Raw genomic sequence first — 55,005 nt, forward strand, 5'->3', positions numbered from 1 at the left:
CATCTCCAATGGCTAAAGCTAGAGATGAGCGCGATTCACGTCGTGGCCCAGCTGGCGAACGCTCATACGATGAAGCTCACGCTGAAGAAATCGCTGAGTAAGGTAATCTGTGACCACCAATAACTTGGTGTTGTCAGGAACGATAACTCGTTCAAGACGCTTTAAAAGCCCAGCAGGTGTTGCACACAGTGTGATAATGTTGGAACACAAATCGCAGCGTTATGAAGCAGATATGCTCCGCAACGTCTACGTACAAATTCAAGTGATTTTGAGTGGCCCACGCTTTGAAAGCGTAGCAGAAGATCTGAAAGCAGGTGTGGAAGTACAAGTGCAAGGCTTTATGACGCTTCAACAGGGGCGCAATGGTCAAAACCGCTTAGTTATCCATGCCGAAAATGTCGAATTGAAAACTTAGGAGACTGTCAACATGGCACGTTATTTCCGTCGTCGCAAGTTCTGCCGTTTCACCGCTGAAGGTGTTGCAGAAATTGATTACAAAGATATCGTTACTTTAAAGAACTACATCACTGAAAGCGGCAAGATTGTTCCAAGCCGTATCACTGGTACTAGTGCTAAATATCAGCGCCAACTAGCTCGCGCTATCAAGCGTGCTCGTTATCTTTCTCTACTGCCATATACTGATTTACATCAGTAATTGCAGTATTCCTAATCGAATATAGAGGATTTGATAATGAACGTTATTCTGCTTGATAAAATCGCTAACCTAGGCAACTTGGGTGACCAAGTATCAGTTAAGGCTGGTTACGCACGTAACTTCCTTTTGCCACAAGGTAAAGCTGTTGTTGCTAACGAAAGCAACGTTAAAGTATTTGAAGCTCGTCGCGCTGAATTAGAAGCTAAATTAGCTGCTGAATTAGCTGCTGCTAACCTACGTGCTGAGAAAATCACTGCACTGGAAGCGGTTGTAATCGCTTCTAAAGCTGGTGATGAAGGCAAACTGTTTGGTTCAGTTGGCAACCGTGACATCGCTGATGCAGTGACTGCTGCTGGTGTTGAGCTGGCTAAATCAGAAGTTCGTTTACCATTAGGCGCTCTGCGTACTACTGGCGACTTCGAAGTTGAAGTTCAGTTACACACTGAAGTTAAAGCTGTTGTTAAAGTATCTGTGGTTGCAGAAGCTTAATTACGACTCGCTTTAAATATAAAAAGACACCGCCTCGGCGGTGTTTTTTTATGGCTGAAATTTAGGATTTGAGTGTATTTAGGTTTGGATATCGGCTCTGCGATGGATTTAAGCGATAGGTAATATGCGCCTATTCATTCAATCTCATTATCTCAAAGTGCATTCACTGCTAAAATACGAGCCCAAATAAAAGCCGCTTACTGCAAAACAGTGAGCGGCTTTTTGTTTAGAGCAACTGATTCAGCTCTGGGTGTTAATTTCTTACTAAATCTAGTTCTTTAATCAGATTATCGGCATGGTCGACTTCGTCCATCATCCACAGGATATAGCGGATATCCACGTGTACTGCGCGGGTGATGGTTGGGTTGAAGAACCAATCTTTAGTGATGGCCTCGTAGGTGGAGTCGAAGTTAAGCCCCACTAACTCACCTTTACCGTTAAAGACGGGCGAACCCGAGTTACCGCCTGTGGTGTCAACGCTCGATAAGAAGTTAACCGGTACAGAGTTAAATTCTTCGGGTTTGTCTAAGCAAGAGAAGAGTCTGCAAATCCAGCCGCGGGGATCTTGATAAACTGACTTCACTAAATGATTGCCAAAACGCTGCTCGGCAATCGCATCGAGGAGCTTTTTCGGTGCATTGTAGGGCTCTACGCCTGTGTGTTTCGCGACTATGCCATCTAGACGAGTAAACGGCTGTTTGTAGAGTGCATCACGTGATTGATAACCATCGACCATACCGTAGCTGATACGCAGCGTACCGTTGGCGTCAGGATAGACCGGCCAGTTGTTGGCCTTATAGTATTCGATCACTGCGGCCATATAGTCTGGGCGAGCAGTTGATAACTTACCGTCTAAGATTTTTTCCGTTTTTTCCTGCGCCATATTAGTGTCGTAAAGTGCTACGGCTAAACGAATAAAGGGATCGGCACTGGTTTCGAAGGCGTTAACATCGGCATTCATCCACGCCAGACGTTGGGCTTGGTCTGTGAGCGTAGTGAGTGAATACAAACCATCGAGTTTAGCCGCGAGATCTACGTCTTTACTATTTACACTTAACATTTTATCGAGCGCTGCCACGCGATTCGATTGGCCTAGGTAAGCATTTAAATCCTGTAACCACAATGCCTTATCGACTTTGACATCGAAACTTGAATCGATACGTTTAAGGCGCGAGCTCAGCATCGCTAAATCACGATCTTGATAGCCTTGTTCACGTTCTGCATCGGGCTTTTGTTTTTCTTTCGCAAGACGATACAAGCTGTTTGCTGCGGTTAACAGGGTGCTCGATTGGGCATTAGTAAAGTAGTAATTACTTTGGAACGCCTGTTGTTGCTCGGCAAGTAGCACTTCTAACTCAGCGATGAGGTGTTGATTTAGCTTAGGATTTTGTTTAAGCCAAGCTAAAAAGTTATCCTCACGGCTTTGTTTAATACCTACGATATCCGTAGCTTTAAAACCCGCTAACAGGCCGTTGAGTTTTTTCATTCGGTTGGCCATTGAAGCCATATTACCAGCGTATTTAATGGCGATGTCTGCATCTTTTTGTCCCATAGCTTCGATAGTATCAATCTGTAATTGATAGCGTTTAGCTTGGGTGGGATACAGCCAGTCACTGGCAAACTTAAGCTCACTAGTGAGGTTATAGCGACTGGTTGAGCCTGGATAACCTGCGACAAACACGCCGTCACCGGCTTTCACGCCATCGGCGTTGATTTTAAGGTAACTCTTTGGCTTGTAAGGGATGTTATCGTCGCTATAGGCAGCGGGTTGGCCATCTTTACCTACATAAGCCCGTAAGAAGGCAAAATCACCCGAATGACGTGGATATTCATAGTTATCGATGTCGCCGCCAAAGGCACCGACACTTTCTGGTGGTGCATACACTAAGCGTACATCGCGGATCATTAATTGCTTGATTAAGTAATATTCTAGGCCGTTATGGAAACTGCGGACATTACAGCGATAGTTAGCATCAGCTTCACAGCTCTTGATCAGTTCTTTGCTGTGATTTTGAATGTCTTCGTAACGGCTCAGCGGATCTTGGCTTAGGCCTTGATTGATTTGGGCGGTGACATCGGTTACAGCCTCTGTGATGTATAAACGTTCGTTAGGACCGGCAGAGGGTTCCTTGTCCATTGATGTCGCTAAAAAGCCTTGTTCGAGATAGTTATGTTCTTTCTTAGTGTTATATTGTATCGCCTTGAAGGCACAATGGTGGTTTGTCACAACTAGCCCTTGGGGGGAGACAAAACTGGCGGTACAATAGCCCAGCCCTACAACGGCATTCATTGGATAACTTGTAAGATCGGCCAGTTTTTCTGCAGGAATATCGATTCTGCGTTCACTGAGTTTGTCTGCAATAGAAGGCATTTGATAAGGTTGCCATTGTCCTTCGTCGGCAGTTGCTATGCCGGATGTCATTACTAAGGCCGCAACCAATGCAATACGCATGTTCTTTCCTTATTGATTATTAGAGTGTCCGTTGGAATGAGATAACAGGCGAGTGTAAACATCCTGTTTGCTTGACGCGGGTTTTATATCATATTTTGTTAAGTTGTTGGAAATCGGGAGCGTTAATGTCACAACAAGGTGCTTTTAAGCCTAAAAGTAAGCCAAGAGATTTGCAGCTTGATGGACTCAAGCTGCCACCGCATTCCATTGAGGCTGAACAATCGGTATTAGGCGGCTTGATGTTAGATGCCGAAGCGTGGGACAGGGTAGCTGAGGCCGTCGTAAAAGATGACTTTTACTCCCGCTCACACAAGATGATCTTCTCTGCCATGCACAGATTGGTCGATTTGGGGCAACCGATCGATTTGATCACGGTTTCTGAACAGCTCGAAGTTGAAAATCAATTAGAAGATGCCGGTGGTTTTGCCTATTTAGGTGAAATTGCCAAAAATACCCCAAGTGCGGGTAACATTTTATCTTACGCCGAAATCGTCCGTGAACGCGCCGTAGTGCGTGACATGATCCGCGTAGCGCACGAAATTGCCGATGCAGGTTACAACCCAGAAGGCCGCGACTCGAGCGAATTACTCGACCTTGCAGAGAGTAAAGTCTTTAAGATCGCTGAGATGCGAACCAATTCCAACGAAGGTCCTGAAGGCATTAAAACCATTCTGGAAAAAACCGTCGATAAGATTGAGCAGCTTTATAATAACCCCCATAACGGTGTGACTGGGGTTTCGAGCGGCTTTAACGATCTGGATAAGATGACCGCTGGCTTCCAGTCCGGTGACTTGATTATCGTTGCTGCGCGTCCTTCTATGGGTAAAACCACCTTCGCGATGAACTTGTGCGAACAAGCCGCGATGAATGAAGACAAGCCGGTGCTTATCTTTAGTCTCGAGATGCCGTCAGAACAGATTATGATGCGTATGTTGGCCTCCTTGGGCCGCGTCGATCAAACCAAAATCCGTACCGGTCAGCTCGATGACGAGGATTGGGCGCGGGTTTCATCGACCATGGGTATCATGCTCGAGCAAGGCAAAATGTATATCGATGACGGTTCGGGGTTAACGCCGACCGAGGTTCGTAGCCGCGCGCGTCGTATCGCCCGTGAGTACGGTGGTTTATCGATGATCATGATAGATTACCTGCAGTTAATGCAGGTACCCGCCTTGAAAGATAACCGTACCTTAGAGATTTCTGAGATTTCACGCTCACTAAAGGCGTTAGCCAAAGAGTTGGAAATCCCGATTATTGCTCTGTCGCAGCTTAACCGCTCGCTTGAGCAAAGAGCTGATAAACGCCCTGTAAACTCGGATTTGCGTGAATCGGGCGCTATCGAGCAGGATGCGGATCTCATCATGTTTATTTATCGCGATGAAGTGTATAACAACGATTCTCAAGATAAAGGTACGGCCGAAATCATTATCGGTAAGCAACGTAACGGCCCGATTGGTCGGGTGCGACTCACCTTCCAAGGGCAGTTTTCGCGCTTCGATAATTATGCCGGACCTCAGTTTGAAGAAGACTAAATTCATGTTTGAAAATAGTAAATTTGCGTATGCAGAAGACGTGCTGTGCTGATGTATTTTTTATATCCGTGACTTTTTATTTCCTGAGTGAGCAAGGTAAATTTTGAACCCTTTTCCCCGTGCAGAAATTAGCAGTAGTGCACTGCAAACCAATCTCGCTGCGTTGCGTCAACAAGCACCAGCGAGTCGCGTTATGGCCGTCGTTAAAGCGAACGGCTATGGTCATGGATTATTGAATGTCGCTAATTGTTTAGTCAGTGCCGATGGCTTTGGCTTAGCACGATTGGATGAAGCCTTAGAATTACGAGCGGGCGGCGTGACAGCGCGGTTGTTATTGCTGGAAGGTTTTTTCCGTGCCACCGATCTCCCGTTACTCGTCGGGCATGATATCGACACTGTGGTGCACCATAGTTCTCAGCTGGAGATGTTGGAGCAAACTGTATTGTCTAAGCCTGTGACTGTTTGGCTGAAGGTCGATTCAGGCATGCACCGCTTAGGCTTTACACCCGAGCAATTTTCAACGGTTTACGCAAGGTTAATGGCCTGTCCCAATGTGGCAAAACCGATTCATTTAATGACGCATTTTGCCTGTGCAGATGAGCCTGATAATAGTTATACCTCAGTGCAGATGGCGGCTTTTAATAGCTTAACGGCTGGCTTGCCCGGATTTAGAACCTTAGCCAACTCCGCCGGTGCTTTGTATTGGCCGCAAAGCCAAGGCGATTGGATCCGTCCGGGAATCGCACTCTATGGTGTGTCACCTGTCACGGGAGATTGCGGTGCGAATCACGGACTAGTACCTGCGATGGAACTGGTATCACAGTTGATTGCGGTGCGGGATCATAAAGCCAATCAGCCAGTGGGTTATGGTTGTTTCTGGACCGCGAAGCAAGATACCCGTTTGGGTGTTGTCGCAATTGGTTATGGTGATGGTTATCCCCGTAATGCACCGGAAGGTACACCTGTGTGGGTCAATGGTCGTCGCGTACCCATAGTTGGTCGCGTCTCTATGGACATGTTGACTGTCGACTTAGGCCAAGATGCGCAGGATAAGGTTGGCGATAGCGCTTTGTTGTGGGGTAAAGCATTACCCGTAGAAGAAGTCGCTGAGCATATTGGTACTATCGCTTATGAATTAGTCACTAAGCTCACCCCAAGGGTTGCGGTTTGTTTAGCTTAGCTTTGTTAACTTCATCGCGTGAGTTTACTCTCATGAGCTTAATCTCGCGTGCTTGGTCTCATGAGACTAGCCTGGTGAAATGAACCTCGTTAGCTTGAGTGTCTTCAGCTTGAAATGCAGAATCATAAAAACGGTGTGTTAAACACCGTTTTTTATTTGTAGAAAGTATAAGATGAAGTCTCGTGGTTAATCATCAGCACTATGTTTGCATCTACTGATTTTGCAGTGAATAAAACCGTCATAGGTTAGTCATTTTTGCAGTGTATGTGTGCTGAGCGAGTAGGGCTTAGATAAGCGCATTTCAGTTAAGTACTGATTTGATGTGCAGGCTGGATGACTCGATATGTTTACGGATAGAGCCGCGCGAATTGAAGTGGTCATTAGACACTAATGAGACAGTGAAATGAATGGTAAAAGTATATTCAGGTGCTGGTAATCCAGCCGTTCTGATCTTTGTTATCTAGCTTTAAATAAGCAAATGAAACATAAGATCCAGAGCGACAGGAGCGTTAATGTAATTTGAGCCATGTTGGCTTGGTACATTTTAAGCTTTTAGTTTTCAAAGCATATTTCGATATAGGCTGTCCCATGTGGGCTGGTAAAAGGCATGATAATCTTAGTGCCATTGGCTTTATGAGAAATAGTGTGGCCTTTGCCTGACACGACCATAGGGGTGGCCATTTCAAACTCATAGCCTTTCTGACCCAATAGATTTTTTGCACCACCAGTCACCATGTTGGTGATTTCACCCACTAGGTCAGTCACTTCCTCGTTAATTTTACCCGGGTTTTCGCCCAGCATATTCTGCATTATCTGCAAAACCAGCTTTTGTTCGAAGGTAATCGATAGTGATCCTTTTGTTTGGGGGCCAACGAGCCCAATGAGGCCAGACACATCCCCCTTCGCTAAGTTATCTGATTTGATTTGAGGTTTGCCCGGCGTCAAATCCATGCTCGCCATAGTCGAAATGACATTGAGCAGAGATTGGAGGAAAGGATTAATAAAATTAACGTTCATGCCTAAGTTTGTCCTCTTTTGAGCCTAAACCATGAAGTAATGGCATTGCTTAAGGCTATTAGAAAAGTTGCTTATCGACAGCAATCTTGATCACACTCTATCAGCTTAGATGAGACAGCTATAAATGTGAGGCTAATTTAAAGATATTCTTATCATTTATCCGAGATATATACGGCTAAGGCCCAATATCACTGTGCCATTTATGGTTGCGATCGCTTTGCATCATAGTTTACAAGTGTTACTCAGGAAGACGTTGAACGTCAAATGGCGCTGTTTTACGCTACATAAATACAAAACATGATGCAATATCGACACTATTAGTCCCATTCATAGTGGCCCATGTGTGTCGATGCTGCAAAGTTTTTTAGCCTTTTTATGGAGTAACTCGACTTTTATCTATTCAACAACTGAGGGGAGAGCGGTTATTGCCCGACTCTGTGGCATCTCGGTTAGTGCGATTCTACGATACCACTCCATTCGCTATCGTCTGGCAGCTAACGAGATTTCTCAACAGCAACATTAAAATATCCCCCGTAGATAATTTCATTACAGTCGTCATTGCACAAACTGACTCGGCTCGCGTAATAACGTAATATTTTTATGTGGTTAGCTCGTCGCCAGTTTTTTTAAACATCAAGACACTCTCACTTTCTCCACTACTCTCAATTTCAGAGGCAATGAAAAAACCTGCATTGCTGGACGATAAATTATGCAACCAATGTTAACTAATAATGTAAATGATAATAGTTATTGATCAGTTTGTGTGATTTCCTTATATTAGCGGGCGATTAACAGGTGGGGGACATCTGTTACAGGGTTTAGTCCGCAACAGGAATGCTTTTAATGAAATTTGCAAAACGCCGCAATGGCCGAGTCGCACTCGGCGCCCATGTTTTAGGTTCATTAACTATAGGTATGGCTATATCAGCTACCCCTGCGATAGCAGCGGAGCAGGCACAAGTCGCTGGTAAGAAAGTCGAACATATTGAGGTTAACGGCGAATATTTGGGCTACAACACGCGCAAAGTACAATCCGGTAAATTTACTGATGATCTGCTCAATAGCGCTAAAACTGTCACTGTGATTAATCAAGATCTGATCAAAGACATGGGGGCACAAAGTTTTACTGATGCTCTGCGTGCAACACCTGGTATTACGCTTGGTACGGGTGAAGGTGGTAATCCCTATGGTGACAGGCCGTTTATTCGTGGTTATGACGCTCAATCTTCAACGTTTATTAACGGTATGCGGGATGTGGGCTCCCAGAGCCGTGAGACTTTTAACATCGAACAAATTGAGGTGCTAAAGGGGCCGAGTTCTGTTTATAACGGCCGTGGTGCAGTTGGCGGTAGTATCAATATCGTGACTAAAAAAGCCCAAGCTGAAGATTTTATTAATGCGGATGTGGCGATTGGTACTGATGCTTTAAAACGCGCCAGCCTTGACGTTAACCATGTAATTGCAGATGAAGCTGCCGTGCGGGTGAATCTAATGGCGCACGATGCCAATACACCGGGTCGTGATGAAGTCTCTGGTAATCGCTGGGGCATTGCACCCTCGGTGACATTTGGCTTGACGACACCCACTAAGGTGACGTTGGAATACTATCATTTTGAAAACCATGACATACCTGACTATGGGATCCCCTATGATCAAGTGACAGGTAGGCCTGCCGATGTAGATCCCAATAACTTCTATGGCTTATTGTCGCGGGATTTTCGCGATAATAATGACGACACAGCTTCAGTGCTGATAAGCCATGACTTTAGCAATGACATGCAATTTACGTCGACCTCAGTGTATAGCCGTAATACCAATTATTACATTGTGACTAACCCCGATGACACGACAGGCAACGTCGCCAATGGTTATGTATGGCGTAACACTAAATCACGCCATTCAGTCACTAAAACGCTCGCGACCCAATTACAACTGGCGGGTGAGGCTAAACTGGCTGGATTCACCAACCGTTTTGCGATTGGCACTGAATTTAGCAACGAGCGCACCAGTAACTTAAGTTATACGGTCGATACGGGTAATGGTCGTAATGCGGGTTGTAATGATGCACTACTGGCTAATTACAATTGTACTTTGCTATCGAAGCCTAATCCTCACGACCCTTGGGTCGGCAGCGTGACGCTAGGGACAGATGCCACTGTGACTGAAACGGACACTCGCTCAGTTTATGCCTTTAATACCATAGAGTTGAATGAGTCTTGGATGATTAACGGCGGCGTGCGCTGGGATGATTACAGCACTGCTGCACAGAACTCGACTTCGTCACTATCAAACGACGATGACTTTTTAAACTACCAATTATCAGTGCTGTATAAACCTGCGGTCAACGGCAGTATCTATGCGGCGTGGGGCACATCTTCGAATCCGCCAGGGACATCTAATGGCGATGGTTCAGATCGTCTTGGAAGTAACAATGAAGATTTAAAGCCTGAAGATACTGAAAGTTACGAGCTAGGTACTAAGTGGGATTTCTTCAGTGGCCGCTTATCGCTTAATGGTTCAGTATTCCAAATCGAGAAGAACAACGCTCGCGTTGCGACTTCTGCCGATCGCAATTCACCGCAAGAAAACGTCGGTGAGCAGAAAGTGAAGGGCTTCGAAATTGGTTTTTCAGGTGATATTACTGAGCATTGGCATGGATTTGGTGGATACACCTATCTTGATGCTAGCCTAGAAAGTAATGGATTTAATGCCGCTTTCGATGGCAATCGTTTCCCTAATACGGCCAAAAACAGCATAAGCCTGTTTACCACTTACGACATCACGGAACAGTTAAATGTCGGAACTGGTGCGTATTACATGGGGCAGGTTTACGGTAATACCGCCAATACCTTATCGATTCCTTCATACTGGCGTTTTGATGTGGTTTCATCTTACAAGATGAATGACTTTCTGACGCTGCGCTTGAATGTGCAAAACCTCACTGACGAGCGTTATTACGATAAAGCCTACACTGCGCATTTTGCTAACATGGCGCCCGGACGTTTGGTCATGCTCAGTGCTGATATGCATTTTTAATGTCAGTCATTAGTTAATGTGACGGCAGCCCTCGGGCTGCCTTTTATGTTTTATAAACGCTATAAGTCATACTGTATTTTTGCCCTATGGAACCCTGAGATGCTGATTGAAATTCCTAATGTTTTCTCAAAACAAGAAGTGAGTCACTTACGCGAACAGTTAGATGCCCGCCGCTGGATAGACGGTAATCAAACCTCTGGCGCAATGGCGACAACCCGTAAACGGAATCAACAGTTAGACAAAGACGATCCCGTGGCTATTCGCATCGGTGAGCTGATTATGGAACGCTTACTGGCCCATCCATTATTTGTATCGGCGGCCTTGCCATTACAGTTTTATCCTCCCTTATTTAACCGTTATCAAGGCGGAGAAACTTTTGGTTATCATATTGATAATGCAATTCGCTCGACAAACGAGGGTATGGTGCGTACCGATCTTTCTGCGACCTTGTTTCTCAGTGAACCAGAAAGCTATCAGGGCGGCGAATTAGTAATCCAAGATACCTATGGTCAGCAAAGTATTAAGCTTGCTGCCGGCTCATTAGTCTTGTATCCCTCGACGAGTTTGCATCAGGTAACTCCTGTGACCTCGGGAGAGCGTACCGCTGCCTTTATGTGGTTGCAAAGTATGGTGCGTGATGAAGGTCAGCGTCGTTTGCTATTTCAACTTGATCAATCGATTCAATCTTTGACAGCACAAACCACGGCAGAACAAGAGTTGTTTAATTTGACGGGGATTTACCATAACTTACTCAGGCGTTGGAGCGAGCTATAGTTTTGGCTCAGAGACAGGCCTCAATTCCAGCTTAAACTCCCCAAAGTGGTCAGTTTAGGATATAATCCGCTAGCTCTGAGGGGCAATAAAACAGTAAACGTTAACTCGTTTACTGTTTTTCCATTTTTAAGCTTAAGGTTTATTGGTAATCTGCGGCTTAAATTAAGGTTCTTTACCCTTCTAAGCGATAACTTACTGGCAAATTTTAATTACTTGAGTCGATAGTAACGTGTTGAAAAATAATCTTAATGATGGCCTACTGCTCGACCGCACCTTTTCCATTGCGCCCATGCTGGATAGGTAAGATTTTAATTTAACCATTTGATTTATATGAGGTGGTTAAAATTGTGGTTCACTATAGGATCACCGATTTTAAAAAGTTGTTTTGTGGTTCCCCGCTAGTGATATGATTGCTCAATAAACATTGAGGTGATCTATGGATAGAAAATCTTTAATAATACTCACGCTGGTGTTAACGAGCGGTCCTACTTTTTCGGCCTTTGCCGAAGTCTATAAATGTGCTGATGGAAAATATCAGGCCGATCCCTGTGATGAAAACAGTCAGCCAGTTGATTTAAGTGGCGTCGGTAGCTTTATCAAAAGCAGTGACAGCATTTCTCAATCAAGCGTGGGTTCAAACGCTACTTCTGATAAGAAAAAGGAAATCAGTACCTATATCGAAAAACAACGCATTGCCCGAGAGATTACTCGGCTTGAGGGTGATCGTAAGCGGGTGATTGCTGCGCGTGATCAGCGCTTACGTAATCTGCGCGAAAGTCGGCAGTATGCGAATAACAACTTAGCCGGTGCAACGTGGGAGCAAAGCTTGGCGCAGGAAATGACTGCCACCGCCCAAGAGGCCGATACGCAGGTGTCATCTATCGATCGGCAAATAGAGCAGCTAAAAGAAGAGTTAAAATAGCGCTGGCTCGTTTTGATGTTGTTTTTCGTGATGGTGTATTTGTTTATATACTGATAAATTTTCTTACAAGTGATTAATTATGTGCACTTTTACTGGTCTAATAGGTAAACGTTAGTGAGCACTAATAAAATGTTATGAGCCATATGAATAACTTACTAATTTGTAGCCTGATAATTCTCTTGGTTGGTTGCACAACCATAAAAAATGTTTCGGATAGTTCTCAATTTGAAAGTGACATAGGCATAAGGCATTTAGAAAAGAACGCTTTCATTTGCACTGTTGATAATAATGCAATGTTTACGAAAGGCTTACCCGTTAACGAGCTATATGAAAACCATGGTTTCAAATCCTGTCCTCGCGGAATGGATGTTGCGTCCCTTTTAAAGGGGGCTGAAATTAAAGTTTCAGAGGCTTCTCATCGTTCACACTTCGGTTTAGTGTCTTATACAGATCATTGGTATTTTGTTGGTTCCGCCGACATTGGCGGTAAAATGGTGAGTTTTTATTACTACTTAGGGTTAACTACTGATGGAAAACCTCCTGAGAACTATAAGGATAATTTGTTGTGGCACTAGCAAAAGCTCATGACAAGGCCAGCCAGCATTGCTCCCTGCGGTCGCTGGACCTCGTTTCACTCGGCCGCTGCTTGTGGCGTTAGAACTACTAATCAGGGATGGATGTATATGTTACTAAAAGTGTTGTTCTCTCTCAGTTTGCTATTGAATGTTTACCTCATTTTTTGGTTCATTAAGAATAGTTACACCATCGAAGCTCACCCTAAATTAATGCGTGATAATTTTGTTTTATCCCAATTTGTGAACAGCTCACTTACTAAAGACGAGCTTTTAATGATTGCAAAATCCAAATTAGGTATTGAGAAAGTAAAAGAACAATATAATCACCAATCATGGGACGATAAAAAATTTGCATCGTCTGTAATAATCGAGGGCATTAGCTTCTTTTTCAACGAAAAAGATGAATTAATGCAAGTAGACCACTCGTACAAAGCGTGTTCACCTTTATGGGTAAGGGAGTTTTAATAAACAAATTGTGGTCTAAACGTAAACAACACGCTGCATATTCGAAGCATTAGCCCCACAAATCTAAAAATCGCATCCGTACTGCGTCCGTACAAGTTGCGCTGTGGTTGTTTAAACTTTATACTCCAACCCATTACGGATTAACTCCGTACGATAGGAGGTTTTATGGCTACTGCAAGACTTGATATCCGTTTGGATGAAGAGATCAAAGCTAAGGCTGAGAAAGCATCGGCTTTGCTTGGTTTAAAAAGCTTAACTGAATATGTTGTTCGCTTAATGGACGAAGATTCAACTCAGGTGATTGCTGAGCATGAAAGCATTACTGTTAAAGCTGATGTATTCGACCAATTTATAATGGCTTGTGATGAGGCTAAGGCCCCGAACAAGGCATTGCGTGAAGCGGCTGCATTTACTAAACGTAGTGAGTTTAAGTGAGTTATTCCAAGACTTTTAAAGAATTGGATAAATCACAACACGATAGAGCATCATTTGACTGTGGCGAAGCAGAGTTAAACGATTTTATCCAAACTCAAGCAGCGAAACACATGCAAGCAGGTATTAGCCGTACAATGGTTTTACCTGCTTGTACGCCATTACCCAATCAAAAATACCCAATTTGTTCATTTTATACTATCGCACCAAGTTCAATTTGCCGTGATGCCTTGCCGCAAGCCATGGGTAAAAAGTTACCACGCTATCCCGTTCCGGTCTTTCTGCTTGCTCAACTTGCCGTCCATAAAGAGTTTCATGGTAGTGGGTTAGGTAAAGCTAGCTTAATCAAAGCGCTAGAATATCTTTGGGAAATTAACGCTCACATGCGAGCTTATGCCATTGTTGTCGATTGCTTAACTGGCCAAGCTGAATCATTTTACGCTAAGTATGGTTTCGAGGTTCTTTGTGAAATCAACGGTCGTGTAAGAATGTTTATTCCAATGAAAACAGTCGGTCAGTTGTTTACTTAGATACTTCAAGCAGTCTCCTTACCCTGTGGTACGAAGAACAGCGTTTACGTAATCGGCGTGAAAGTCGGCAGTATGCGAATAATAACCTAGCTGGTGCAACGTTGGAGCAAAGCTTGGCGCAGGAAATGACTGCCACTGCCCAAGAAGCCGATACGCATGTGTCATCTATCGATCGGCAGATTGAGCAGCTTAAAGATGACCTAAAATAAATAGTTTTAAGTCATTATTTCTATCCGCTACTTTCACATTTTTGGTAATCACAGTAATGAAACTTGTCGGTTTACACTTATTACTCTAACTAAATGACTTTAATCTCAGTTAAATATTAGGTTGATAAATTGTTTAATTTTTAAATCAAAGGCTTGAGTAATTATGTACAGTGAATCGGTAGTTCCTTTTTATTCATTTGATACCATCACAAAGAAGTATCAGTCTGTTGGCAGCGCCGTTCTAATTTTGCATCGTTCGAATATTTTTTTCATAACAGCGGCTCATGTTATCGAGAGTTTAAGAGAACATAAGACGTTTATATATTTTGAACATACTCTCTATGAGCTTGGGGGATTTCCTGCATATTTATCTGATTGCTCGCTCTTTTCAAGCAGGAACGATGACCCTTTCGATTTAGCTGCAATTCCTCTTCCTGTTGGACTTGCTGAAAAATGCGATATTACTAAATGCATAACGGTTGAACAGCACTTGGCGGGAATGCTTATTAGCTCCCAGTTTTATCAAGCAATTGGATATCCTCACTCTAAGAATACCAAGGCAGCGAATAGAACGGTAAGGAGCCATGGAATGTTCCGAACCGAAGCCATTAGGTATACGGTAACTGAATTTGGCAACCAAGCATTTCCATATAAGAGTTTTGATGAATCTTTTCATATAGCTACATGCTTAACTAAAACAGGAAAGTTTCAATGTACGGGAGAGAATACAAATATTCCAGACCTCAATGGCATCAGTGGAGGTTTGTTGCAAAAGGTTGCTGAATATAATCCCATCACCGATAATTTTGATTATGCATATCCTGCAGGAATCATTCTGGAGAAGAAACGGGATAACTCAGCTTTGTATTCGTTACGGTTGGTCGTTGTATTTGAGTGGCTAGATCTACATTGGAAAGATATTTTAAACGTTAGCTAAAATAGACTTGCAAAACAGTCGCATAGGACGATTTGCTTATGTTACTAGCTACAATATTATCGTCAATTATGCTTTTATCCTGAGTTTTGATTCTGCGTTGAGTGCGAATACTTCAATATCGTCATGGTCGAAGTTGTGGCACTTGATGGTGTTGAATGGTTAGCAGATCACAATTGACTGTACTCTGGCTTTAGATGTGAAATTTTGCATAAAACCATTAAATAATTAGTACATTTGCGTTTAAAGAATGGTATAAAAATAGAAATATTATCAATGTGCTAGGCGTGACTAATTTTAGATGAATTTTGATCAAGCAAAAATGGCTGTTATCACCTCTATTCAGTTTTTCTTGGATGATCAAGAGCTTGGTTTAATGGTCGGTGAGTTAACCGATGATGACTATAGAATCTTATGTGGTGGCTATGGTGAATTAGAATGGCCTTGGGCTATTGGTGATATGGGTAACGCTGAAAACTGTGTTACTTTTTGTTTTAAAATCACCGGAGGGCAGATACCAGAAGGTATTGCTATGGGGTTGTTTGATATGGGAAGTGGTACGCTTTCCATCCATATGATTGAGTCATTTGTAAGGGCAAACTGTACACATGCCTTAAGCGGGCGAATGATATACTTGACCCTAGTTTCTTCTCTGCTATTTTTAGAAGCATTTGACGGGAATAGTCTAAATTTTGTTGACCCTTTAAATGTTGACTTAGAGGGACTATATAGAAGTTATGGTTTTTCAGTTCCTTACAGTGTTGGCGCTGAGAAAATACAGACGATTTCAATAGAAGATTTACGTTTAAGTATTGCTGATTTTAGTTAAAGTGATTGATACTGTGTGCTATGTGCGTATAATGTGACCCCTCTAGGGAATGTGCCCTATGAATAAAACTACATAGAAAGATAGTTTTGTGTCATAAATCACAATAATTTTTACATTTTCAATAATACTTATTATTAATAATGTCGTTGTTAGGAGTATGGCTATGAAAACAATGGAAGCCTCTGCTTTGAAAGCAACATTATCTGTCGATAAAGTCTATGGCCGTTTAGGTTTAGCTTTAAAAGGCTTATCGAAAGCTGCGCCTAAGCATTTAGATGATGCGAACAGATTCAAAGGTCCTGAGATACATGGACGTCGTAAAGCAAAAGCTGCGTAATCGCAGTAGTTAAAATTAAGGCACCGTTTAGGTGCCTTTTGTATTTCTGGGGTTCAGAGATTCTCTCACATCACTAGATAATGGGGGTTATTGATATCCGACTCGGTGACCGCCCACTGAAGCCATTTCTCTTGGACCTCCTTGATTACTTTCCTACCTTTTAAATTGACCTCTACTACATTGCACTCAAACATATCAAAACCGTTAATCTGATATTTATTCATCAATTCAGCATTGATCGATGGTTTTGAGTAAGGCCCTTTGGTGCTTCGAACAATAAGGAAAAATCCCATTTTAATTGGTAGTAACACTGTCAGTTTATGAGTCTCGGCCATAGATAGCGCTTGTGGTAACTTCATGCCGCCTCCTTGTCCTTAGGTGCAAAGAACAGCGCGACGGGGCCATCTTCTGTGTCGTGAATACTCAGCAAGAATGAGCCGGCCTTGTCGCAAACGGGTTGCCAATCGCTGATATCGTTATCGCCCTCATCAAAGTAGCGCTCGATCTGATTTTCAGGGGCATCGAGTTCAAACCAAATCGCCACAAACTCGCCGCCTTGGCGTGCCGCCCATGCTTCACACTCCACACGGGTCACGCCTTCATCCCACTCGGGCAAATCTGGATGGGTCCAATAACCTTCTTCACGTTCAACTGTTGCTGCTTGTATTGGGTTCATGCTGCTTCTCCATTTATCCTGAGTTTTGATTCTGCGTTGAGTGCGAATACTTCGGCGTCGGCTTGGCCGAAGTCGCTGCACTCGATGGCGTTAAAAGACTTACAAATGCCCCAGCCGTGGTAGTTGTTGGGGGTGTACTTCACTTCGATTTGTTGCTGATCGCACATCAAGGTGAAGTAGGGCTTAGATAGCGTGACCACGCCCGCTTTAGTGCTGAACGTATTCATGCCGCCTCCTTATTTAAGGGCTTTTTAAAAAGCGCTAAATTCCAAAGAGACTTGCTGGAAATCGTTCTGCCGTTTATCTCTACCACCTTGATTTTGCGATTTGGTAGCGGAGTCACATCGCATTGATACTTTTTTGATGTGCGAATATTGAATAGCTTTCCAGATGCCTCTACAGCAGATATACCAAGTTCAGCGCCGAGCTCACTGGCGCTATAAAACGTACCAGTTGAAAGCATGTGTTCAGCAGCTGCTAACGTATTCATGCCGCCTCCTTGTTTGGGTTGTCGCTGGTTTGGCTGACAGGCGAATGGCAGGGCAGGCGCATTGGGTGATATCGGTACGAATACACTATGGTGCGGCTAATGCCCTTGGCTAAGTTGGTTAAGCCGTTGCCCAATGCTTGCCAGTACAGACAATCTAGTGCGCCGAGCGCCAGCGCGATTTTGATGCTGTCGCCCGTTTTGGCCTTGAGTAACAGACTTAACTTATGGCTGCGGTAATGATTTAGCAGATGGCGAAACGCCGCTGATTGAGTCATTTAGGCCACCTGCTTCGGTTGCAAAGGGTTTGATTGCAGCTTGGCCCAGTCGATGGCTTTAATGGCCTCGACCGTGGCGGCGATTTGCTCTAACTTCTTTTGCCCGCGCATAAAGTTAGACAGTTCAATACCGTGGCGAGCCGCCGCACGTTCGGCGGGCAGGGCGCTGGTGTAATGCAGCGTTAACGCGGCAATCACCTCGGGCGAACTAATGCGGGTGAGCGATAGCAATAACGCAACGCGCTCTTGTGATTCAAAGCCTGGGAGTAAGTGGTTCATACGCTATTCCTTCCTTTTGAATCAGCCGAGCTAAGCTGCGGCTTCGCCGTTAAACACCACCAGATTGATGATGGTTTTCTTGGTTTTGGGGTTCACCTTGTCCGACAGCTTGTGATAGCGAATATGCACATCACGGTGGGCTTCTTGGGTCATGGCTAACACGATATATTGCTGGCACAGCGCGGGCGTCGATAACGAATGCGACAGGCGTTGTGGCTTCATGGTTTCAAATAAGTGCTGCGCCATATCATTCAACTTAGCTTGGTACTCGTCGGGGGTCAGTTGACGGCGGTTAGGGTGCGCGCCTACTGAGGTGCTGCACTTTTTGGCCGCTTGATTTTTCGCTAAGGTCATGGACACGCCGTAAACAAAAAACATAGATACCTCCGCACTGAGCCGCTGATTACGCTAAGTTGATTTGATCTTGCTTGGCGGCGTCGCGTTGCTTGTCGAGGTATTCGGCAAGGTCTGTGACATTGACCATCCAAGGCGCTTTGTTGCTGTTACCGGTGCGAAAGGCGGCTAAGGGCAAGCGGCCGGCTTTGGCATAGTTGGCCGCGGTGCGCGGTTCGAGGCCAAAATACTCTTTGCTGATTTGATCCAGTGGCACTATCACTTTGTTGAACTGGGCCATAAGCAAAAACGCGGTGTTGATGCCTTTCATGTTGGTTGCTCCGCTTGGGTGAGTTGCAGCGGATGCACGTTAGTGGCCGCCTGTTCGTTACGCCACACCATCACCTTGCCGTACAAACCTTGTTGGGGCTCAGTGAAGCGCAGGCAGAAATTGAGCCCGAGTTCGCCCGTGTGGCGAATAAACTGGCGGTAAAATGCGGCGCTGGGGTGGTGATAAGCAAAATGCTTGACCAGCTCATTGCAGCGGGCTTGCACTCGTGGGCAATCCATCGGATCGGTGTGGCCCTTAGCCAGCGCCATCAAGCAGGCAAAACGTATTGCAACCAGTAGACGAAACTCATCGCGTTGCTTAGGTGTGGTGTGAACTTTCGCTAGAATCATTTCCCTGTCCTCGGTAGTTAGTTAGGTTTTCTTAAATTAAATTTAGGAAAACCTAAGTTCAGAGTCAAGTTAAAACTTAGGAAAACTTAAAATGTTTTTGGTTATTTTTGATTTGGCTGTTTTTTAACGAGTAATGATATTGGCTAAGTTACTGAACCAATGATGGTTTATAGTCATGTTAGATAATACTATTTTTTACTGGGTAAGACTGATTGCTTTTTACCTGCCTCAAAATCATTTTTACAGTTTGAAAGGTAATCAGACAGAATATTAGTTTTCACTTTAGGGTCGTTAATACTAAAGACTTACGCAAAGTGAAGGCTGCGTACGTTCTGCTCTGATATTATTTTAAGTATTTATTTTAAATACATTTACATGAAATAAATTTAAGTTTAGTATGCGTTTGTGGGTGCTATTCACCCATTTGCTTTTGTTTTTCATTGTGTAACAAACAGAAAAACGACGCTCTTTTGAGCGAACCTTTAATATCATTATTACTGGTTCAAGACCGGCATCCGTAGACATCCCTCGATATGAAGGAACGCATGAATATCGTCCAAAATTTTTGGCTTGTTTTATGCGACGGTTGTCTGGCACTGATTAAGAGAAGTCGGCTCAAGGGTCATTACTAAGATTTCTGTAAACGTTTTTATTGGTCTGGCAGGCGATTCAGCCAACTACCATAGGAACAAATTAATGTTAAATTTTAATTTAAACATGCGTTACACAAACAAAACTGAAAACACAGAGCTCGTCGTTGGAGTCAACTTCGAATTTTCTGAACAGCAAGATGACCAGAGCCCAAAGAGAATGTTAGGACTAATTTTAGACTACATCTCTTTGGCTGTTATGCTATTCGAAATAGTACCAATATTATTGGATACAGTTTCTAGTGTGTTCTAACAGCTGACTTCTCTCTTTCAAATATTTATTGGTATTTATGGACAAGCCACTATATCCATGCTCTTCAATCGGTACTCTTGACGTACTCGCAAAAACTTTGGGTGTTCACCCTAGAAAGCTTAAAAATATAGCTGATAAAGTAAATTCTTCTTATAGTGCAATTCAACTCCCCGCACACCCGACTACGGGTAAAGTAAGAGAGGTTTTTGAACCAAAACATGAGCTAAAAAAAATTCAAAAACGTATTAACTCTCGCATTTTTGAGCATGTTAAATTCCCTGTATATCTTCAAGGGGGAATCAAAGCCACATCAATAAACAAGCGTGATTACATAGCTAATGCAGCGATGCATGGCCGAAGTAAAACACTCATCAATCTGGACGTTAGAAATTTTTACCCCAACATTAAGACTAATGTTGTCACTGACATTTTTAAATATTTTTTTAAGTTTAGTGATGAAGTTGTTGAAATTTTGACCGCGCTTACAACTTACAATGGAAGTTTGCCGCAAGGGGGGTGTACTTCTAGTTATTTGGCAAATCTCGTATTCTATAATGATGAGTATCGTCTGGTTAGCTCATTTAGAGGTAGAGGCCTCAGATATACACGTTTGCTTGATGATATAACTATATCTTCAACGAATAGTATTGATAGTAAGTTATCAGTGCAATTAGTCAAAGATGTAGCCTCAATGTTGAGAAAAAGAAGTTTAAACTTAAAGTCGGCTAAAACAAAAATAACAGATCGCTCTGAAATGCATAAGGATTTTGAAGTTACAGGCTTATGTGTTCGAGATGTATTACCTAACGTTAGAAAAAAAGATCGACTATATGTACGGCAGTTAGTATTTAATTGTGAAAAAATGGCTATTGAAAATAGAACTAGTGATGAATTCCATACTCTATGGAATAGGACTTCAGGATTAGTTGCCAGATTGCATAGACTCAAGAATTCACAAGCCGTAGATTATCGTAAAAGGTTGTCAGTGATTCTTCCTTTGTATGATCAATATCAAGAAGCAAAATTAGTTAAAAGGGTAAGTTCAGCCCTTAAGGTGCCTATTAGCTCCCATACTCAATGGGGGATAATCAAAAAGTATAATAATTTAGTATATCACCTAGGTATTTTAGCTCGTACTGAAAGTGCGCTTGCTAGAAGATTAAAATTATCACTAAAAGTGCATTATTCCTCTGTTCCATTGATCGACACTTATTGGGAGCAATAAAACCATGAATGATATCGGTTTTGTAAATGCTTATAATGATTTTAAGGGGTTTGGGTTTATCCGTCGAGAGAAGGGGAAGGATGTTTATTTTTCAATTGATAACTTTAAAAATGAATTAGAAATTGATTCTATCGTTATTGGTTTGAAGCTTGCATTCGATGTTGAAAAAACAAAAAAAGGACCTAAGGCTTTAAATATATACAAATATAACCTTTAACTTGTTTTATAATCAAGATAAAGAGGGATTAGATAATTATTACTTTCGATTGTTCTAATATTTTTTTATTAGCTATTCGTATTAAAGCAAGTAACCAAACACGTTTTTCGTTCGAAAAACACTATTTCGGCTTCACTTTCGTGATGTAATCGCTTTTACAACAATACTGAATACCAAAACACTCTGCCGATCACTTTAATGTTTTTCAGTTGTTCGCTATTGATGTGTTCGTCTGGCCATTCTTCGGTGTTGTAGCTGCGTAGGCGCAGGCCACCACCGGGAAGTTTGTAGAGCATTTTGACGCGCATCATGCCATCGTGATTAATGGCGTACATTTTACCATCAACGATTTCGGTGGCTGAGGTATCAACGCCCACCGTTGAACCGTGGGGTAATACGGGCTCCATGCTGTTGCCATTCACTTTGACACAGGCCGCATGATCCGTATTTACGCCTTGGCGCTTAAGGCTGCTTTTAGCAAAACGGAGCTTAGGACCTTTATACTCAACACCTTCTGCAATGCCTTCGCCCGCTGAAAGTTCGACATCCATGTAAAAGGGGATTTCGACTTCATCCTCACCCAGTGGACTATCGTTGTCCCATAGATCAAAACCACCTGCCCATTCTGCATTCGATTCAGGTTTCTTCGTATTTTTACTATCACCAAACATCAACCAGTCGGGTGAGCACTGAAGTGCTTGAGCCAACTTATAGAGATTTTGACCTTTTGGAGATGTGTCACCTGATTCCCATTGCGAAATGGTAGCACTTGAAACTCCGACTTTTTTACTAAGTTGGAGTTGAGTCAGATTGATGATTTTTCTGCGCTCTCTAGAGCGTTCGCCGAGTGTTTTCATAGAAGTTATCTTAAATCAATTTGACTTAGGTTTTATTTGTATTGATACTTAGGAAAACTTAAATTCAGGGTTCCTAAAAAATGAAAACTTATGTAGCCGTCGAACACTTCAAAGGTAAATCAAAATTAGCTAAAGCATTAGGGATCAATCCAGCCTCTGTTTCTCAATGGGGTGAAGACGTTCCCGAACTCCGCGCTTATCAAATCGAGCGCCTAACTGATGGCGCACTCAAAGTTAACCCCGTCATTGTTTTAGATAATCCTGAGTCGGTGAGTGTGGCTTAGGTTCACTTTAGGTTGAAGGAGGACAGTACACATGAAAACCCATTCACGTAAAAATGACAGCCGTTTGAATTTGTTGATGAAAACGATTCATCGGGTGTTGGAGTTACCCAAGATGACGCGCTTTGCGCTGGCGATTGATTTTGTTGCGGCGGTTGAGCGCCTCGGGCTAAGCGAGGTGTTGGCGGCGGAGGGCATTAGCTTTGCCAGCACGCAAGACGTGCACAACGATGCGCGGATTAATGCCCAAAAGCTGTTCCGTTGGCTTGGCCAGTATGAGGGCCAACACCCGCAGGTTGATCGCTTGTTTCATGTTGAGCAAGCACTGGTGGCGGCACTGCCCGAGCATTTGCGGGTGCAGTATCTCAACGATGTGTTTGGTTGCACTGGGGTGACGGTCATTGCCGATCGCATGAGTGACGGCCATGTGTTGCATGTGGCCGATATGGCGGCATCGCTCACCAAAGAGAACGCCGAGGCGCAAGTGGCGGTGATCCATTTGGGCAGTGAACCCAAGCGCGAGCAGTTAGTGGCGGCGCACCGTGAGTTAAAAGAGTCGGCGGCGACCACCCAAGCCAGCATGGCGGCGTTAGAGCTGGCGTATCCGTATTTAGCGAGTCATGGCGGTAAGGCGGCGCAATACGCGGCCGAAAAGTGATTGGCATGTTGATTAGCGGTAAAGATAAGAAAGCCCGCTAGAGCTGTGGAGGCAGCGGGCTTAATACCTAAGAGGCAGTGAGGAGTATAACCGATGTTTGATCCTGAATGTTTAATCTGTTGTTTGGAGGGCGGCGCCGCGTGTTCGGTGCATGGCGATGTTGCGAATCGTGATGATGAACCTGTTACGCCAGCGTTTGCAGATTATATGCGGCGAGAGGATGAAGCGGTCGATTCAAAGGTCGCGTTATTGGTTGCTCAAGCTAACGTGCTGATGATGCAGGCGGCAGCCTTGAGTAAAAACACCTTACCCATGTGCAAAGTCGATTTGCGGCGCGAGTTAGCGACTTTTTACGGTTTTAGCACTTTGGATAATTTTAGCCGCTTGCAGGTTGGCCGCATTGTTGAGCTGTTGCGAACGCAACCCGAGTTAGAGGCGTTAGATAACGTCAGCTTAGTGGAGATCGCCAACAAAGTGGTGAGTCGGGTGATTTTAGGTGATGAAGGCACTTTGATGTTACCGCGGGTGTGCGTGGATTGGTTTTTGGGTTACTTGCAGATGGAGGAAATGCGCGCCGAGCGTTCGATTGAGGTGACGCGTATTGACCCCGTTAATCAGGCCAAGCATATCAAGCGGCGCGATATTTATAGCCAGTTACGCACTAACTTAGCGCGGGATATTTATCACTTGGATGGCTGAGTATTGATGATGTGACAAAACATAAAGGGTTGAAGTTGAAATAAGAAAGCCCGCTAAAGTTTGGCGACTGAGCGCGGGCTTAATACCTAAGAGAGGCGATTACATGTTACGTATACATGATGATTTCGTCAATTTTGTGCTGGCTGTCGCGCAGTTAGGCGGTGGCTTATGAGCATGGAATTGATGGTTAAAGCGATGAAGGCCAAGGTGGGTAATCCACTGCGTAAGCTGGTGTTGATTAAGCTGGCCGACAACGCGAACGATAATGGTGAGTGTTGGCCGAGCCATCAGCATATTGCTGACCAGTGCGAGATTGGTCATAGCACAGTGAGAAAGCATATTGCGGCCTTGGTTGATATGGGTTTTGTGACGATTAAAAATCGTAAGGGACCTAAGGGAAATTTAACCAATATTTACACGATTTCAATCTGCTACGAGGTAGCACCCCCTGTGCTAGCAGATAGCACCGAAGGGGTGCCACCAGATAGCATAGGTATGCCACCAGATAGCACCCCCCCTGTGCCACCAGATAGCACCGGAATCTATCACTCTTTTGAACCTATCAAGGAATCTTTAAAAGATAGTTGTCCAGCTACGAGTGCTAAGTCGGTTTTCAATGCGTTTTTTAAAGCCTACCCAGCCCATCGCAAAGGCGGGTCGGATTCGGCTGCGTGGAAAGCGTGGAAGGCCGAAAAGCTGACCGACGCCGATTGCGTGTTGGCGGTGACGTGGTTGAAGGAGGCTGCGGCGCTGGATGCAAGTTGGGGCTTTAGTGCGAACGGCCAGTTTGTGTTGGGTATTACCAAGTTTATCCGCGAACGCCATTGGCTAACGCCGTTGCCAAGACCGATAGCAACTGCCGTTGGGCAAGTGGATTGGCGCCATGCGGTGTACGACCCAGAGGACCCTTTGATATGACTGCCAAGCAAAATACGAGCATGAAATCACTGCAAACCTTGATGCGCCAGCCGCTGGTTGGGCAGAGCGAACGGGTGACGCAACCCGAGCCGACGGCAATGGACATGGCGATTGTGGACAGCGTGTTTAGCAAGTTGCGGGTGTTGTTTCCGGTGAGTGCGCCACGGCCGGAGGACGAAGCGACCCACAAAGGCGAGTGGCTTAAAACCTTGGCGGCGCAGGGGATTGCGAGCCGCGAGCAAGTGCAAGCGGGGCTGAATCGCGCCAGACGCGAGCAGGGCGATAGGCAGTTTTGGCCGACACCGCGCCAGTTTGCGCTGTGGTGCCAACCTACGGCCTGTGATTTGGGGCTGCCCAAGTCACAGGCGGCGTTTAAGGAGGCAACGCGCCATTACCATCACCCTGACAAGCATACGTGGAGCCATGATGTGGTGCGCTTAGCGGTGCGTGAAACAGGCAGTTGGATGTTTGCGACTGGGCTCGAAAAGGACGTGTTGATGACGTTTGAGCGCAATTACAAAGTGTTATGCAGGCGCTTTAGCCGTGGCGAGTTGACCGATGTTGAGTTGCCAAAGGCATTACCTGAAACGGTGACGCGGCCCACTGAGGCGGCAAAGGCAAAATCGATTATTGCCAATTTACGGGCAAACCTAGGGCTTAAGGGGGCAAACGATGGCTGCTAGCGGGGTTGAGGTGGGTAAGTTGAACGATGCTGCGCTGCGCCGTTGGTTACGTGGCGGTTTGACGCGGGATTTTAGGGACCCGCAGTTTCCTGAGCTGCGTTTACGGGCAACGGCTGATAGGTCTAAGGCGAGTGTGCATTTGGTGATCAATGAGGGCGATAAAACGGTTTGGAAGAAGCAAGGCGTGTGGCCGAGCATGTGCATTAAGACGTTTTTAGCGGATTTACCTGTGATGCTGGCTAAGCGCAGTGCGGGCGCGGATGTGTTGCGCGGTGAGTTTGCGACTGTGACTGATTTGCTGTTGTGGTATGGGGATTATTTGGATGGTAATACGACGTTAAGCCCGAGCTGGCGTGATAACTGTAGGTCGATTATGCGTAAGCAGTTGTTGCCTAAGTTGGGGGATGTGGCCTTGGCTGAGTTGTCGTTTTTGGTGGTCGATAGTGCGTTGGTGAAGCTGATGCTGAATGAGGGATATGCGCCGCATTATATTCGTTTGAGTGTGAATGTGCTTAAGCGGGCGTTGAGTTTGGCGGCGGATTTTAGGTTGTTATTGCTTAATCCTCTGATGGGGTATCGAGTGACGATGAGTTTAACCTTATCACCTAAGCCTGATACGCGCTTGATGGAGTCGGACTTAGGGCCGTTGTTTGTGGCTTTGCGTGATGCATTTATGCCGGTGGCGATGTTGTTTATGTTGATGCTGATGTTTGGCACGCGCATTGGTGAAACCCGCTTGGCACGATGGGAGCATTTTGCGGGTGAGTTTTGGTTTATTCCTGCGGCGAACGCGAAGAACCGCCAAGAACACCGGCTACCGTTAACGCCTACGGCTAAGGCGTTGATCCAGCATTATTTGCAGTGGCAGCTTAAAAATGTGGGTAAGCGGGCGTTTTTGTTTGCGGGTGATGTTGGCGCTATTAGTCAGCGTACTGCGCATTATTGGAGTGAGACGATTCGGTTTAAGGAGTTTACCTCGCATGATTTGCGCAAGCTTTGCCGGACGATTATTCAAGACATGGGCGTGGATACTATGGTGGGTGAGCGGTTGCTTAATCATGCCTTGCCTGTGCTTTTGCGTACCTATGTTCATTCGACTTTGAATAAGGGCATGTTGAGTGCGCTTGATGCGTATCACGCGCATTTAATTTCGCTCGGTTTTAGTGAGGTTGCGCCCGAGATAATCCCTAGATCGTCTGAGAATGTTGGGAGCACTCAAACCCTTGGTGCGAGTGGGTGGCTGTGATGATCGTTGCATCAGCCTTACAAGAGTATGCAATGGCACAAATTAAGGTGGTTTTATGAGCAATCGGTCAGCAATCATTCTAAAAACTGGGCGTGGTATTCGGGGCTTTAGTCAGCATGAAGTGGCTGAGATTTACGGAGTTGATCGACGTACTTATCAGCGATGGGAGAGCGGCAAAAGCAATGTTCCTTCTAACCATTTTCTTGCCATCTTGGATGATGTATTTCATTTATCGATTGAGCAGATCACGGAGGTAGCGAATGAGGCCATCTAATTTAAGAGTGACATTGGTTGCTGATGGGCGTGATGACTTGGTCAACATGAAAGCCCTTCGTGCTGGGCTCAATGCCTGGGGGCGTTATTGGGCGTTCCAAGAACTCGGTAAAGGTTTCACTAATCGCAGTGCTTGCGATAAGTTAGGCGAGGTGCAGGTTTATGGTGGTGCGTTGGTTAGGGAGTTGAGCGTTCCTAAGCATGTGGTCCAGTTCGATAGGATGATTGAGCGGTTATCGCCAAATTGTATTCGGGCGATTCGCACCTGCTACGTGTGCAAAGGCCAGTGGGCATTGATGGGGTTCGACAGTAAGAAGTCGTATGTGTATTGGTTGAGAAGAGCAGAGATTCAATTAGCAAAGTGAGGTGGGTGATGGAGCAATTCTTTTTGTTTGGTGATTTAGAAACGGGTGGACTGAACGGCCGCTTAGACAATGGGATGCTGGGTATGGAGTATTACCCTATCTTTGAGCTGGCCTTTATCGTGACTGATAGTGAGTTAAACCAAGTGGGTGAAGCGCTGCACGTTGTTGTGCATCAAGACGATGAACACATTGCAAGGTCACATGAGTGGGCGATAGATGTGCATACCAAGAGTGGGTTGTTAGCTGCTGTTCGTGCCTCATCAGTATCGTTAGCACATGCTGAGCAGATGGTACTCGAACACCTGAAAGCACTGGGAATACCTAAGCATGACCGTAAAGCTAAGACTGGCGTGGTGTTTGCGGGTAACTCAATCATGCTTGATCGTTCGTTTATCATGTGCCAAATGCCTGAGCTTCATGAGTACATGCATTACAGGCAGCTAGACATATCAGCACTAGGACTAGCAGCTAGAGCTTGGGCGCCAGAGGTTGAGCGTAATGCGATTAAGGCTAAGCAGTATCAGCATGAAGCCTTAGCTGATATTCGGGAGTCGATAGCGGAACTTAAGTACTATCGCGACGAGTTGTTTGGTTGTGAAATATCATCTTTGTCAATAGGTTAGGCGCGGCTTGTTCAAATGAGAATGGCTATCATCAGAGCTAGATGCGACCTATTATCATCACGGGTCCTTCCGGCTGCCTTCACTGCGGGGGCAGTGACGCGCAATGCTTCACTACATATGAGAATTTTGGGGAGGTTGGTTGTTGTTTTATGCTTTTAAAATTTTCTACTTTTTGAACCTCAAAATTCGACAACTAACTATCTGATAGCCCTTGAAAAATACTTGTGTGTTAACCAATTGTTGCTATCATCTGAACTTGATAATTACCACAACTTTAGATCTTTTTTGATCGTTAACTTCAAGGAATGAAAATGTCCCGATCTTACCCTCTACTTTTAGCCCTTCTTTTATCTAATGTAGTGCATGCAAAAACTGAAATTACCCAGGTTGAAACTAAAGCAGGGCTTTTTGTTATTGAAACTGTTCTAGAAGATGATAGCCCTATATATGGTCAGCAAACTTACATGGTTGATGGTGTGGTTTTGGGTAAAACAATGCTCATGGGAGTAACTGCGGAATTGATCGGTGGTGATGAAACATCGGCATATGTTTTGGTGACAGGTGGTACAGGTGGCAGTTCTTGCGCTGAAGTATTATCTGTGGTGAAGATTACTGGTGGTGATGGAAAGTTCTCAAAAGCTCTTAATGCATGTGGTGGTGTACTTAGTACCAGCTCTAAAGACGGTATAACTTCAATCGAGGTTCTCGAACGAGATGATAAAACAAAAACCACCTATCAAGTGATTGACTCAAAGGTGATTGAAAATGGCGAGGTACAATCTAACAGTTTCTCATTTTTGGATTAAGTCACTTAAGTGATAAGTAAAACGATAAATCCTCTGTGATTAAGTTTTCACGTATCACATATTTACAAATTCCGAAACGGCACTTTTGTCGCTTTATGCGGCACATTTGCCGCTTTCAAGGCCCTTAAAATCGAGTACATTTGTATACGCTTGCTAAGGTTACATTTATTCAGTCGCACGTTATTTGTCTGCCAAGGGCTCCTTTTAGGGGCCCTTTTTATTTGGTGTTTTTATGGCTCGTGTCTCTTTGCGTAAAAAGGTTTATATCGCTGGCCCTATGTCTGGGTTGATTGATTGCAATCGCCCTGAGTTTCATTTGGCTGCCGATATTCAACGGGCGCTTGGGCATATAGTGTTAAATCCGGCGACGCTGCCTGATGGTTTAACGCAGGCCGAATACATGTCGATTTGTTTGCCGATGTTGATGTGTTGCGAGCGAATCTATTTGCTAGACAACTGGGCTAGTTCTGACGGTGCCAAAGCTGAGTATGCGTTAGCTAAAAAACTGAGCTTAGAGATTGTCTTTCAAGAGGGGATTGATCATGAAGTAGCGCTGATTGGTTTGCGTGGTAATGGCGAGGACCATTACTAAGCCGCCTGATTTCTCACAGGTGTAACCGCAAAAGAGAGTTCGCATTGCAACGCAGTCAGCGAAAGGTGGCCGATCTTGAAAAGATAACGGCATGACGCAGTTCGGGTTCGCGCCCCGTTAGTGCATCAGTAGCGCCAAAGTATTTCTGTGTAGACCAACCCCAGCTGAACAAAAGCGGCCGCTGCAATGGTGGCCGTGGTGGGTATGTGTTGCCGTGGTGTTTGACATGATCGCTATGGACGTTGAAAGACACTAAAAACATCCTCTGTTAGAGGCGGCTTACCTCACCGTTGATCTAACCGTTGGCCGCGCTAAGGCTAACCTCATTTTAAAGGAGACTGACCTATGTCATTAAAGCAAAAGCTCGTGGCACTGGGGCTTTCTTCTGCTGTCGCGCTGGCTGGGGCTAATTTGATAGCTCCCACCGAAGCGCCGAATGGCGAGCCCGTTCTGCACACCTATCTTGATCCGGTGGAAGTTATCACTGCCTGCTTTGGCCACACTGACCCCGAGCTTGAGATCAACCAGTTTTTTAGCGAGCAGCAATGCATTGAAATGTTCGCCAAGGATTTAGGCAAAGCCGATCGGCAGCTGCGGCGGCTAACGTATCCGGTGCAACTTACCGAAGGTGAGCACGCTGCTTATCTCAGTCTGATTTATAACTTTGGCGCGGGTAACTTTCAAACCTCCACCTTGCGCAAGCTGTTACTGCGCGGCGAACGGGTGGCCGCTTGTCACCAGCTCACCGAGGCATGCGGTAAACACGGCTGTAATGGTTTTGTCTATGCCGCTGATATCAAGTTGCCTGGCTTAGTCGAACGCCGCAAAAAAGAACGTAAAATCTGCTTAAAGGATTTATATGTGGAACAAAATCATTAATGCCACTGGCTCGCTGCACCTGTATTTAATCGCAGCGCTCATCATAGTGATAACGCTACTTGGCCTTAGCCTTACCGCTGTTAAAGCTGATCTCGCGTTAAAAAACTCGCAGATTGAAACGGCCGCCGTTAACCAGCGAATGCTGCAAGATGATCTCACGGTTGTTACCGATGAACTGCAAGCGCAGGCCAAAGAACGTGACAGGCTCGCTAAGGATTACGCCTTTGCCTTAGCGCTCAATGAACAAACCGCTAAAGCCAAGGCCGAGATTGATCGCCAGCTTGCTGATCAGCGAGAAGCCATTAAAAAACTAAGGACCTCAGCCAATGAACAAACCCGAAGTTGGGCTAATACTGCTGTGCCTGATGATGTTAAGCGGCTGCTCAAACACGCCGCCTATTGCGCGCACCGTAGTCACCAAGCAGACCCAATATGTGTTACCGCCGCAATCATTAATGAGCCAGTGCCTGCCAGCCGAATGTAGTTCAGATGCTAATGCCGATCTGCCCGATTGCATCATTCAACTCTTAGCCGTGATCGCCAAGTGTGATACCGATTGGCAGAAACTCGAAACATGGCGAATGGAAAAACAGCATGAACAATCCATACATTAATGATGTGACCACTCAAAAATCGCTGACTTTTAGCGCTTATGTATCGTCGCTCATGAGCACAATTGGAGGTGCGTTTACGTTGAATGAAATCGCCATTTTGCTCGGGATATTCTTCGCGCTCGTCACCCTATTAGCCAACGTTTTTTATCAGGAGTTGCGCCGCCGCCGTGAGCAACGTCAAACAGATAAGGACGAACTACGCGCCCAAGAGTTACACCGAGCGGAGATGCAGCTGAAAGCAGCACTGTTAAAACAGGTAGATGAACACCATGGCACGCATTCAACCATCACCACCCGAGCCTGTTCTACTGAGTAAAACCGACCTATGCAAAAGCCTTGAGATCAGCACCCAAGCGTTTGATAAGTGGGACGTGCCAGTGCACAGCAAGCTCGGTCGCGTGTGTTTATACAAAATGGCCGATGTGGTGGGTAACAGACTTGCCAACGAGCGTAAAAAAACCATCACTAAACCCGATGAAGATGATCCCGATAAGCCAGATATGGACTACGAACGCTGGCGCTTAATCCGAGCCCAAGCAGTTGGGCAGGAGATTAAAAACGAAAAAGACCTCAAAGAAGTGGTCGAAGTTAATTTTGCTACCTTTGTGCTAAATCGCATTGCTGCGCAAATTGCCCCAGTGCTCGATCAAATACATATACGGGTAAAACGCAAATTCCCCGACATTCCAGAACGCACAATCGACGCTATCAAAGCGGAGGTGATTAAAAGCCAAAACACCGCCGCCGATCTTGCGGAGGGCATTGAGGGTTTATTAGATGAGTATATCGGCCGCGCAGATTAAAAATCTGAAAGCCGCCGTTGCTGCTGGGCTGCGTTCGTTCTATCGCCCACCCATGCTCACCTGTTCTGAATATGCCGACCAGCACTTTTACATGTCGTCGGAGTCCTCTTACACCGAGGGTAAGTGGGAAAGTTTACCGTTTCAAATTGGCATTCTTAATGCCATGGGTAACGACCAAATCAGCACGCTTAACTTAATGAAGTCAGCGCGTGTCGGTTACACCAAAATGCTGATGGCTAACGCTGCTTACAAGATTGAACACAAAAAGCGCAACGTGTTGATCTATCAACCTCGTGATGGTCAAGCCAAAACCTTCATGAAAAAGCACGTTGAAACGGCGATTCGTGACATCCCAGTTTGGCGCGCGCTTGCACCTTGGATGGGTCGCAAACATAAAGACAGCACGCTAGAAGATAAAATATTCACCAATGGCAAAACGCTGATGGTGCGCGGCGGTACTGCTGCAGCGAACTATCGAGAAATCTCCACCGATGATGTGATCTACGATGAGTTAGCGGGTTTTGATGAATCCATCGAGCACGAAGGTAACGCAACCTCGCTCGGTGATACTCGTATCGAACTGTCGATGTTTCCTAAGTCGATCCGCGGTTCAACGCCTAAAGTGCTCGGTACCTGCCAGATTGAAAAAGCCTGCAGCGAATCACCGCACTATTTTAGGTTCAACTTGCCTTGCCCACACTGCTTTGAGCTACAGGATTTAAAGTGGGGCGGCCCTGAAGAACCCTTTGGGATTAAGTGGCATAAAAACGCCAAGGGTGAGCACGACCCAAGCACAGCCTATTATCTGTGCGAGCACTGTGGTTGCTGCATCGAAAACAATCAGCTCGACGATATGGAGCTGCACCCAAGCGCGATTTGGATATGCGAAAACACCGGCATCCGCACTAAAGACTTTTTAGACTTTTATGATGCCGACGGAAACGACATCACCACGCCGCCCAATATCTCGATTCATATCTGGTCGGCCTATAACTCGCTTAACAGCTGGGCGAAATTGGTTACTGAGTTCTTTAAAGCCAAAGGCGATAAAGAAAAGCTGCAAACCTTCGTCAACACTAAGCTAGGCCAACCGTGGGATAACGACAACGGCGAACGCTTAGAGTGGGAAGAATTAGCGAAGCGCCGCGAAATGTACCCGAGTGGCAAAGTGCCTAATTGGGTAGTGTATTTAACGGCAGGTATCGACACCCAAGATAACCGTTACGAAGGCCGTGTTTGGGGTTGGGGCGCAGGTAAAGAGGCGGCGCTAATTGACCGCTTTATTCTCCATGGTGATCCCGCAGATCAAGTTCTTAAAGACAAAGTGGCTGAGCGTATTGCGCAAAGCTATGCCCGTGCCGATGGTGTTGTGCTCAATATTGGCGTAGTGGGTTGGGACTCAGGCGGCCACTATACCGATGACGTTTACGCCATGAGTAAAAAGCTTGGACTAATGCGGGTTATACCCATTAGAGGTGCCAACGTTTACGGCAAGCCGATCGCCAACTTCCCCCGTAAGCGAACCGCCAAAGGCGTGTACTTAACGGAGGTCGGTACCGACAACGCCAAAGAGTTGTTGATGTCGATGTTGCGGATTGCCCCTGATGTGGATGTGCGCAAACCTGGTGCGATTCACTTTCCGCTCAACGAAGCGGTATGTGATGACGTTGAGCTGCAACAGCTCACCAGCGAACGCAAGGTGCCGGTGCGCCAAAACGGGCGGATCATCTATAAATGGGACAACCAAAAGCGCCGCAACGAGGCGTTAGATTGTTTCGTTTACGCCTTGGCCGCGCTGTATATCGCGATAGAAAAATTCGGCATCAATCTCGACAAGCTTTCACAAGTTACCCCGATCGCCATATCAAGCGACCAACCCAAAGAACCAAAACCCAAAGCCGTAAAACAGGCCAATGCAAATGCTGCTTACCTAAACGGTGGCGGTGGTGGCAGTTCTGGCGGTTGGCTGTAGTTAATGCCAATAAAGCCAAGGATAACAGCATGACCAAAACCCAATGCCAAGAGATGATCGATGCGTACTTTAAGGCCGAGCTTGATGTGTTGGCAGGTAAGCAAACCACGATTAACGGCAAAACCATGACCACAGAGGACCTAGGCGAAATTCGCAAAGGTCGGCTTGAGTGGGAGCGCCGTTTAAATGCCTTTAGCCGTCCACAGGGCGGCGTCAAGTTAGCCAGCTTTAACTAATCAAGCCGCATGAATAGGGCACTTTTAAAAATATAAGTCGGAGCAACACATGAGCATTATCAATGATGCGCTGGCGATATTTGCCCCGCGTTTAGCATTACAGCGTGAAGCGGCCGCAATGAGCTACCGCAACCTGAAAGGGTATGAAGCCGCCAGCCCAAGCCGTACTCATCGCGCTAAAAAGGAAAGTCGCGGCGCTAACCAAGCGGTATTTGCAGCAGGTAAAAGCCTGCGTGAGCAAGCGCGCTGGTTAGACGAAAATCATGATCTCAGCATTGGCATTCTCGACCGCATGGAAGAACGGGTGATCGGTGCCCAAGGGATTGTGGTCGAACCGCAGCCGCGCAGTATTAGCGGTGAAATCCTTGATGACTTAGCCAACGATATTCAACGCCGTTTCGGTGCATGGTCGCTTAAGTGTGACGTTACTGGCCGCTTTAGTCGCCCTGAATTAGAACGCTTGGTGTTACGTAGCGCCCTGCGTGATGGTGATGTGTTCGGCCAGCATGTGATGGGTAAAGTGGCTAAGTTCGGCCACCCAAATGAGCAAGGCACTCAATACAGTATTGAAGCCTTAGAAGCAGACTTTATCCCCTACGAGTTAAACGAACCAGCAAAGCGGGTACGGCAAGGGCTTGAGGTGAACGGCTGGGGCCAAGTAGTTAACTATCACGTATTGCTCGATCACCCAGCGGATCAGGTTGGCTTTCGCTACAAAACCAAAGTGATACCAGCATCGAGCATGATGCACTTAGGCTTATTTAAACGTTTGCACCAGCTGCGTGGCGCTTCGTTATTCCACGGCATTTTAACCCGCCTTGGCGATATTAAAGACTATGAGGAATCTGAGCGAGTAGCGGCTCGGATTGCGGCCGCGCTGGCGTTCTACATCAAGCGCGGCGATGCCGCCATGTTTGTTCCTGACTCAAGTGGTGAATCGTCAAGCCGCGAAATTCCCATTGCACCTGGCATGACCTTCGATGATCTCAAGCCCGGTGAAGATGTTGGCATGATTGAATCCAATCGGCCTAATGTGCACTTAGTTGATTTTCGTAACGGCCAATTAAAAGCCGCCGCAGCCGGTACCCGTGGCAGCTATTCCAGCATTGCCCGTGACTATAACGGCAGTTATTCAAGCCAGCGCCAAGAGCTGGTTGAGCAAGACGAATCCAACCGCATTATGCAGCAGTGGTTTTGTGCTGGCTGGTCGCGGCCTGTATTCCGCAATTTTCTCAAAATGGAAATGCACAACAAGCAGGACCCATTAGTGCTACCGCCTGATCTCGACATGCGCACCTTATTTGATGCCGTGTACTACGGGCCCACCATGCCATGGATTGACCCACGCAAAGAGGCCGAAGGCTGGGAAATGATGATCGCTGCCAATGTCGCAACCGAAGCCGATTGGACTCGCGCCCGTGGCCGTAATCCTGCAGAAGTAAAACGCCAGCGTAAGCGTGAGGTGGATTACAACCGCGAAAACAACATGGTCACGGCCAATGACCCCGACCCCTCGCTAGGAGATCCTAACAGTGAAAAAGACCCCAATAGCATCAGTAATGCTAAGCGCAATGCTGCCAAGCGGAGCACTGAGCGTGCCCGTCGCAACGCTGAACCAGAGTAATAAACCCGCCAATAGCTGGTATAGCCTCAAAGCCCAAAACGGTAATGCCGAGTTAATGATCTATGACGAGATTGGCGGCTGGGGCATTAGTGCGCAACAGTTCGCCCGTGATCTACAGGCCCTAGGCAAAGTGGGTACCATTACCGCCCGTATTCATTCGCCAGGCGGCGATGTATTCGAAGGTATGGCGATTTACAACATGATCAAAGGCCATCCAGCGCACAAAGTTTGCTACATCGATGGCCTTGCTGCTTCGATGGCCAGTGTGATTGCCATGGCTTTTGATGAAGTCATCATGCCTGAAAACGCCATGATGATGGTGCATAAGCCTTGGGGCGGAACTCTCGGTGATGCCGAAGATATGCGCAAATACGCCGACTTGCTCGATAAGGTTGAAGGCAATTTAGTGGGCGCCTACCAACATAAAACAGGCTTGTCAGAAGATGAACTCCACGCCCTGTTAGCGGCTGAAACTTGGCTAACTGGGCGCGAAGCAGTGGAAAAAGGTTTTGCCAACACCCTCACCGATCCGCTGCAAATGGCGGCATCACTAAATTCAAAACGTCTTAAGGATTTTACTAATATGCCTGAAGCTCTCAAAAACCTGTTTGCACCGCAGGGTAACAGTGCTCCCAACCCACTCGTGCCAGCACCAGCAGCACCTAATGCTCAGTTGCCTGCGCCAGCAGCAACACAACCTGATACCTCTGCTATTCAAGCGGCTGCGATTGCGTTTAATACTGAGCGTATGAACGGTATCAATGCGGCATTTACTTTCTTTCCTGAGTTAGCAGAGTTACGTAATCAGTGTATTGCCGATGCCAACATCAATGCTGATAAAGCCAAAGACATGATCTTGGCAAAGTTGGGTGAGAACACTACGCCGTGCGCCGTGCAGCCTAAAAGTGTCATTATTCATGCCAGCAACGGTAACATCGTGGGTGATTCAATTCGTGCTCAGTTAATGGCGCGTTCCGGCCATACAAAAGCTGAAGCTAGCAACAACTATTCGAGCTACTCTATGCTTGAGTTGGCACGCGCCTCACTGTTGGATCGCGGCATTGGTTGCGCTGGATTTAACAAAATGGAGATGGTCGGCTTAGCCTTTACCCACAGCTCAAGCGACTTTGGCAATATCCTGTTAGATGTAGCTAATAAATCAGTGTTAATGGGCTGGGAAACCGCCGAAGAAACCTTCGAGCGTTGGACCAAAAAAGGTCAACTAGGCAACTTTAATATCGCTAAACGTATCGGCCTTGGTGACTTTAATAGCCTGCGCCAAGTACGTGAAGGTGCGGAATACAAGTACGTCACCGTTGGCGACCATGCGCAACAAATCGCGCTGGCTACCTATGGCGAGTTGTTCAGCATTACCCGTCAGGCCATTATCAACGACGATATGAGTATGTTGACTGATATCCCAATGAAAATGGGCTTTGCCGCTAAAGGCACCATTGGCGATTTGGTATATGCGGTATTAACCAAAAATCCCGCAATGGCTGATGGCAAAACGCTGTTCCATAATGAACACGGCAACTTAGGTTCTGGAGCGCCAAGTGTGGCGGCCCTCGATGCTAATCGCATGTTAATGCGTAAGCAAAAATCGGGTAATCGCCACCTGAATATTCGCCCTGAGTTTGTACTGTGCCCTGTAGCGCTTGAAACCACGTTTAACCAGATCATTAAGTCCAGTTCTGTTAAAGGTGCCGATGTGAATTCAGGTATTGCTAACCCAATCCAAAACTTTGCCGAAGTGATTGCTGAGCCTCGTTTAGATGATAACAGCGCGGTGCAGTGGTTCCTTTCTGCGGGTCAAGGCCGCGACACCATTGAGGTGGCTTACCTTGATGGCATCGACACGCCTTACATTGAGCAGCAACAAGGCTTCACTATCGACGGCGTAGCCACCAAGGTGCGTATCGATGCGGGTGTGGCGCCGCTTGATTACCGTGGTTTGGTGAAATCAACTGGCGTGTAAGCAGCGCTAAACCGACATAAATGGGCTATCAAACGATAGCCCTTTTTTATTCAGTTTTGTTTTTAAGCAGGAACACTCTCATGAAAAATTATGTACAAGATGGCAAGACCATCAGCTTTACGCCCACCGCCGCGGTTGCCAGTGGTGAAGCGGTATTACTGGCCACATTGTTAGTTGTGGCGATTGGCGCCATTGCCGCCGATACCGAAGGTACAGGTGTAACTGAAGGCGTGTTTGAACTCCCTAAAAAATCCACAGATGTGCTCGCAGTTGGCGCAGCCGTGTATTGGGACGACACCGCTAATGAAATCACATCACTCGCCACGGGCAATACCTTAGCTGGCAAAGTATGGGCTGCTGCGGCAAATCCATCAACGTCGGTCTGGGTGAAGATCAATGCCTAACGTTGGCAACCACTTTGCCGATCGCGTGCGGGGTAAAATGGTGCGGCTGTTTCAGCGTTTGGCTGATCCGTGCCTTTTTACCCCAAGCGATGGCTCCGCGCCATTTACTCGCCTGGTGAGTTTGGATGATAACGGCGCTGAAATTGCGGCCTCGTCTAATGAATATGTCCCCGAGCTAATCAGTCGTGCCGAGTTTTTACAATCCGAAGGGACGGTAAATTCTGGTGATGAGTTTGCGATAGGTGAGGGCATTAGCGCCCAGCAAGGACGCCTCACCCAACGGGTAAGCATGGATTCGGTCAGCGTGACCTTTATCTATATTCCGCTTGAGGCCTAGCCAATGGCACGCATAAAGATTGAAGGCATGGAGGCGGTAACAAAGGAACTTAACCGCATTCGTGATGCACAAGCGCCAGCGATTAAACGGGCGATTGAGGACTCGGTAAAGTTTGGTGAAAAAGCGGCAGTCGATGCGATCTTTGCCCGTTATGGTTTCCGTTCCCGCAGTTACATTGAGCAGCATCTGTCTGTCAGTTTTGACCCACGCAGTTTAAAAGGGTTTATCACCGCTCGTTATCGTGCCAGCACATTAACCCGTTTTGCCAGAGCGTTAACCCGCACCGGAAAGAACGGCGGCTCTCGGCCTGACGGTCACATGATCAGTGCGCTACGAAATCAACCTACATGGTTTAAAGGCACCTTTACCTTGATTGGTCGCAATGGCAATCAAATCATGTTCCAACGCCACAAAGGTGATAACAGTTGGCGAAAGCTTAAAGGACAAAAAGCGATGTACGGCCCTTCAGTGGCAGGCAGTTTTAGCAAGATCCGCGACGATATTGAGCCGCCGATTATTGCTCATCTGCGAAATAAATATGGCCAGTACGCTAATCGTTAATGCCTAAAGGATAAATACCGAAAGGACAGCCCCATGATCCAAGCAATTTTAGACCGCCTTGCGCTGGTTGACGGCGCCACTGTGCGCGAAGGTTTTTATGTGCAATCAGTCGCATCTGAAAAGAAGTTTATCTTTTTGCAGCCATTCACTGATGAAGCTCGTTCGGTAAATGGTCGCGATAATTACCGTGATGATTTGGTGCTGCAAGTGGTAGCGGGTATCAATCTAACCAAGTCAACCAACCCGACAGCCGATCTCATTAACTTGGTTCGCGCCATTCGGAGTACGTTCTATAAAGATGAACGTAATACCGAAAAACCCAGTTGGTTGCCCTCTGTGATCAGCTTTAAAGAGTCTGAGCCCTGCAAGTACATCATGCCCGAAGCCCATGAAAAACATGGCCTAGCGGTTATCACCCTATCCCTTGTTAATACCGTTAAATTTGGAGACTCACTATGAGTGAAATAGTAACCGAAAGTTACATCGGCTCAGCGATCGTCTATATCGATGGCCGTGACTGTGGCAACGTGAGCGGCGTAAAGCTCGCTATCGAACAAGAAACTAAATCCTTGCCCAACTACCGTGGTGGCGGTGGTTATGCCGATGAAGTAACGTTGATTAAATCCGTAAAATTAAGTGCGACCTTTTACGATTTTAACAACGAGAACTTAGCGCTAGCTATGCGCGGTAAGATTGATGTATTAACTGCAACACCCGTCGCAGATGAAGAAATTATCGCTGTGCTCGATGGCTTAGCGCAAACCGCAAAAATGATTGATACCAGTATCGCCCCTGTTGTTAAAAATGAAGCGGGTGATGTGACTTATGTACTTGATGAAGATTATGTTGTCAGTGCCGCAGGTATCCGCGCGTTATCGACTGGCGCCATTACAGCAGGCCAAACATTAACCATTGGCTACACCAGCCAAGCGGGTAATGCGTTGCAGGCATTAACGGAATCAGGCAAAACGGTCAGTGTGGTTGTTGACGGTATTAACGACTCAACCGGTAAACCGTGGATGCTGAAGTTTTATAAGTGGAAGCCCACACCCACATCAGGCTTAGACTTGATCGGTACCGATTACGGTAGCTTCGATATTGAAGGTGCTGTACTCGCTGACAGCTCAATCGTTGCCACGGGTAAGTCTAAGTTCTTCGTCCGTAGCGCAGCATAACCTGTCTCAAACAAAAGGCTCACAGCATTTATTCAATACTGTGAGCCTTTTTGCTAGGTTAAAAATCAAAGCAATAACAACGCTTTGCTTTTTAACTTAACCGTGCTTGCTCGCGGCCAATACGCGCGATACAGGCGATTTGTTGGTTAGCGGCTTCGCTAATTTCGATTAACTGCTCAAGGGATAAAAAGCGTGGTTCGCGGATATAGTTGACCAGCTTATCGCGCCGAGTGACAAACTGATCATCATCGATGGGCTGCGAGCTGACAATTTTACCGCCTTCCCATGTAAATAACATGCGTTGACGTTCAAACGGGCTTTGGGTGCGGGAGAGGCGGGCTTGGGCTTCGTTAAAGGCATTAATGAAGTTGATCTTCAGTTCGGCGGCTTTGGCACCCGTAAATCCCATGACTAAAAACATAAAACCATCTTTGGTCATTTGGTAACACTTTAAATCGCGCTGACTGGTTCCAACCTGTTGATTTTGCACGTTAGCTCGAAAATGAGCTGACGTAAAATCACTGGGAGCCTCAACAAGGATTTCTTCAATTTTACGCAAAACATTTTTATGCATTTTGCCAAAATAATCGGCAACGATCAGCGAGCTAGTAATGGTTTGCTGGCCGTTAATGAATACCAGTTGTGTGGGGGTGTTTTTAGACTGTTGTAGGTTCATGGGTGTCACTCCTAGATATCGTGAGTAATCATCACCAAATGGTACGAATCATTGGGTGATGAGCTGAGCAAGGTTCGTACTACCGCATCTAGGAAGCGGCCAGCCAAATGGCTGCCTCACCCAGCTCACCATAGAAGTGGTGCGCCGAGTCACGCAATAAAAAACCAGCACGATAGGCTGGCGACAATTGCGCCTAGATACAGCGGGGTACGAATCCCGGCATTGGATTTTGCCAATGCCGAAATAGTATCGCCCCGCTAAGGCGCGTTTGTCAATTTTACTTATCAGTTAACTGATTTAAAGCGGTGGGCTGAACAAGGTTGACCTTACCGCGTCACAGGAAGCGGCCACCATTATGTGCCTTATCCAACCCACCTAGTCCCTGAGTTTACAAACTAATTGGTTGTGGTCGAGACATTTCGATCACAGCCGTTTTCGTGCGCGTGTGTTTTATTTTTACGATATGAGGATAATAAATGAGCTTTAAAGACCAAGAAGTGAATTTAATTATTCAAGGCAAAGATCTGTTTTCTGCAGAGGCCAAAAAATCTGAGCAAGCGTTGCAGGAGTTGGGGCGCGAAAGCGAAAAGCTCAATGAGCAACTTGATGATTTAAAGCGCCAGCAAGAGGCTATTAAGGCGATAGACTCGCTTACTGAGTCTATCAATAAAGGCGAACGCGCCTATGTTGATAACGCCCAAGCGCTCGATAAGTTAAAGCAAGAGCAGAAGCAGGCTAATACTGAGGCAAAAAACCTTGAGAAATCGCAGCAAGATGCGGCTGCCTCAACGGCTAAGCTTGAAACTGAATACAGCCAAACTGCGGCGCAGTTGGCTAGCTATGATAGCCAACTTGCCTCCGCTCGCGCCGAAGTTGAGCGTTTAACTACGACTCAAAATAAAGGTGCACAGGCCAGCCAAGCACAAGCAAAGGCATTATCCGCGGCTAAAACCGATTTGCAGCAGCTTGAAGCGGCGCAAAAAAATACCGCCACCAGTGCGACCAAGTTGGCAAACGAGCTTGAGCAAGAACGTAGCGAATTAACGCGCTTAGGTACCGAAGTTGAAAAGGCTGGCCGTAATAAAGCCGAATATGCGCTCAAGGTTAAAAGCGCGCGGACTGAGTTAAATCAACTCGGCTCTAGTCTTGGTCGCAATAAAGCGGAGTTAGACAAACAACAAACCGTGCTCAATAAAGCCGGCATTGATATGGGTAAGCTTGCAGATGCCAGCCAAGAATTAAAAACCAAACAAGCTGGCGCAGAAGCCGCGCTTAAAGGGGTTAACGATAAATTAGCGCAGCACGATAGGTTATTGGTTGAGTCTAAAAACTCGGCCAAGGTCGCCAACGCGCAAACTGACCTCACCACCAAGGCGGTGAGCACGCTGGCTAAGGCTTATGCGGTATTGCTGTCGGCACAGCAGGCGGTGCAAGCGGTAAAAAGTGGCGTTGAAAACTACGGTGAGTTAGAAGCCGCTATTACTAAGGTTGAAAAAACCACCAACCTTGCCCGTGATACTGTGGTGAAAATGGCAGATGAGCTTAAAAACCTCAGCGAAAACGTCACCCCTACCAGCACGAATGAGCTGCTGCGCATGGCGGAAGTGGCGGGCCAGTTAGGCACTAAATCGACTGAAGATATTCTTAGCTTGGTGGCTGCGGCTGATGCGTTGGGGTTATCAACCAACTTAGCCGGCGATGAAGCGGCAACCATGCTGGCCAGAATTTTAGGGATGACTCAAGAAGGTATCCCTGAGATCCATAATTTATCCTCGGCTGTGGTAGCGCTTGGTAACGACTTTGCGATTACCGAAGCTGATATTGTGCAGATGACCAAGGAGATTGTTTCTGGTACCCGTGAAATTAACTTGGGTTCTGCTGCGGCTGCGGCGTTTGGTACTACGCTGGCAGAGTTAGGCCAACCAGCTGAACGTTCGCGAACGGCTATGCAACGCCTTGGCGCTGAGATTAACGAAGCGAGCAAAAAAGGCGGCGATTCACTTGAGCGATTAACTAAGATTACCGGGCTAACTGCTAAGCAGATTGAGCAAGATCTCGGTGATGCGCCTGAAAAGGTATTGGTTAAATTCCTTGAGGGCTTACAAAAGGTTAAGGCCGAAGGCGGATTAGTCTCTGATGCCCTTAAATCGATGGGCATTGATGGCACTGAGGCGACAGGCGTTCTCAGTGTATTAGCGGATGGTACAGATCGTCTAAAAGTTGCATTAGAGCTAAGTAATAAAGCCTATGCTGCTGGCGATTACCATATGAAGGAAGCGATTAAAGCTTATGCTGATCAAGAGTCTGCAATCGGCCGCTTACAAAACAAATTCCACGGTTTAACGAGTGAAATCGGCCAAGCATTCTCAGATGAAACTGATGCTGCTATTCGTGCCGCTGGCGCTGCTTTGGATGCAGTTGATCGGGAAGTGATAAAGCTTTTAGAACACTTACCAGAAATTGGGAAAGGCTTTGTTGAATTACTGGGTGACGTCAATAACTTTATTGCAGGCACCAGTAATAGCTTTGAAACGCTAGACTTAACAATGGGAATCTTTGCAAATGGTTTAAATGCTATTGGCGTAAGCGTTAATAGTATGACCCTAGAGTTAAGCAAACTAGATACTACCCAGAAAACTATCTTGGCTATTGCCAGTAAAATAATGGGTATTGAATATGTCACTGCAAAACAGGTCGAAGATAGCAAGCTACGTAGCAAAGAGATTCAAGAATCAATTACCCGTGATTTAGATGATATTACTAATCAAACTAAGCGGATGAAAGGGGAGTCATCCATTGCTTACGAGGGGTTAATTAAAACAGCTGTTAAATATCGTGGCTCAATTGACCAACTATCAATCGCCCAGCGCAATCAGTTAAACGATATCTTATTGTCGGGGAAATATAATGGTGACCTTGAAAAAACCTATCGTGAATTAACGGCTACATTAGTTCGTGCGAACCGCGAAACTGAAATCGAGGCTGAATTTAAAAATAAAGCTGCAGATGCAAGTAAGAAAAAAGCAGAAGAAGATAAGAAGGCTGCCGAAGCCGCCGATGCGCTTGCTGCTAGTCAGGGGGCTATAAATGATTCAACTAAGGCTTATGCACAAGCACTTAAAGATATTGAAGCTAAGCAAGCTACCCTAAACAGTTTATATGAACAGGGTAAATTGAGTGCTGATGATTTAGTTACAGCTTCAGCTAATCTGCATCAAACTATCAAAGCTTACAACGTCGAGGTGGATAACAGTAATGTTAAAGCCGTCACTCAAACGGAATTAACGTCGGCATTTATCACTAAGCATAAAGAGCTCCAAGCGCAGTACGAAAAGGGTTTGCTGACCGAAAAAGAACTCAATATTTCACTGCAAGAGTTAGCGGCATCACATACTAAAGCCGTTGAGCAGTCGAATAAATCCATTGCCGCGACAGGGTTGTTGTCTGATGCACAGCTAGACTTGCAAGAAAAAATATTAAGGACCGAGAAAGAGGTTCGTGATCTTGAAGCGGCTTTAAAAGATGACAGTAAGGCCTCGGCTGAACTCACCCTTATAAAAGCTAAGTTGGCAAAGGAAGAAGCCAACCTTGCTGATCTGAAGCGCGAGTCTGTTGAGCTATCCAAGATAGAGAACGCGACCTATGTTGAACTGTTGATATTGCAGCGTGACTATGAAGCGCAGCTTGAAGCATTGGATCGAAATTTCAGGGCGGGTTTATTAACTAAGCAAGAGTACGATGCTCAATCACAAATACTCAAAGGGACGTTGAGTGAAGTCAATAAAGTGGTGGGTGAAAGCAGTAAAAAGACTGATGAAAATACCGAGGCAACGAAGGAAAACACTAAGGCCACTAAGGATAATACTGCCGCTGGTATTGAAAATGCTAAAGTTATCGCGGAACAATTAAGTACGATTGATGACTTTAGGGGAAGTGCTGCCGCCACGCGTGATGTGATTGTTTCGCTGAATACCGAATACGATTACTCAAATGCCACTATCCAAGCAATGACCGAAAGGTTAGCGCAATTGGATAATCAAATCGCGGGTGCTGACCAAAAACGCGAAAGGCGTGAAATCAATAATGCCATTCGGATGCGTGATTGGGTCACTCAAATCGAGAGTGGATCACTCAGCTTGCAAGAGCTAGGTGAACTTGCTGATCTCGCTAATAACTCTGTTGTAAGGCTTTCTGATAATCAGCTTGTTCCGCTCAACAAAGCGATCGATGAAGCCCGTTCACGCTTTAGAGAATTGGCTGATGAAATTAATAAAACCACAATGGATATTCAAGACCGGCTCGATACCGCTTTGGGCAACCAGAAGGATATTGCTGAGCGTAAGTTTGCTAGTGAGCTAAAGGAAGTGAACGATTTAATCACCACAGCTCAAGCATACGGTGACAGTCAGCTCATCAATAAACTGCAAAAAAGTCTTAGTGATCTTAAGCAGGCACAAGACTTAGAACGTAAGGCCCTGCAGGCTCAGCAAGCAACCGATAAGCAAAGCGCTGCCGAGGCGAAGAAGCAAGCCGAAGCCAGTGCTACGACTGCTAAGGCAGCGGCTCAAACTCAAGCAACCGCTACCGTTAACACGCAAGCCAATACCCAAACCAGCACGCAATCTGTGGCTAACACTTCAGATATGCAAGTGCTGCAACTGCAGGTTGGCAATAGCACTTTTAACGCCCAAATGAAGCGCAGCCTCGTCACTGAATTGATGAACGAGATCAAACGCCTGCAATCTGTTGGCGGTTAGCCAATCCTGTTATTCGCCTCAATTAATCAAAGGTCCCTATGACAACCATCGATAGCATCGATATCGCGGTGGATTTGCTGTGGCTAAACCGCGACAACACGCCCCGCGTTGCGGCCAATATGAAGCGCGCCTTAAACGGCGCGCCATTGGTGCAGCAAACAATTATCCCAGCCGGTATTGCCATGGAGTTAGGCACCAAATCGGGATGGATGCTGCGCACTGAGTTTGAACAACTAAAAGCCCATGCCACTACCACATTAGCGGCCTTCACGTTGGCCTATGAAGGCACCAGTTATAACGTGGTTTGGGATAACACTGCAGGCTCACCCATAACGGGTGAGGATTTATTTGACGAAGTTGGCGGGTTTGAAAAGCTCACTAACGTGGTTCTTAAGTTTCTGACTTTATAGGCTATCTATGGCAATCTCTCGCGCTGATTTAAAAGTATTCAAACCAGAGCAATTGGGCTCAAGCGATGATGCGGGTGGACAACGTACCAAGCTGGCGGTTGAGTCTGGCAAACTTAACGAACTGTTTCGCGCCATTTCAGACATAGATCACGCGCAATCAGCGGTTGATATTGTGAAGTGTTACCCTGCACTCGATACCCCTGATACATCGATTTTGCTCGATGGTCATGTGTTCATTAGCCAAAAGCCAACCGATGACCTAGTCAGTTTATTGATCGCAGAGGCCGCCACATTAGGCGATGCTGACCGCATGACCGATATGGTTGAGATTCTAGAATCATCCGTTCGTGCTGGCCAGTTGATCCGTAATCGACTGATTGGCTTTCTTGAAGGGCAAGACACCTTTCCTAAGTCGTATCTGCAATCTAGTTATCTATTTAATGGGACTGAGTATTGGTCGAACGTCACATTACTGCAGGGACAAACCGTTGTTATTTCTGTTGAGTACCCTGGTGCCGAAAGTGCTCTTTATCCACGGTTTGAGCATTTCTGCCAAATTCAAGAAACGGTCACTGGCGGTGCCACAGGCATAGTGAAGTTTAAGCCTGCCATTCCGTTTATCACACCTAATTACGATATAACAATCAACGGTGAGTCAGGCTGTACCAAGTTGCGTTACACCAGTGATAACGATGGCATTAAATATCATGGCGTAACCAAACTTACTGCGGCCTCAACAACCAACACTTTGGCTGTTGAATCGACTCAAACTGAATTGCTACCAAAAGTAAAAACGGTTAATCCACTGACAGGTAAAAGTATTGTTGAGAGTGGTAATGGTGATGTGCCCAGTACCGTTATCAAAAACAATGTTTCACAGCCTTATATTTACGGTCAATTTACCTATATTTTTGAAGTGCCTGATATTTTAAATAATGACTTTGTTAATGAGGTTTTGGGTTTTAAGCCAAGAATAACGGCGGCAAATTTTTCCTATTGGAATTTAAGCGTCACAGGCACAACTATCACAGCCAATACTACTTCTAGCTTACCAGGTGTCGATACGCTGACAATTGAATACATCTCCGCCGCAAAATATGGCTTGTATAGCAGCGCCGCCGCATTCCCTGATTTTAAAAAGATATCACTCGGTACCACTAAAATGGTGCTGACATTTTTAAATACTGCCCATGGTAGTGTCGGCATGACAGAAACATCTAGCGGCAACTTTGTCAGCGGTGGTGTGCGTTTGGCACAGCTTGATTACCATACTGGCGCAGTCACTAAGTTCCTTGATGCCCGTGGTGACTTCACTGTGCATTATGACTGTTTGATTGAGGAATCGACTTCCTCAGCCAATACCGTCAGCTTTGCGTTAGCCACCGACAGCCCAATTTATGACACCTTTTATGTCACCATTAGCAACGCTGCAGGTGACACCCTGTTATCGGGCTCAAGTGACAGCGCAGGCGTGATCACCGGCTTAGGTATTAGCGGCAATATCACGGATGCAAATGTGCAGTTAACCTTTGCACAAGCCGTGGACTTAACCACGCTGCGCTATGACATTAGTGAGACTGTCACACTTTCACCACCACCCGAGTTATACGGCCTTAACCCATTGCGGATTAAGAACGGCGGTGTGGTGAATGCATTCACCGCATGGAACACGATTTCGGTGCAACAGACTGAAATACAGGTATTGAGCAGCCCAGCGCCAGCCCAAACCTATAACGCTCGCGCCAATGCACGCTTTGTTGATATTACCGATGCTGAGGGTAAATCACTTTGGACGCTGGCCAATACCCATTACACATGGGTTAAGGCGACAGGTGTTGTCACTCTCAATAGCGATTTTACTGGCTTTACCGCGCCATTCATTCTCACCGATACCATTGGCGAAATTGCGCTAGTAACAGACGTACAAGAGCAAGCCTTAATCCTTGCGTCCCCTCTGAGTCAAAGCTATCCCATTGGTGCCAATGTATCGAGTGTGCAAAATTTTGGAGACTTACAGGCCCGTATCGGCACTGTGCGGGATATGACGGCATGGGCTAACAATTGGGATCTCGATGGTTCACCCGCAACAGGCAACATGAATACTGTCGATTTTCCCATCGAGGTCCGTAACGACACTGCAGTAAATGAGGACTGGGTATTGATCTTCACCAGTGCAACCGCATTCCGTTGTGTTGGTCGCCGCCTAGGTCAAATTGCGACGGGCGACACGCTTAATGACTTTGCACCTGTCAACCCGCTAACCCTGCAGCCTTACTTCATTATTCGTTCTGGCGCATTTGGTGGTGGCTGGCAAGCAGGCGAGGCCATTCGTTTTATGAGTTACGCCGCGAGTAAACCCGTCATGTTATTGCGCACAGTGCAAAGCGGTCACAGTCAAATCACTACAGACCGCGCCGTGCTCGCGTTCCGTGGCAATGAATCTTAATAGGGGTATGCAATGGGATTACCAGTAACTGTTTATCGATGGGATGATGCGGGGGCACCGCAACTCACTACCAACCGTAAACCATCCGAGATCATTAACATACTAAACAAATGTTTGGTTGATGGTTATGGTACTAAAGCTGCATTAGGTTGGACAAAAGAATTTGAAGATGTTGTCACTCAAAAGGTCGTCTTTAGAAATTCACCAACAACAGGTAGCGGTGGTTTTGCAAGGTTTGCTAGTTACACAGGTGCTGATACTAACGCAACAGTAATGCAGCTCCGCACAGGTTTATCCATGACAGATATAGACACGTTTGTTAAAGAAACATCGTATCAGCGTGGTATTTCTATTGCGGCATTCGTATCGGTACAGTGGTTCCTAATAGGTACATCATCTGCATTTTATTTCATGATATCGGCATCCAATAATAGCAAAGTTGCAGGTATCACTTTGAATTTGGAAAGGGGTTGTTTTGTTGGTGATTTCAAACCATACCTACCCGCCGACCAATGTACATTCATGGCAATTGCCGACAATACGAACGGTGCACAGTCAGGTCAAAATATAAGTTATGATGCTGCATTCCATGCCAATTTTTACAACCCGACCCCCGTATCGGGTAGCTGGAGTTATGCAACATTCAAACTGTATGGTGCAGATGGTAGTAATGACGTTAAGAACTATCACTGCAATAGTTCATTACTCATTACCACAGATAACTCACCGAACTCAATGCCACCCCAAATGGGACTATTCTGTGTGGCAAATATAGCTATGTCATCGGCAGCGGTTAATTCCAGCGTTACTGACTCTGACGGTATACGTGTGAGAAACAGTGTAAAAACTCCCACAATTCGCGGTGAGCTTCCGGGTATGAAGATAGAAGTTATGCAGCGTTATACTAGCGAAAACTGGCCTGTAACTGAAAACATTGAGGGTGCAGATCATTGGTTGTTGCGCACAGGTACATACACCGCAGGGTTGTGGATCAATATGGAGGAATGGTAATGCTATTAATTACACATTTGAAATCCAGCATGGCACCCTTCAACATTGCACAACTTGTATTGGATTTAGACTCACTTGCTGAACGCTATATGATTGCAGACCGCAAGTCTGGTGAGGTTCTAGTGAGTCAACGTGTTGATAAAAAAACAGTTGTATGTCCATTGAACTATGCAACCAGCAATAATCTGTTTATTGTAATGCTTGATGATGATATGGACTACAACGCTGCAATTGCTGATGGAGTAAGACCTGAGATAGTTGAAGCAATCGCGGCGGGTTTATGACCACTGTCATTTTGCGATTTACCAAGCCTTGGAAAAATTACACATCACCTGTCAGGCTTAGGTTTGTTGACACACCTGTTATTGTTGATAACTCATTTGGTATCGAGTGTGGATTCAGTTGGTTCACGCTCGCTGCCGTCGAACAAGCGTTAATGTTGGCCGAGTTCGCTAGTGATATTGAATCAAAAATTGAGTCACCTTGGCTAAACTACAACTTAAGTGAAGTTAATATCAGTTCAGCGTGGGCTTCAAATGTAGCCAATGATTCGCTGTCGCAGATCCATTGGCTGAATAATGATGAAGTTCGAACTGACACCAGCGTTAATTGGTCGCTGCCAATCGATCACCAAATCACATTAAGCGTTAACTGGGTTGTGCCTGATGAGCATCAAATACAATCCTCAATCAACTGGTTGGATATTGCCGCGCACCAGTTACACACTGCAGTCGCATGGATAGATGGCCAAGACCAAGAAAGCCCCTTGATTATTCAGTACCGCGGCATTGTGGTCGATGATGAAAAGTCGATTAAATGGGGCTTCCACGAACCGCGCTGGGTTTGCTCAACCAAGTACCGCCCACCTGTTGGTAAGCTCACACTTCGATTCAATGAACCATTATCTACACAACCAAACCCTATTGTTTTACGGTTCACAGCATCACCGAATTATTGCTACTGGGACGATGGCGGCGGCCTCATTGATGCTAACCCACCATTACCCAATATCGATTTTAAAATCCCGATTGAACCACAAATCCGCAGGTACTACTTAATGCAGCCAACGATCACATGCGTGCGAGTATCAGACAGTTTACCGATTGTGATCACCAGTGTGAGCATTAGCCAAAGCCGTGGGCAGTGGGCGAGGTCGGTTAGCATTGAGTTCTCAAGCCGTATCGATGCGCAGCGTGCTCACAATGAGCTATTGCTGATCACCATCAACGGTTATGAGTTTTATGCCATTGCCGAGCAGCCAAGCGCCAGTAAAGCCTTTGGGATTGAAACCCACAGCAGCACTGGCCGTTCGCGTGCCGCAGAGCTGTCATCGCCTTATCGTTTGCCTATCAGCTACACCAACACCGTCTTGCGCAGCCTTGGCGGTATTATCGCTGATCTGTTGCAAAACACAGGCTGGACTGCAGAGCTAAGTGGGATACCAGATTTTAGCGTCCCTGCAGGCGCGTTCAGCGTCGGTAACAAGTCACCGATTGACGCGATTAACGAAGCAGCAAGCCAATTGGGCTGCATGATCTTAGCGGATGATGCCACCCGCAAATTGACGATCATTCCGCGCTGGCCAACCGTGCCTTGGGAAATGACAACAGCGGTACCGGACCTGACAGTGCACGATGCTGTGATCACCAATTACAGCGAGTCAGTCTCCCGCAATCCATTGTGTGATGTGGTTTGGTTGCGGGGCGAACAACAGGGGATTAGCGCTAAGGTGAAACGCACCGGCAGCGCGGGCAATATTCCTGCTGCTGACATTAGCGCCCAGTTGATCGTAGATAACCAAGCGGCGCGCATCGCTGGCACCAATGCGCTGGCAGATACAGGCGACAAGCTGAATGTCACGCTATCCTTGCCCGTTATGGTTGATTTGCCACCTGCAATGCCTGGCATGTTGATTGGTATTCGTGAAGGTGCCGAAGTCTTTAAAGGAACGTGTGACAGTTGGAGCATCCGCGCTAGCGTCAGTGATCGCGGTGATATCGATATCGAACAATCCATTACAGTGATCCGCTCAATCGCGTAACTCTGCTAACAGCCAGCGAGGCACCATGCTTAAACAACTTCAAACAGCGTTAGTATTGCCACGGATGATCATGACTGTAGCCATCGTAAACGCCGATGGCACTGTCACCGCCAGCAGTGCCAGCGGCCACACTATCCGCGCCATTGGATCGGGAACGGTAGGCGATCACATCTACGTACAAGATGGCAGGGTGCTAGGAACCGCACCCGATTTGCCATTTGTGGAGATGGAGGTTTAGCTAACGTCTTCGTCTTAGATTTAAAAAATCTTCAAAGCTATTGTCTTCGTAAGAATCGGAAAAAGCTTTTTTTAGTTTTCTTATATTTTCAATATCATATTGTTCTATACTAAGCTGAACAATTTCTCTGTCCCACTGTTCTAATGTAGACTTCATATCTGATTTATTATGAAGAATATCCAAATCAAAAAACAATCCTTTATTAATGTGATTTTTAAACTCAATTTGTAAATCTGCTAATTCCTTTAAACCTTTAAATGTTGGTGTTGTGTGTATTGCGTCACAGTTGCCTAGATAATATTCCTCTAGTTTGTATGAGGTGATATTTCCATATGTATCAGGTTTAATGGATATTTCACGCCCACTAAATGAACTTAGCGAATTTATTAGTAATTCAATATTATCTATAGTGCCGCACAGATTGAAAATATTTACCCCAGTATTTCCATTGAATTTATTACTGTCTTTAATATCACCAATAACAGCGCTTTCAATACAGAATAAGTTTAGTTTCTTTAATATGTTTTTTAGTTTCAAAACAAGATTTTCTGGCGTGTAATTTTTCATATCAGGGTTGTAGGCTGCATTATATAGAACTGCAAACTCATCTTCTAATTCAAATATAAAACAAACTCCACTGCTATCTGATTCACTTTTAAATGAAACATAGTTGCTATTATTTTTTGGAAAGATTTTCTTATAAAGAATACGTTTGTTTACTCTGAATCTAGAACTTGCCTCAAATTCCAAAAGCATATCTTCGAACTGTTTTTGATGTGATAAATATAATTGAAACTTGAGAATTTTTGCTTCTTCCGCCCATTTGTCCAATTGTTTACTTTCAAATTCAGCCTGCTTTTTCGATTGCTCTAGTATCTGTTTTTGTTGAATTTTGAATTGATTAATTGCCAGTAACATAACTCCAACTGTACCTACCGCCCCCAGAAGCGAAGATGCTCCTGATAACAGTGAGCCAAATGCAGACCAATCATTAGGGAGATTTGAAATGGCTTTAAACCCATCATAGAAGGCCCTAAATTTAATAGCATAGGTAATTAAAATGACTGCAAAGATGCCAATACCTACATAAGCCGCCATTTTTAGCCATTTTAACCAACGGTCAATTTCCAATATTGAATTGCCTTCGTTTTTCATCAAACATCCTTATCATGCAATCGTTTAGGGAATAACTCGGTATACACTTGCCATAATGTATTGATATTTCTGTGTCCCGTCACTTGCGCCACTTCATCAATGCTATAGCCTTTCTCAAATAGCCGACTGGCACCTTCACGCCTTAGGTCGTGATAGCGTAAATCTTCAATGCCCAATTCGTTACGCACCCGCTGAAACCCTGCAGTAACGCTGCGCTCATTGTAGGGGAAAACCCGTGCATCATTCCTCGGCTGCTTTTGCAGTATCTCCCACGCCCCACCCAACATAGGCACTAACATGTGATTACCTGCTTTTTTGCGCGGATCCTTACGGTCACGAACGATTACTGCCTTTTGTGCCTCATCTACATCAGCCCATGTAATCCGGCACACTTCACCAATACGCATGCAACTCAGTATCGAGAAATCCAGCAAATCAATATAAGGGATATGTGCAGCCCGTTGATCTGCTCTTGCAGCTAATCCAACTTTTAACCTCTCAATCTCATCTGTTGTCGGCCTGCGCGAACGCTTGCCCGATTTAGCGATCAAGTCTTGGCTATAAAGTGCATCGTAAGCTTCGATAACCGAAATTTGTGAAACCTCATGCCCAAAGTTTGATTTAGCGATTCGTAGCAGCCATCGGATCACGCTTACATCAACTGCAATGGTAGATGGCCCTGTGCCTGCACTGCGACGCAATTTACAGTGTTCGATGATGTGGTGCGGCTTAATATCAGTCAGATTCAATTTAGCAATATCGCAATCCGATAACAGCCGTAAACAAAAGCGCTTCGAACGACCAATGCTGCTGTCGATGTTTTCATCTGTCAGGGCTTTGCTGATGATGCTGCCCAATGTAATAGGAGCCGTATCCTCAGTAGCAAACCCGTTTGACTCAATATCAATCACCCGATCTTTACCCCATGCCTCGGCAGCGGCATATTTGGTAAAGGTACGTTGCTCCGTGTATAATATTTTGCCGTTTTTCTTTACACGAACTAGGCAGCGATGCCGCACAGTACCGTCGGCTTTTTCACGTTTTTGAATGCTATAAGATGCCATGTTTTTTGGTTCCCCGAACCCCTCAGTCCAATCCATTGTGGATCACTATAGGTTCCCCGAGCAATGCAAAACATGCAAAAACGTACAAAAATTAGCAAAAATATTAACTTTTCGGATTGTAATGAATTTAGATAAAACCCAGCAACACCAAGGTTTAGCGCCTAAAACCCTCGATAGAACCTTTTCCATTGCGCCCATGCTGGATTGGACTGACCGCCATTACCGTTATTTTGCGCGTTTGATGTCGGCTAATGCATTGTTGTATACGGAAATGGTGACGACTGGGGCGATATTGCATGGTCGTGGGGATTACTTGGCATATAACCAAGAAGAACATCCTTTGGCGTTGCAGTTAGGTGGCTCTAATCCTGTCGATTTAGCGCGTTGCGCTAAACTCGCGGCTGAGCGTGGCTACGATGAAGTGAACCTCAATGTGGGTTGTCCTTCCGATCGAGTGCAGAATGGTCGCTTTGGCGCGTGTTTGATGGCTGAACCTGAATTAGTGGCTGAGTGCGTTGATGCCATGAAGCAAGTGGTTGATATTCCTGTGACTGTTAAGACACGTATCGGGATTGATGAGCAAGACAGTTATGCGTTTTTAACCCAGTTTATCGATGTGGTCAGTGCAAAAGGGTGTACGGATTTTACTATTCATGCCCGTAAGGCTTGGCTTCAAGGCTTGAGTCCGAAAGAGAATCGCGAGATCCCGCCGCTCGATTATGAGCGTGTATATCAACTCAAGCGCGATTATCCCGCGCTCAATATTGGTATTAATGGCGGGGTCACCACACTTGAGCAAGCGCAACTCCATTTAGCGCAGCTCGATGGCGTGATGATGGGACGCGAGGCCTATCAGAATCCTTATATTCTGGCGCAGGTGGACCAAGTTTTATGTGGCAGCCCAAAAGCGGTGATCAGCCGTGAGGATGTGATTGAGGCAATGTTGCCTTATATCGAAGCACATTTGCTGTCGGGTGGGCGACTTAATCATATTACTCGCCATATGATAGGGTTATTCCAAGGTTTACCGGGTGCCCGTGCGTGGCGTCGTTATTTGAGCGAAAATGCCCATAAAAACGGCGCTGGGATAGAAGTGGTAAAGCAGGCTTTTCAGAATATTCAGGCTGAAGTTACAGAGTAATTCCACTCGACTTAAAAGATGGTGAAATTTACTAA

At 45.8% G+C, this 55,005-nt stretch carries 66 protein-coding genes (1 of these 66 cut by a window edge); 51 read left to right on the forward strand and 15 right to left on the reverse strand.

Features of this window, described 5'->3' with window-relative positions; all coding sequences use genetic code 11:
- The 4 genes in view from rpsF to rplI are tightly spaced (at most 36 nt apart) and all read left to right on the forward strand, a layout consistent with a single transcriptional unit that may run on beyond the window.
- Positions 1-101: the final stretch of a 30S ribosomal protein S6 gene (gene rpsF, locus Q4Q54_RS10765; protein ID WP_006083044.1), read on the forward strand. The gene continues 295 nt to the left of window position 1, outside the view; 101 of the gene's 396 nt are visible here — the last part of the coding sequence; the start codon falls outside the window, past its left edge; its stop codon occupies positions 99-101.
- Between the two features lie 8 nt (positions 102-109).
- Positions 110-415: a primosomal replication protein N gene (gene priB, locus Q4Q54_RS10770; protein ID WP_311906066.1), complete on the forward strand. Its 306-nt coding sequence runs from the start codon at positions 110-112 to the stop codon at positions 413-415.
- A gap of 12 nt (positions 416-427) precedes the next feature.
- A complete protein-coding gene (gene rpsR / locus Q4Q54_RS10775; RefSeq protein ID WP_006083042.1) occupies positions 428-655 on the forward strand; it encodes a 30S ribosomal protein S18 in 228 nt (75 codons plus the stop codon).
- Between the two features lie 36 nt (positions 656-691).
- Entirely contained in the window at positions 692-1,144 is a 453-nt protein-coding gene (gene rplI / locus Q4Q54_RS10780) for a 50S ribosomal protein L9 (protein WP_006086059.1), read from the forward strand.
- 253 nt (positions 1,145-1,397) lie between these two features.
- Here the strand turns inward: rplI and Q4Q54_RS10785 are convergent, their stop codons facing one another.
- Positions 1,398-3,596 (reverse strand): S46 family peptidase, encoded by a 2,199-nt coding sequence (locus tag Q4Q54_RS10785; protein ID WP_311988427.1) that lies wholly within the window; start codon positions 3,594-3,596, stop codon positions 1,398-1,400.
- Positions 3,597-3,721: 125 nt separating this feature from the next.
- Here Q4Q54_RS10785 and dnaB point away from each other — a divergent pair, with 125 nt between their 5' ends.
- Both dnaB and alr read left to right on the forward strand, forming a co-directional pair.
- Positions 3,722-5,128 carry a replicative DNA helicase gene (gene dnaB, locus Q4Q54_RS10790; protein WP_006083039.1) on the forward strand — a complete coding sequence of 469 codons (1,407 nt, stop codon included), beginning with the start codon at positions 3,722-3,724 and terminating at the stop codon, positions 5,126-5,128.
- A 103-nt stretch (positions 5,129-5,231) separates the two neighbouring features.
- Positions 5,232-6,308 carry an alanine racemase gene (gene alr / locus Q4Q54_RS10795; protein WP_012088247.1) on the forward strand — a complete coding sequence of 359 codons (1,077 nt, stop codon included), beginning with the start codon at positions 5,232-5,234 and terminating at the stop codon, positions 6,306-6,308.
- A 552-nt stretch (positions 6,309-6,860) separates the two neighbouring features.
- Here alr and Q4Q54_RS10800 read toward each other — a convergent pair.
- Positions 6,861-7,325: a chemotaxis protein CheX gene (locus Q4Q54_RS10800; protein ID WP_006083037.1), complete on the reverse strand. Its 465-nt coding sequence runs from the start codon at positions 7,323-7,325 to the stop codon at positions 6,861-6,863.
- Positions 7,326-8,168: 843 nt separating this feature from the next.
- Between Q4Q54_RS10800 and Q4Q54_RS10805 the strand changes: the two genes are divergently transcribed.
- From Q4Q54_RS10805 to Q4Q54_RS10850, 10 genes are all read left to right on the forward strand, one after another.
- The gene (locus Q4Q54_RS10805; protein ID WP_311988428.1) at positions 8,169-10,361 is read left to right on the forward strand and encodes a TonB-dependent siderophore receptor; all 2,193 of its coding nucleotides are present in this window, start codon (positions 8,169-8,171) and stop codon (positions 10,359-10,361) included.
- Between the two features lie 99 nt (positions 10,362-10,460).
- On the forward strand, positions 10,461-11,135 hold the full coding sequence (locus Q4Q54_RS10810) for a Fe2+-dependent dioxygenase (RefSeq protein WP_220591984.1): 675 nt from the start codon (positions 10,461-10,463) through the stop codon (positions 11,133-11,135).
- 436 nt (positions 11,136-11,571) lie between these two features.
- The gene (locus Q4Q54_RS10815) at positions 11,572-12,057 is read left to right on the forward strand and encodes a hypothetical protein (RefSeq protein WP_311988429.1); all 486 of its coding nucleotides are present in this window, start codon (positions 11,572-11,574) and stop codon (positions 12,055-12,057) included.
- Between the two features lie 143 nt (positions 12,058-12,200).
- Positions 12,201-12,632: a hypothetical protein gene (locus Q4Q54_RS10820; RefSeq protein WP_311988430.1), complete on the forward strand. Its 432-nt coding sequence runs from the start codon at positions 12,201-12,203 to the stop codon at positions 12,630-12,632.
- A 108-nt stretch (positions 12,633-12,740) separates the two neighbouring features.
- The gene (locus Q4Q54_RS10825) at positions 12,741-13,097 is read left to right on the forward strand and encodes a hypothetical protein (RefSeq protein ID WP_106649442.1); all 357 of its coding nucleotides are present in this window, start codon (positions 12,741-12,743) and stop codon (positions 13,095-13,097) included.
- 165 nt (positions 13,098-13,262) lie between these two features.
- Positions 13,263-13,532 carry a DUF1778 domain-containing protein gene (locus Q4Q54_RS10830; RefSeq protein WP_311988431.1) on the forward strand — a complete coding sequence of 90 codons (270 nt, stop codon included), beginning with the start codon at positions 13,263-13,265 and terminating at the stop codon, positions 13,530-13,532.
- On the forward strand, positions 13,529-14,059 hold the full coding sequence (locus Q4Q54_RS10835; RefSeq protein WP_311988432.1) for a GNAT family N-acetyltransferase: 531 nt from the start codon (positions 13,529-13,531) through the stop codon (positions 14,057-14,059). The genes Q4Q54_RS10830 and Q4Q54_RS10835 overlap by 4 nt, the downstream gene beginning before the upstream one ends.
- Before the next feature lie 372 nt (positions 14,060-14,431).
- Positions 14,432-15,205, forward strand: a complete 774-nt coding sequence (locus Q4Q54_RS10840; RefSeq protein ID WP_311988433.1) for a hypothetical protein — start codon at positions 14,432-14,434, stop codon at positions 15,203-15,205.
- A 298-nt stretch (positions 15,206-15,503) separates the two neighbouring features.
- Positions 15,504-16,031, forward strand: a complete 528-nt coding sequence (locus tag Q4Q54_RS10845; RefSeq protein ID WP_263238564.1) for a hypothetical protein — start codon at positions 15,504-15,506, stop codon at positions 16,029-16,031.
- Positions 16,032-16,194: 163 nt separating this feature from the next.
- Positions 16,195-16,368 carry a hypothetical protein gene (locus tag Q4Q54_RS10850; protein ID WP_263238562.1) on the forward strand — a complete coding sequence of 58 codons (174 nt, stop codon included), beginning with the start codon at positions 16,195-16,197 and terminating at the stop codon, positions 16,366-16,368.
- Between the two features lie 65 nt (positions 16,369-16,433).
- Here the strand turns inward: Q4Q54_RS10850 and Q4Q54_RS10855 are convergent, their stop codons facing one another.
- Genes Q4Q54_RS10855 through Q4Q54_RS10895 form a run of 9 tightly spaced genes read right to left on the reverse strand, consistent with a single transcriptional unit; the run spans position 16,434 to position 19,102 of the window.
- Complete coding sequence (locus Q4Q54_RS10855; RefSeq protein WP_263238560.1) at positions 16,434-16,727, reverse strand: hypothetical protein; 294 nt, start codon at positions 16,725-16,727, stop codon at positions 16,434-16,436.
- Positions 16,724-17,044, reverse strand: coding sequence for a hypothetical protein (locus tag Q4Q54_RS10860; protein WP_311988434.1), 321 nt, complete (start codon positions 17,042-17,044; stop codon positions 16,724-16,726). The genes Q4Q54_RS10855 and Q4Q54_RS10860 overlap by 4 nt, the downstream gene beginning before the upstream one ends.
- The gene (locus Q4Q54_RS10865) at positions 17,041-17,271 is read right to left on the reverse strand and encodes a hypothetical protein (RefSeq protein ID WP_311988435.1); all 231 of its coding nucleotides are present in this window, start codon (positions 17,269-17,271) and stop codon (positions 17,041-17,043) included. The genes Q4Q54_RS10860 and Q4Q54_RS10865 overlap by 4 nt, the downstream gene beginning before the upstream one ends.
- Positions 17,268-17,534: a hypothetical protein gene (locus Q4Q54_RS10870; protein WP_311988436.1), complete on the reverse strand. Its 267-nt coding sequence runs from the start codon at positions 17,532-17,534 to the stop codon at positions 17,268-17,270. The genes Q4Q54_RS10865 and Q4Q54_RS10870 overlap by 4 nt, the downstream gene beginning before the upstream one ends.
- The gene (locus tag Q4Q54_RS10875; RefSeq protein WP_311988437.1) at positions 17,531-17,809 is read right to left on the reverse strand and encodes a hypothetical protein; all 279 of its coding nucleotides are present in this window, start codon (positions 17,807-17,809) and stop codon (positions 17,531-17,533) included. The genes Q4Q54_RS10870 and Q4Q54_RS10875 overlap by 4 nt, the downstream gene beginning before the upstream one ends.
- On the reverse strand, positions 17,810-18,088 hold the full coding sequence (locus Q4Q54_RS10880) for a hypothetical protein (protein WP_263179680.1): 279 nt from the start codon (positions 18,086-18,088) through the stop codon (positions 17,810-17,812).
- Positions 18,089-18,118: 30 nt separating this feature from the next.
- A complete protein-coding gene (locus Q4Q54_RS10885; protein WP_311988438.1) occupies positions 18,119-18,466 on the reverse strand; it encodes a hypothetical protein in 348 nt (115 codons plus the stop codon).
- Positions 18,467-18,491: 25 nt separating this feature from the next.
- Positions 18,492-18,752, reverse strand: coding sequence for a pyocin activator PrtN family protein (locus Q4Q54_RS10890; RefSeq protein ID WP_012088261.1), 261 nt, complete (start codon positions 18,750-18,752; stop codon positions 18,492-18,494).
- Entirely contained in the window at positions 18,749-19,102 is a 354-nt protein-coding gene (locus tag Q4Q54_RS10895; protein ID WP_011847793.1) for a hypothetical protein, read from the reverse strand. The genes Q4Q54_RS10890 and Q4Q54_RS10895 overlap by 4 nt, the downstream gene beginning before the upstream one ends.
- Positions 19,103-20,042: 940 nt before the next feature.
- On the opposite strand from Q4Q54_RS10895, the gene Q4Q54_RS10900 reads away from it, so the two are divergent.
- Positions 20,043-21,230 (forward strand): reverse transcriptase family protein, encoded by a 1,188-nt coding sequence (locus tag Q4Q54_RS10900; RefSeq protein ID WP_311988439.1) that lies wholly within the window; start codon positions 20,043-20,045, stop codon positions 21,228-21,230.
- A 4-nt stretch (positions 21,231-21,234) separates the two neighbouring features.
- A complete protein-coding gene (locus Q4Q54_RS10905; protein WP_311988440.1) occupies positions 21,235-21,447 on the forward strand; it encodes a retron Se72 family effector protein in 213 nt (70 codons plus the stop codon).
- A 155-nt stretch (positions 21,448-21,602) separates the two neighbouring features.
- Here the strand turns inward: Q4Q54_RS10905 and Q4Q54_RS10910 are convergent, their stop codons facing one another.
- Positions 21,603-22,304: a helix-turn-helix transcriptional regulator gene (locus tag Q4Q54_RS10910; RefSeq protein WP_311988441.1), complete on the reverse strand. Its 702-nt coding sequence runs from the start codon at positions 22,302-22,304 to the stop codon at positions 21,603-21,605.
- Between the two features lie 80 nt (positions 22,305-22,384).
- Between Q4Q54_RS10910 and Q4Q54_RS10915 the strand changes: the two genes are divergently transcribed.
- The 25 genes from Q4Q54_RS10915 to Q4Q54_RS11030 all read left to right on the forward strand — a co-directional run bounded on the left by Q4Q54_RS10915 (position 22,385) and on the right by Q4Q54_RS11030 (position 40,031).
- Positions 22,385-22,588, forward strand: coding sequence for a Cro/CI family transcriptional regulator (locus Q4Q54_RS10915; protein WP_311988442.1), 204 nt, complete (start codon positions 22,385-22,387; stop codon positions 22,586-22,588).
- Positions 22,589-22,619: 31 nt separating this feature from the next.
- The gene (locus tag Q4Q54_RS10920) at positions 22,620-23,243 is read left to right on the forward strand and encodes a hypothetical protein (protein ID WP_311988443.1); all 624 of its coding nucleotides are present in this window, start codon (positions 22,620-22,622) and stop codon (positions 23,241-23,243) included.
- Between the two features lie 93 nt (positions 23,244-23,336).
- Entirely contained in the window at positions 23,337-23,942 is a 606-nt protein-coding gene (locus Q4Q54_RS10925; RefSeq protein WP_311988444.1) for a hypothetical protein, read from the forward strand.
- A 168-nt stretch (positions 23,943-24,110) separates the two neighbouring features.
- A complete protein-coding gene (locus tag Q4Q54_RS10930; protein ID WP_311988445.1) occupies positions 24,111-24,860 on the forward strand; it encodes a helix-turn-helix domain-containing protein in 750 nt (249 codons plus the stop codon).
- Positions 24,857-25,543, forward strand: a complete 687-nt coding sequence (locus Q4Q54_RS10935; protein ID WP_311988446.1) for a replication protein P — start codon at positions 24,857-24,859, stop codon at positions 25,541-25,543. Before Q4Q54_RS10930 ends, Q4Q54_RS10935 begins: the two co-directional genes overlap by 4 nt.
- A complete protein-coding gene (locus Q4Q54_RS10940) occupies positions 25,533-26,789 on the forward strand; it encodes a tyrosine-type recombinase/integrase (RefSeq protein WP_311988447.1) in 1,257 nt (418 codons plus the stop codon). The genes Q4Q54_RS10935 and Q4Q54_RS10940 overlap by 11 nt, the downstream gene beginning before the upstream one ends.
- 55 nt (positions 26,790-26,844) lie before the next feature.
- Positions 26,845-27,063, forward strand: a complete 219-nt coding sequence (locus Q4Q54_RS10945; protein WP_115335513.1) for a helix-turn-helix transcriptional regulator — start codon at positions 26,845-26,847, stop codon at positions 27,061-27,063.
- The gene (locus Q4Q54_RS10950; protein ID WP_259576817.1) at positions 27,050-27,427 is read left to right on the forward strand and encodes a hypothetical protein; all 378 of its coding nucleotides are present in this window, start codon (positions 27,050-27,052) and stop codon (positions 27,425-27,427) included. The genes Q4Q54_RS10945 and Q4Q54_RS10950 overlap by 14 nt, the downstream gene beginning before the upstream one ends.
- A gap of 8 nt (positions 27,428-27,435) precedes the next feature.
- Entirely contained in the window at positions 27,436-28,050 is a 615-nt protein-coding gene (orn, locus tag Q4Q54_RS10955) for an oligoribonuclease (RefSeq protein ID WP_311988448.1), read from the forward strand.
- Positions 28,051-28,361: 311 nt separating this feature from the next.
- Entirely contained in the window at positions 28,362-28,856 is a 495-nt protein-coding gene (locus Q4Q54_RS10960) for a hypothetical protein (RefSeq protein WP_311988449.1), read from the forward strand.
- Positions 28,857-29,088: 232 nt separating this feature from the next.
- A complete protein-coding gene (locus tag Q4Q54_RS10965) occupies positions 29,089-29,448 on the forward strand; it encodes a DUF4406 domain-containing protein (RefSeq protein WP_311988450.1) in 360 nt (119 codons plus the stop codon).
- Positions 29,449-29,793: 345 nt separating this feature from the next.
- Positions 29,794-30,327 (forward strand): lysozyme, encoded by a 534-nt coding sequence (locus tag Q4Q54_RS10970; protein WP_311988451.1) that lies wholly within the window; start codon positions 29,794-29,796, stop codon positions 30,325-30,327.
- On the forward strand, positions 30,308-30,811 hold the full coding sequence (locus Q4Q54_RS10975; RefSeq protein WP_115335510.1) for a hypothetical protein: 504 nt from the start codon (positions 30,308-30,310) through the stop codon (positions 30,809-30,811). Before Q4Q54_RS10970 ends, Q4Q54_RS10975 begins: the two co-directional genes overlap by 20 nt.
- Positions 30,696-30,941: a hypothetical protein gene (locus Q4Q54_RS21655; protein WP_409438289.1), complete on the forward strand. Its 246-nt coding sequence runs from the start codon at positions 30,696-30,698 to the stop codon at positions 30,939-30,941. Before Q4Q54_RS10975 ends, Q4Q54_RS21655 begins: the two co-directional genes overlap by 116 nt.
- Entirely contained in the window at positions 30,922-31,257 is a 336-nt protein-coding gene (locus Q4Q54_RS10980; protein WP_012586805.1) for an HP1 family phage holin, read from the forward strand. Before Q4Q54_RS21655 ends, Q4Q54_RS10980 begins: the two co-directional genes overlap by 20 nt.
- Positions 31,211-31,744 (forward strand): terminase small subunit, encoded by a 534-nt coding sequence (locus Q4Q54_RS10985; protein ID WP_012088279.1) that lies wholly within the window; start codon positions 31,211-31,213, stop codon positions 31,742-31,744. The genes Q4Q54_RS10980 and Q4Q54_RS10985 overlap by 47 nt, the downstream gene beginning before the upstream one ends.
- Positions 31,719-33,716 (forward strand): terminase gpA endonuclease subunit, encoded by a 1,998-nt coding sequence (locus Q4Q54_RS10990; RefSeq protein WP_311988452.1) that lies wholly within the window; start codon positions 31,719-31,721, stop codon positions 33,714-33,716. Before Q4Q54_RS10985 ends, Q4Q54_RS10990 begins: the two co-directional genes overlap by 26 nt.
- Before the next feature lie 29 nt (positions 33,717-33,745).
- Positions 33,746-33,952: a hypothetical protein gene (locus Q4Q54_RS10995; protein ID WP_012088281.1), complete on the forward strand. Its 207-nt coding sequence runs from the start codon at positions 33,746-33,748 to the stop codon at positions 33,950-33,952.
- 49 nt (positions 33,953-34,001) lie between these two features.
- Positions 34,002-35,576 (forward strand): phage portal protein, encoded by a 1,575-nt coding sequence (locus Q4Q54_RS11000; protein WP_311988453.1) that lies wholly within the window; start codon positions 34,002-34,004, stop codon positions 35,574-35,576.
- Positions 35,485-37,554 carry a ClpP-like prohead protease/major capsid protein fusion protein gene (locus Q4Q54_RS11005; RefSeq protein WP_409438287.1) on the forward strand — a complete coding sequence of 690 codons (2,070 nt, stop codon included), beginning with the start codon at positions 35,485-35,487 and terminating at the stop codon, positions 37,552-37,554. Before Q4Q54_RS11000 ends, Q4Q54_RS11005 begins: the two co-directional genes overlap by 92 nt.
- Positions 37,555-37,634: 80 nt before the next feature.
- Entirely contained in the window at positions 37,635-37,958 is a 324-nt protein-coding gene (locus Q4Q54_RS11010) for a DUF2190 family protein (protein ID WP_012196684.1), read from the forward strand.
- Positions 37,951-38,295 (forward strand): hypothetical protein, encoded by a 345-nt coding sequence (locus Q4Q54_RS11015; protein ID WP_311988454.1) that lies wholly within the window; start codon positions 37,951-37,953, stop codon positions 38,293-38,295. Before Q4Q54_RS11010 ends, Q4Q54_RS11015 begins: the two co-directional genes overlap by 8 nt.
- 3 nt (positions 38,296-38,298) lie before the next feature.
- A complete protein-coding gene (locus tag Q4Q54_RS11020; protein ID WP_311988455.1) occupies positions 38,299-38,856 on the forward strand; it encodes a hypothetical protein in 558 nt (185 codons plus the stop codon).
- Between the two features lie 33 nt (positions 38,857-38,889).
- Positions 38,890-39,315: a hypothetical protein gene (locus tag Q4Q54_RS11025; protein ID WP_012088287.1), complete on the forward strand. Its 426-nt coding sequence runs from the start codon at positions 38,890-38,892 to the stop codon at positions 39,313-39,315.
- Positions 39,312-40,031, forward strand: coding sequence for a hypothetical protein (locus Q4Q54_RS11030; RefSeq protein ID WP_106649474.1), 720 nt, complete (start codon positions 39,312-39,314; stop codon positions 40,029-40,031). Before Q4Q54_RS11025 ends, Q4Q54_RS11030 begins: the two co-directional genes overlap by 4 nt.
- Positions 40,032-40,122: 91 nt before the next feature.
- Here the strand turns inward: Q4Q54_RS11030 and Q4Q54_RS11035 are convergent, their stop codons facing one another.
- On the reverse strand, positions 40,123-40,707 hold the full coding sequence (locus tag Q4Q54_RS11035; RefSeq protein WP_311988456.1) for a Rha family transcriptional regulator: 585 nt from the start codon (positions 40,705-40,707) through the stop codon (positions 40,123-40,125).
- Between the two features lie 476 nt (positions 40,708-41,183).
- On the opposite strand from Q4Q54_RS11035, the gene Q4Q54_RS11040 reads away from it, so the two are divergent.
- The 7 genes from Q4Q54_RS11040 to Q4Q54_RS11070 are packed head-to-tail and all read left to right on the forward strand — an operon-like array spanning position 41,184 to position 51,610.
- A complete protein-coding gene (locus Q4Q54_RS11040) occupies positions 41,184-45,464 on the forward strand; it encodes a phage tail tape measure protein (RefSeq protein ID WP_311988457.1) in 4,281 nt (1,426 codons plus the stop codon).
- A gap of 38 nt (positions 45,465-45,502) precedes the next feature.
- Positions 45,503-45,874, forward strand: coding sequence for a hypothetical protein (locus Q4Q54_RS11045; protein ID WP_311988458.1), 372 nt, complete (start codon positions 45,503-45,505; stop codon positions 45,872-45,874).
- A gap of 7 nt (positions 45,875-45,881) precedes the next feature.
- The gene (locus Q4Q54_RS11050; protein WP_311988459.1) at positions 45,882-48,320 is read left to right on the forward strand and encodes a hypothetical protein; all 2,439 of its coding nucleotides are present in this window, start codon (positions 45,882-45,884) and stop codon (positions 48,318-48,320) included.
- A 12-nt stretch (positions 48,321-48,332) separates the two neighbouring features.
- A complete protein-coding gene (locus tag Q4Q54_RS11055) occupies positions 48,333-49,331 on the forward strand; it encodes a hypothetical protein (protein ID WP_311988460.1) in 999 nt (332 codons plus the stop codon).
- Complete coding sequence (locus tag Q4Q54_RS11060) at positions 49,331-49,615, forward strand: hypothetical protein (protein ID WP_311988461.1); 285 nt, start codon at positions 49,331-49,333, stop codon at positions 49,613-49,615. The genes Q4Q54_RS11055 and Q4Q54_RS11060 overlap by 1 nt, the downstream gene beginning before the upstream one ends.
- The gene (locus Q4Q54_RS11065) at positions 49,612-51,372 is read left to right on the forward strand and encodes a hypothetical protein (RefSeq protein WP_311988462.1); all 1,761 of its coding nucleotides are present in this window, start codon (positions 49,612-49,614) and stop codon (positions 51,370-51,372) included. Before Q4Q54_RS11060 ends, Q4Q54_RS11065 begins: the two co-directional genes overlap by 4 nt.
- Before the next feature lie 25 nt (positions 51,373-51,397).
- A complete protein-coding gene (locus Q4Q54_RS11070; RefSeq protein ID WP_311988463.1) occupies positions 51,398-51,610 on the forward strand; it encodes a hypothetical protein in 213 nt (70 codons plus the stop codon).
- On the opposite strand, the gene Q4Q54_RS11075 is transcribed toward Q4Q54_RS11070, so the two are convergent.
- Together Q4Q54_RS11075 and Q4Q54_RS11080 are read right to left on the reverse strand one after the other, a co-directional pair.
- A complete protein-coding gene (locus Q4Q54_RS11075) occupies positions 51,611-52,765 on the reverse strand; it encodes a hypothetical protein (RefSeq protein ID WP_311988464.1) in 1,155 nt (384 codons plus the stop codon). It abuts the gene before it with no gap.
- A complete protein-coding gene (locus Q4Q54_RS11080) occupies positions 52,765-53,829 on the reverse strand; it encodes a site-specific integrase (protein ID WP_311988465.1) in 1,065 nt (354 codons plus the stop codon). The genes Q4Q54_RS11075 and Q4Q54_RS11080 overlap by 1 nt, the downstream gene beginning before the upstream one ends.
- Before the next feature lie 121 nt (positions 53,830-53,950).
- Between Q4Q54_RS11080 and dusA the strand changes: the two genes are divergently transcribed.
- Positions 53,951-54,970 (forward strand): tRNA dihydrouridine(20/20a) synthase DusA, encoded by a 1,020-nt coding sequence (dusA, locus tag Q4Q54_RS11085; RefSeq protein WP_311988466.1) that lies wholly within the window; start codon positions 53,951-53,953, stop codon positions 54,968-54,970.
- Positions 54,971-55,005: the final 35 nt, after the last annotated feature.

This window comes from Shewanella sp. SP2S2-4 (assembly GCF_031932025.1).
Classification (GTDB): Bacteria; Pseudomonadota; Gammaproteobacteria; order Enterobacterales; family Shewanellaceae; genus Shewanella; species Shewanella baltica.

Excerpts from the sequence above, each read along its gene's own strand:
- rpsR (WP_006083042.1), top strand. The coding sequence starts at position 428 with ATGGCACGTTATTTCCGTCGTCGCAAGTTCTGCCGTTTCACCGCTGAA.
- rplI (WP_006086059.1), top strand. The coding sequence starts at position 692 with ATGAACGTTATTCTGCTTGATAAAATCGCTAACCTAGGCAACTTGGGT.
- Q4Q54_RS10785 (WP_311988427.1), bottom strand. The coding sequence starts at position 3,596 with ATGCGTATTGCATTGGTTGCGGCCTTAGTAATGACATCCGGCATAGCA.
- dnaB (WP_006083039.1), top strand. The coding sequence starts at position 3,722 with ATGTCACAACAAGGTGCTTTTAAGCCTAAAAGTAAGCCAAGAGATTTG.
- Q4Q54_RS10800 (WP_006083037.1), bottom strand. The coding sequence starts at position 7,325 with ATGAACGTTAATTTTATTAATCCTTTCCTCCAATCTCTGCTCAATGTC.
- Q4Q54_RS10805 (WP_311988428.1), top strand. The coding sequence starts at position 8,169 with ATGAAATTTGCAAAACGCCGCAATGGCCGAGTCGCACTCGGCGCCCAT.
- Q4Q54_RS10810 (WP_220591984.1), top strand. The coding sequence starts at position 10,461 with ATGCTGATTGAAATTCCTAATGTTTTCTCAAAACAAGAAGTGAGTCAC.
- Q4Q54_RS10815 (WP_311988429.1), top strand. The coding sequence starts at position 11,572 with ATGGATAGAAAATCTTTAATAATACTCACGCTGGTGTTAACGAGCGGT.
- Q4Q54_RS10820 (WP_311988430.1), top strand. The coding sequence starts at position 12,201 with ATGAATAACTTACTAATTTGTAGCCTGATAATTCTCTTGGTTGGTTGC.
- Q4Q54_RS10825 (WP_106649442.1), top strand. The coding sequence starts at position 12,741 with ATGTTACTAAAAGTGTTGTTCTCTCTCAGTTTGCTATTGAATGTTTAC.
- Q4Q54_RS10830 (WP_311988431.1), top strand. The coding sequence starts at position 13,263 with ATGGCTACTGCAAGACTTGATATCCGTTTGGATGAAGAGATCAAAGCT.
- Q4Q54_RS10840 (WP_311988433.1), top strand. The coding sequence starts at position 14,432 with ATGTACAGTGAATCGGTAGTTCCTTTTTATTCATTTGATACCATCACA.
- Q4Q54_RS10845 (WP_263238564.1), top strand. The coding sequence starts at position 15,504 with ATGAATTTTGATCAAGCAAAAATGGCTGTTATCACCTCTATTCAGTTT.
- Q4Q54_RS10850 (WP_263238562.1), top strand. The coding sequence starts at position 16,195 with ATGAAAACAATGGAAGCCTCTGCTTTGAAAGCAACATTATCTGTCGAT.
- Q4Q54_RS10855 (WP_263238560.1), bottom strand. The coding sequence starts at position 16,727 with ATGAAGTTACCACAAGCGCTATCTATGGCCGAGACTCATAAACTGACA.
- Q4Q54_RS10860 (WP_311988434.1), bottom strand. The coding sequence starts at position 17,044 with ATGAACCCAATACAAGCAGCAACAGTTGAACGTGAAGAAGGTTATTGG.
- Q4Q54_RS10865 (WP_311988435.1), bottom strand. The coding sequence starts at position 17,271 with ATGAATACGTTCAGCACTAAAGCGGGCGTGGTCACGCTATCTAAGCCC.
- Q4Q54_RS10870 (WP_311988436.1), bottom strand. The coding sequence starts at position 17,534 with ATGAATACGTTAGCAGCTGCTGAACACATGCTTTCAACTGGTACGTTT.
- Q4Q54_RS10875 (WP_311988437.1), bottom strand. The coding sequence starts at position 17,809 with ATGACTCAATCAGCGGCGTTTCGCCATCTGCTAAATCATTACCGCAGC.
- Q4Q54_RS10880 (WP_263179680.1), bottom strand. The coding sequence starts at position 18,088 with ATGAACCACTTACTCCCAGGCTTTGAATCACAAGAGCGCGTTGCGTTA.
- Q4Q54_RS10885 (WP_311988438.1), bottom strand. The coding sequence starts at position 18,466 with ATGTTTTTTGTTTACGGCGTGTCCATGACCTTAGCGAAAAATCAAGCG.
- Q4Q54_RS10890 (WP_012088261.1), bottom strand. The coding sequence starts at position 18,752 with ATGAAAGGCATCAACACCGCGTTTTTGCTTATGGCCCAGTTCAACAAA.
- Q4Q54_RS10895 (WP_011847793.1), bottom strand. The coding sequence starts at position 19,102 with ATGATTCTAGCGAAAGTTCACACCACACCTAAGCAACGCGATGAGTTT.
- Q4Q54_RS10900 (WP_311988439.1), top strand. The coding sequence starts at position 20,043 with ATGGACAAGCCACTATATCCATGCTCTTCAATCGGTACTCTTGACGTA.
- Q4Q54_RS10905 (WP_311988440.1), top strand. The coding sequence starts at position 21,235 with ATGAATGATATCGGTTTTGTAAATGCTTATAATGATTTTAAGGGGTTT.
- Q4Q54_RS10910 (WP_311988441.1), bottom strand. The coding sequence starts at position 22,304 with ATGAAAACACTCGGCGAACGCTCTAGAGAGCGCAGAAAAATCATCAAT.
- Q4Q54_RS10915 (WP_311988442.1), top strand. The coding sequence starts at position 22,385 with ATGAAAACTTATGTAGCCGTCGAACACTTCAAAGGTAAATCAAAATTA.
- Q4Q54_RS10920 (WP_311988443.1), top strand. The coding sequence starts at position 22,620 with ATGAAAACCCATTCACGTAAAAATGACAGCCGTTTGAATTTGTTGATG.
- Q4Q54_RS10925 (WP_311988444.1), top strand. The coding sequence starts at position 23,337 with ATGTTTGATCCTGAATGTTTAATCTGTTGTTTGGAGGGCGGCGCCGCG.
- Q4Q54_RS10930 (WP_311988445.1), top strand. The coding sequence starts at position 24,111 with ATGAGCATGGAATTGATGGTTAAAGCGATGAAGGCCAAGGTGGGTAAT.
- Q4Q54_RS10935 (WP_311988446.1), top strand. The coding sequence starts at position 24,857 with ATGACTGCCAAGCAAAATACGAGCATGAAATCACTGCAAACCTTGATG.
- Q4Q54_RS10940 (WP_311988447.1), top strand. The coding sequence starts at position 25,533 with ATGGCTGCTAGCGGGGTTGAGGTGGGTAAGTTGAACGATGCTGCGCTG.
- Q4Q54_RS10945 (WP_115335513.1), top strand. The coding sequence starts at position 26,845 with ATGAGCAATCGGTCAGCAATCATTCTAAAAACTGGGCGTGGTATTCGG.
- Q4Q54_RS10950 (WP_259576817.1), top strand. The coding sequence starts at position 27,050 with ATGAGGCCATCTAATTTAAGAGTGACATTGGTTGCTGATGGGCGTGAT.
- orn (WP_311988448.1), top strand. The coding sequence starts at position 27,436 with ATGGAGCAATTCTTTTTGTTTGGTGATTTAGAAACGGGTGGACTGAAC.
- Q4Q54_RS10960 (WP_311988449.1), top strand. The coding sequence starts at position 28,362 with ATGTCCCGATCTTACCCTCTACTTTTAGCCCTTCTTTTATCTAATGTA.
- Q4Q54_RS10965 (WP_311988450.1), top strand. The coding sequence starts at position 29,089 with ATGGCTCGTGTCTCTTTGCGTAAAAAGGTTTATATCGCTGGCCCTATG.
- Q4Q54_RS10970 (WP_311988451.1), top strand. The coding sequence starts at position 29,794 with ATGTCATTAAAGCAAAAGCTCGTGGCACTGGGGCTTTCTTCTGCTGTC.
- Q4Q54_RS10975 (WP_115335510.1), top strand. The coding sequence starts at position 30,308 with ATGTGGAACAAAATCATTAATGCCACTGGCTCGCTGCACCTGTATTTA.
- Q4Q54_RS21655 (WP_409438289.1), top strand. The coding sequence starts at position 30,696 with ATGTTAAGCGGCTGCTCAAACACGCCGCCTATTGCGCGCACCGTAGTC.
- Q4Q54_RS10980 (WP_012586805.1), top strand. The coding sequence starts at position 30,922 with ATGAACAATCCATACATTAATGATGTGACCACTCAAAAATCGCTGACT.
- Q4Q54_RS10985 (WP_012088279.1), top strand. The coding sequence starts at position 31,211 with ATGGCACGCATTCAACCATCACCACCCGAGCCTGTTCTACTGAGTAAA.
- Q4Q54_RS10990 (WP_311988452.1), top strand. The coding sequence starts at position 31,719 with ATGAGTATATCGGCCGCGCAGATTAAAAATCTGAAAGCCGCCGTTGCT.
- Q4Q54_RS10995 (WP_012088281.1), top strand. The coding sequence starts at position 33,746 with ATGACCAAAACCCAATGCCAAGAGATGATCGATGCGTACTTTAAGGCC.
- Q4Q54_RS11000 (WP_311988453.1), top strand. The coding sequence starts at position 34,002 with ATGAGCATTATCAATGATGCGCTGGCGATATTTGCCCCGCGTTTAGCA.
- Q4Q54_RS11010 (WP_012196684.1), top strand. The coding sequence starts at position 37,635 with ATGAAAAATTATGTACAAGATGGCAAGACCATCAGCTTTACGCCCACC.
- Q4Q54_RS11015 (WP_311988454.1), top strand. The coding sequence starts at position 37,951 with ATGCCTAACGTTGGCAACCACTTTGCCGATCGCGTGCGGGGTAAAATG.
- Q4Q54_RS11020 (WP_311988455.1), top strand. The coding sequence starts at position 38,299 with ATGGCACGCATAAAGATTGAAGGCATGGAGGCGGTAACAAAGGAACTT.
- Q4Q54_RS11025 (WP_012088287.1), top strand. The coding sequence starts at position 38,890 with ATGATCCAAGCAATTTTAGACCGCCTTGCGCTGGTTGACGGCGCCACT.
- Q4Q54_RS11030 (WP_106649474.1), top strand. The coding sequence starts at position 39,312 with ATGAGTGAAATAGTAACCGAAAGTTACATCGGCTCAGCGATCGTCTAT.
- Q4Q54_RS11035 (WP_311988456.1), bottom strand. The coding sequence starts at position 40,707 with ATGAACCTACAACAGTCTAAAAACACCCCCACACAACTGGTATTCATT.
- Q4Q54_RS11040 (WP_311988457.1), top strand. The coding sequence starts at position 41,184 with ATGAGCTTTAAAGACCAAGAAGTGAATTTAATTATTCAAGGCAAAGAT.
- Q4Q54_RS11045 (WP_311988458.1), top strand. The coding sequence starts at position 45,503 with ATGACAACCATCGATAGCATCGATATCGCGGTGGATTTGCTGTGGCTA.
- Q4Q54_RS11050 (WP_311988459.1), top strand. The coding sequence starts at position 45,882 with ATGGCAATCTCTCGCGCTGATTTAAAAGTATTCAAACCAGAGCAATTG.
- Q4Q54_RS11055 (WP_311988460.1), top strand. The coding sequence starts at position 48,333 with ATGGGATTACCAGTAACTGTTTATCGATGGGATGATGCGGGGGCACCG.
- Q4Q54_RS11060 (WP_311988461.1), top strand. The coding sequence starts at position 49,331 with ATGCTATTAATTACACATTTGAAATCCAGCATGGCACCCTTCAACATT.
- Q4Q54_RS11065 (WP_311988462.1), top strand. The coding sequence starts at position 49,612 with ATGACCACTGTCATTTTGCGATTTACCAAGCCTTGGAAAAATTACACA.
- Q4Q54_RS11070 (WP_311988463.1), top strand. The coding sequence starts at position 51,398 with ATGCTTAAACAACTTCAAACAGCGTTAGTATTGCCACGGATGATCATG.
- Q4Q54_RS11075 (WP_311988464.1), bottom strand. The coding sequence starts at position 52,765 with ATGAAAAACGAAGGCAATTCAATATTGGAAATTGACCGTTGGTTAAAA.
- Q4Q54_RS11080 (WP_311988465.1), bottom strand. The coding sequence starts at position 53,829 with ATGGCATCTTATAGCATTCAAAAACGTGAAAAAGCCGACGGTACTGTG.
- dusA (WP_311988466.1), top strand. The coding sequence starts at position 53,951 with ATGAATTTAGATAAAACCCAGCAACACCAAGGTTTAGCGCCTAAAACC.